Origin of the sequence: Rhodohalobacter barkolensis (assembly GCF_002834295.1) — a bacterium.
Taxonomy (GTDB): Bacteria; Bacteroidota; Rhodothermia; order Balneolales; family Balneolaceae; genus Rhodohalobacter; species Rhodohalobacter barkolensis.
Genome location: NZ_PISP01000001.1, coordinates 692058 through 749728 on the forward strand (window position 1 = coordinate 692058; position 57671 = coordinate 749728).

The following is a 57671-nucleotide window of genomic DNA, read 5'->3' on the forward strand; positions in this document are numbered from 1 at the left end:
TATTCAGAATGATAAGGTAGGGGAGAAAGAGTTGAGTGAAGCAAAATCACAGCTCAAAGGTAAACTGCTGCTTTCGCAAGAGAGTACGAGCAATCGTATGAATCGACTAGCAAAAAGCGAACTCTACTTTAACCGTTTTGTAACTCTGGATGAACTGGTTGAAAATATAGATTCTGTTACAGCCGGTGATCTTTTGACTTTTTCTCAGAATTTCTTTGACGCAGATCAATTTTCTGAAGCATTGTTGACTCCGGAAAATCGGTGATAGTATGAAATCTGCCTTGCCGCATTGAGTGGCCACATGGATGATCTATTCGGATAATTGGGATTTTTCCATTTCAATGTTTAATGAAATAATCCCGATATTTCATCGATTGAAAAAATTAGGGTTCTAAATTTCTTTAAAACGTTTAAATAATTACACATCAGACATGACATATATCAAACAATTAGCTGATCATCAGGATGAAATTGTAACTCTAAAAGGCTGGGTTTATAACAGCAGAAGCAGTAAAGGATTACATTTTATAGAGTTAAGAGATGGTTCCGGTTTATGTCAATGCATCGTTTCGGTGGATGAAGTGGGTGAGGAAATTTTCGAAGAAGCCGGAAAACTGAAACAGGAAAGTTCTGTAGAAATTACCGGTAAAGTTGTAAAGGATGATCGCAGTGTTGGTGGTTACGAAATTCATGCAACGGATGTCAATATTATTCAAATAGCAGAGAATTATCCGATTACACCTAAAGATCACGGCGTAGAATTTTTAATGGAAAATCGCCATCTCTGGTTGAGGAGTCAGCGCCAATGGGCTGCAATGCAAATTCGAAATACTATTCAATTTTCGATTCATCAGTTTTTCCAGAACGAAGGGTTTGTCAGAACGGATGCTCCTGTGTTCACCGGAAATGCTGCAGAAGGGACAACTACACTTTTTGAGACGGACTACTTTGATGAGAAAGCTTATCTGACACAGTCCGGCCAGCTCTACGGTGAAGCGATGGCGATGGCACATGGAAAAATTTATACGTTTGGTCCCACGTTTAGAGCAGAGAAAAGCAAGACTCGTCGTCATCTGACCGAATTCTGGATGGTAGAACCGGAAATGGCGTTTTATGATCTGGATATGAATATGGATCTTGCTGAAAGTTTTATTCGGTTTATCGTGAAAAGCGTTCTGGATAAACATGAAAGTGAACTTGAGATATTAGAGCGTGATACCACGTTTCTCAAAAAAGCTGCATCAGAACCATTTAAGCGTATTTCTTACACAGAGGCTGTTGAGCAGCTGAAAAGCGATCAAACGAAAGAGTTACTCGATACCATGGAGAGTGATCGAAATGAAGAGTTAAGCTCAATCAAAAAGGAACTCGATGAGATCAAAAAGGAGCATGGTTCAGCCAAGAAGTGGAGAAAAGCTCAAATCGATCAACGTATTAAAGAAATTCACCTGAGAATTGATCAGGTTGAAGAGGATCTAAGAAATATTCCGGTTTGGAAAAAATCTGCTGCTAATTTTGAATGGGGCAATGATTTTGGTGGTAGTGATGAAACGATTCTTACTATGCAGTATGATACGCCCATATTGGTGCACCGATATCCTGCAGAGGTAAAAGCATTTTATATGAAGCGAGATCCTGAGGACGATAAACTGGCTTTGGCGCTCGATGTTCTTGCTCCTGAAGGATACGGTGAAATAGTAGGAGGGAGTCAGCGAGAAGAGGGTATAGACGTTTTAAAAGCACGTATTGCCGAACATGGATTGCCGGAAGAGGTTTTTAGCTGGTATCTGGATCTTCGTAAGTATGGATCGGTACCACATTCAGGTTTTGGTTTGGGAATAGAACGAACAGTAGCCTGGATATGCGGACTTTCTCATGTTAGAGAAACAATTCCGTTTCCAAGAATGCTGGGCAGACTTAGACCATAATTCTGCATCTCTAACTGAACAGAGTTAAGATTTACCGCAGTGATGTACTTTCCTGCAAACCCTTTACTCTGTTCAGATCTTACCATTCTTTAGCATAATTCATCAGCATTGTGTAACCTTAAGGGTACTCACAATTAAGCCAAAAATTTACTGATGATAAAACAACGCTCATTACTTCTCACCTTTCTAATTTCCATATTTCTTGTAAGTCTCACATTTGCTCAATCAGATAAACGACCCGTTGAGATTGATGACTATTTCAATTTAAAGAGTGTGGGCAGTCCGGTAATTAGCCCGGATGGTAAATGGATCGCATATACTGTATCAGAAACGGATTTTGATGAAGGATCATCCGAAACAAGGATCTGGATGGTATCGACCGATGGTGGTGACCCTCTTCCTATGACTGCAAAAGGTACTTCTGCAGGAAATCCACAGTGGACTCCTGATGGAAAATATCTGACATTTTCTGCATCGCGGGATGAGAGTAAGAGCCAGGTCTGGAAGCTTGACATGCGTGGAGGAGAAGCTCAACAGGTTACGGATATTGAACAGGGAATAAATGGATTTGAATGGAGCCCGGATGGTTCCCGAATGCTTTTAATGATACGTGATGAAGATGAGAATGAATCTGAAGACCCGCAACCTTATGTAATTGATCGTCTTCAATTTAAAAGAGATTACGCAGGCTATTTAGATCGCAGAAGAGTACATATTTATACATATACGCCGGGTGATACCACAGCTGTTCAACTCACATTTGGTGATTACGATCATTCATCTCCAACGTGGAGCCCGGATGGTTCAAAGATCGCATTTGTAAGTAACAGGACCGAAGAGCCTGATGGTAATCAAAATAATAACATTTGGGTTGTAGATGCTGATCAAGGTGAAGAAGAAGGAGGATTAATTCAGGTGACCCAAAATGAGGGGAGTGATTCTTCTCCGGCCTGGAGCCCTAATGGACGTGATATCGTATATACCACAAGTGTAGAGCCTGAAAAAATTTGGTATGCAACGACACATCTCGCTATAACGAAAGCAGATGGAACCGGACCGGAAAGAGTCATAACAAGAGATTTGGATAGAAATGTAAGTTCTCCAAAATTCTCTGATGATGGTAATCAGATTTGGTTTCTGTTCGAAGATGCAGGTGAAAGACAGCTTGTATCGGTGAATAGTAATGGAACAGGTTTTGAGCGCGTAATTACAGATGATTTAAGCGTTCGTGATTTTGATATGGAAGGTAATCTAACGACAGTCCTTTTAGGTCGTTTTAATGAACCTCATGAAGTTTACAGCTACGATAGTGGTTCACTCAAACAGTTAACCCAAGCAAACAGAGACTATCTGGCTGAACTGGAATCCCCGGATGTTGAAGAAATTCGTTTTAACAGTGAAGATGGAACTGAAATCCATGGTTTTTTAGTGAAGCCAATCGGATATGAAGAGGGGCAAACCTACCCAACTCTGTTATGGATTCACGGTGGGCCTGTTGCACAATTTGAACACAGCTACCGTTTTGAACCCCAGCTTTTTGCGGCTAAAGGTTACGCGGTTGTTATGGTTAATCCACGGGGATCATCTGGTTATGGACAGGAATTTTCTGAAATACTGTTTGCCGATTGGGGAAATAAAGATTTTGAAGATGTAATGGCCGGTATAGATCATGTGATTGATCGGGGCATTGCAGATCCTGAACAGCTTGGAGTTGGCGGCTGGTCGTATGGCGGAATTCTTACCAATTATGTAATTACCCAAACGGATCGATTTAAAGGAGCCATCTCCGGTGCCAGTGAAACTCTTTACAGATCTCTCTACGGACACGATCACTACCAGCTTTACTGGGAATTGGAGTTGGGCTTACCTTGGGAAACACCGGAGAATTGGGAGCGAATTTCTCCTTTTAACGACGTAGCCAATGTTACAACACCCACACTCTGGATGGGGGGATCAGATGACTGGAATGTGCCGATTTTGAGTTCAGAACAGATGTATCAGGCTATGAAAAGACTTGGCATCGAAACGCAATTGGTTGTTTATCCGGGTGAGCATCATGGCATTCGAAATCCATCATTCCAAAAGGATCGTTTTGAACGCTACCTGGATTGGTTTGATCAATACGTGAGAGGAGAGTCAGACTAAGTCTAAAAATTATATAAGTACGGGATTAAATGCCTGTTTGTAAATTCAGTCTCATCATTGGGGCTGTATTTACATTTGGTTTGTAGGACGGTTCAGAGACCTAATCTAAAGCATAAGTGACAAATGAAAAGAATTTGGTTTCTGATACAAATAGGACGTAAATATTTTTTATCTTCAGGCTCTAATCAGACAAATTTAAAAACCTAAGTTTTATACCATATGGGTTCTATAGGCGGTTTTGAATGGGTATTAATTATCCTTGCAATTTTACTTCTTTTTGGTGCTAAACGAATACCGGAACTGGCTCGTGGAATAGGTCAGGGCATTCAGGAATTTAGAAAGGCATCTGACGATATCAAGAAAGAGATCGACAAAGGAAAAGATGACGTAAACAGTTCGGTTAAGGATAGCAGCGATACAGCAAAGGAAGAATCTAAAAAATAACGGCATTTCTCAATGAAAAATCTGCTCTCGATTCAAGAGCAACTGAAATCCGGTGAATTAGAATTACCGGAACTTGCATCAACATATCTCGAAACAATTAAGTCCAAAAATCCTGAAATCAATGCAATTGTTCATTTTGATGAGGATTCTGTTTTAAAACAGGCTTCCGATATCCAAAAGAAAATTGACTCCGGAAAGAGTGGTAATCTCGTAGGTGCAGTGGTTGGAGTAAAAGATGTGATCAGTGAAAAGGGTAAAAAGCTAACCTGCTCCAGCAAAATGCTCAATAACTTTGAAAGTGTATACGACGCTACTGTTATTGAAAAATTGAAAAGGGAAGATGCTTTATTGATTGGCCGCTGTAACATGGATGAATTTGCCATGGGCTCGTCAAATGAGAATTCGTATCATGGTCCTGCTAAAAATCCTCATGACACTTCCAAAGTGCCGGGTGGATCGAGCGGAGGAAGTGCTGCTGCGGTTGCTGCCGGAATGTGCAACGTCTCTTTGGGATCTGACACAGGCGGTTCTATTCGACAACCTGCCTCATACTGTGGCGTAGTAGGATTAAAACCAACCTATAGCAGAGTTTCCCGTCACGGACTGGTCGCTTTTGCTTCTTCTTTCGACTGTATCGGGCCATTTTCTAACAGTGTGGAAGATGCCGCTCTAATGCTCCAGAATATTGCAGGGAAAGATCCAATGGATAACTCATCTGCTGATGTGAAAGTTGAAAACTATTTGGATGCTGTTCAAAACGATTCCGGTAAACTCAAAATTGGTGTGCCGAAAGAGTATTTCGGTGATGGGCTGGATGATGAAATTCGAACGATGATAGAAGACCGTTTAAAAGGTCTTGAAAGCGAAGGAGCAGAACTGGTTCCCATCAATCTGCCACATACTAAATATGGAATTGCTACTTACTATATTTTAGCAACGGCAGAAGCTTCAAGTAATCTTGCTCGTTATGATGGTGTTCGATATGGGCATCGAGCTGATTTTAAGACCATTGAAGAGGAGTTGGGTAAGGAGAAAGAAGCTATTGAAAAAGAGATTAAAATAGCTGTAGGTGCAGATAAAGAGGAGGCATTGGAGCGATTGACCAAACTGGACTCACCACTTTCCCGCCTTTATAAAAAATCGCGAACAGAAGGTTTTGGGAGTGAAGTTAAGCGCAGAATTATGCTGGGCACATATGTATTAAGTGCCGGTTATTATGACGCCTACTATGCAAAAGCTCAAAAAGTGAGAAGGCTGATTAAACAAGATTTTGAAACTGCTTTTGAAAAAGTGGATGTCATTGTATCACCGACAGCACCTACAACTGCCTTTGATTTAGGTTCAAATCAAGATGATCCTGTTCAAATGTATCTGAATGATATTTATACAACCACGGCAAACCTTGCGGGAATTTGCGGGATCAGTGTGCCTGCTGGTGTACATTCAAACGGGTTGCCGGTAGGAGTACAGTTTCTGGGTAACAGTTTTAGAGAATCCGAGATACTGAGAGCGGGTCGGCGTATAGAGCGGTTAATCGGATAGTTAAGCGATTTCAATATCCGTAAACCGACTTTTTGTTTGAAGGGCAGATCCGATTTTAAAATCAACAAACTGAATCTTAAAGCGATATGTCAAATAACAGACTTTCTGGTAAGTGGATATTAATCACGGGTGCAACATCAGGTATTGGAAAAGCAACGGCTTACCAATTTGCGGGCGAAGGTGCTAACCTCTATTTAACAGGAAGAAGGGAAGATCGATTAATTTCCATTCGCGATGATATCCAGTCAAAGTTCAGTGTAGAAATCGAGATCTATTCTTTTGACATCCGCGATCGTGAAGCGTGCAAATCTTGTGTGGAATCCATAGAGGGTCCGATCGATATTCTGGTTAACAATGCCGGACTGGCATCAGGTAAGGATCCTGTTGATCAGGCAGATTTTGAAGATTGGGATAAAATGATTGATACCAATGTGAAAGGTCTGCTTTCAATGACCCGGTTTGTATCAGAGCGAATGAAAAAGAGTAACGAGGGTCACATTATCAATGTGGGATCTATTGCAGGTCATGAAGCATACGCGGGAGGTTCGGTATATTGCGGAACCAAACACGCCGTAAAAGCGATCACCCAAGCGACGAAAATGGATTTACACGGTACCGGTATAAGAGTGAGTGCCGTTTCACCGGGATTGGTAGAAACAGAATTCAGTGAAGTTCGTTTTCACGGTGACAAAGAGGCAGCAGACAGTGTCTATTCTGATATAAACCCTTTAACTGCGGATGATATAGCTGAAATTATCATCTTTATGGCATCACGACCACCGCATGTTAACATAATGGATACGATTGTGCTGCCAACGGATCAATCTTCTTCTACGATGGTACACAGATCTTCAAAAAAATGATGCGTCTTTTAGCAATTCTACTATCGTTATTGATTTTTTATTCCTGTTCAGAAGAATCAACCGGATTGAAATTTAAAGATCAAGGCAGAGATGTTCCTCAATTTAAATCTGAAACTGCGTATAAGTATGTAGAGGAACAGTTAGATTTCGGACCCCGTGTTCCCGGATCTGAAGCGCACCGCGATGCTGTAGAGTATTTCAGAGAACATTTTCAAGAAACTGCAGGTCAGCGATCAGTTTTTATTCAGCAATTTGAACAGGAGATCTATAATAAAAATCTTCCCTTCTACAATATTTTAGCTTCATTTGGTACAGAAAACTCGGATCGTATAGTATTGGCAGCACACTGGGACAGCAGACCCCGGGCCGACCGAGATTCGACAGATTCCGAAAATCCAATACTTGGTGCAGATGATGGAGCAAGCGGAGTGGCTGTTTTAATGGAACTGGCAAATATATTTGCTGAACATGATCTGCCCGTTGGAGTGGATATTATTCTTTTTGATGGAGAGGACTACGGAGAAGAGGGAGATCTGGCAAACTATTTTATAGGATCCAGATATTGGTCACAGAATCCTCCGGTTCCGGGTTATAATCCCCGATTTGGTATTCTTTTGGATATGGTTGGAGGAGAAGGAGCTGTATTCCCAAAGGAGGGGCATTCGCTGGGATTTGCTCCGAAGCTGGTTGATGAAATTTGGACAATTGCTTCAGAAAAAGGACACGATTCACTCTTTTTAGATGAACGCGGTGGCAGAGTTGCCGATGATCATGTTATCGTTGAACAGTATACCGGAATTCCAATGATCAATATTATCCACCATCGTGTAAATGAATCCGGCACTATCGACTTCCCTCACTATTGGCATACTCACAGAGATAACATCGAAATCATCGATCAAAATGTTATGCAAGCTGTTGGAGATGTTTTACTTGAGTTGATCTACAATCGCATTCCAACAGAGTAAAAAAATCTTTCGAAGGTTTTTGTTCTTAACCCCGCACAAGCTCTGATTTCGCTTTTTACGATACCAGGATAATTTTACGTTTACTTTTTGAGAGGTCGTTTATTCTCAAAAGTATGACCATGCACGCTGATCTGCTTTAATTTCCAGAAGAGTTTACCAAATCCGCTTTTCGGTGCATTAAAATCAATGATAGCCTCAGATTTCCGTTCCATCATGTGATTTACATTTGCTTCATCTAAAAGGTCAAGAACAAAACCGTTACTGCTCTTTTCCAGTTTTCTAAGAAGATATTTCTCCTGTGGTGATGCGTATCTGCGAAATGAGTAAGTATTTCCTGTGTACTCACCACTCAGTACGTCACCGTTCATTAAATGAACAATTTGGTTATTCTTAAGTGTATCAAAGAGGTTATCCAATTTTTCGTAGGTCTCCTCTTCAACTGTTGAAATTACATCTCTGAGATCAATCTCTTTAACGTTGGCAGAACTTTTCTTGATTTTCTGAACCAGATTCTTCTTTTCTCCAACATTTTTTCCGGCTAATATGATGAGTTTGCCCGCCGGGTTTGATGTAAATGAATTTAAAAGTTCATTGATCTGATTAGAACTGTGTGGAAGTCGATTATCCTGCTTTGAGCTATTCATGAATGATTTAATGAAATTATTTTTAAGAATCGAGATGTTTTAGAATCGATTGTAATATAATGAATTATAGCGACTTGAAACGGTCGTGAGCAGCACGATCCAACATCTCACGATGATCGGGATGTGCGATGTTAATTAATTCTGTGGCACGCTCTTTCATTCCTTTACCATATAAACTGGCTACTCCATATTCGGTAACCACATAATGAACGTGAGCCCTGGTAGTTACTACGCCGGCACCTTGTTTAAGAAATGGAACAATGCGGTTTGCACCACGTTTTGTTGTAGAGGGAAGGGCAATAATCGGCTTACCTCTTTCAGACAAAGATGCACCTCGGATAAAATCCATCTGTCCGCCAACACCCGAGTATAGATAGGTACCAATAGAATCAGCACAAACTTGTCCGGTCAAATCTACTTCAATGGCACTGTTTACAGCCGTTACTTTTGGGTTTCTGCGTATTACAGCAGTATCATTCACATAAGCGCAATCGAGCATTGCCAAATTGGGATTATCATCCATAAAGTCATAAAGCTTTCTCGTTCCCACAGCAAAAGAGGAGACAATCCGGTTGGGGTGAATTTTTTTATTGCTGTTATTTATGACCCCGGATTCAACTAATGAAATTAAGCCATCTGAAAACATTTCAGTATGTACCCCAAGGTTTTTATGATTCTTCAATGCGGCTAACACCGCGTCGGGAATACTGCCAATCCCCATCTGAAGTGCAGCTCCATCTTCTATTAAACTGGCACAGTTTCGGCCTATTTTAAGCTCAACGTCAGAAAGATCGGCAGGAGCATGTTCAGGCAGCGGATCATCCACTTCAACACCAATATCAATCTCGTCCTGATGAATAATTCCATCACCATGCGTGCGCGGCATGTTCGGATTGATCTGAGCAATAACAGTTGTTGCATTATTGACTGCGGCACGAGATGCATCAACAGAAACGCCCATAGAACAGAAACCGTGTTTGTCAGGCGGACTCACCTGAACCAATGCTACATCTAATTTAATGATACCCCGATTAAACAGATGAGGAACTTCACTTAAAAAAATTGGGATATAATCTGCGTAACCCTCTTTGATTGCATTCCGGACATTACCTGCTACAAAAAAAGCTCTCGTATTAAAGGAGTCTTTAAAATCAGGGTGCACGTATGGAGCAGGACCTTCTGTATGCAGGTGATATATATTGACATCCCGTAACTCACTGTGCCGGTCAGTCATTGCCTTGATTAGTTGTAAGGGAGCTGCAGCTGCAGTATGTATATAAACTTTATCCTTTGATTGAATACTCTTAACTGCCTCTTCTGATGGAAGATATTTCATGGTGTAATAGTTAGCTGATTTTTTATGAATATCACTCTGTATTTACAAGATAAGAACTCCTGAGTGGATAAGTAAAAAGAGAGTTTATGATCTGATATTTTTTTTATAAAAAAATGATAGACAAAGAACTTTTTTCTCGCTTAATAGAGTAGGTTAAGTTTGTTTTTTTTTAAAATTAAAATAATTACAGTCATGAGAATCTATAAAAATTTAGCGCTTAGTTTTATCGCACTATTCATTGGGTTTGCTTTTCTATTTACTTCGTGTTCTGACGACGTTTCCGGACCGGACTCTAATGAAGAGGAGGATGTAGTTGAGTATACGATTTCAACAACATCAAATGATGGGGGTTCAATTAGTCCAAATGGTAATATCACTGTAGAAGAGGGGGATGATCAAACGTTTGATATATCAGCCAGTTCGGGTTATGTGATACAAGATGTGTTGGTTGACGGTAGCTCAGAAGGAGCTGTGGAAAGTTATTCATTCGAAAATGTACAGAGTGATCACACCATTGAAGCAGTGTTTGAACAAGAACCTGATCTGCCCGAAACGACTCCCGTTCAGGTAGATCTTAGCTATTTTGATGATTCAGATGCAGGCACTGACACAGAATATCAAACATTTAATACGGCCAGCAGTTTTGCGGGGATGGCCAATACAACGCTTCAAAGCTATATGAGTTTTGGACAAATCTATTTTGAAATGAGTTCCAGTGAAGATACTGCATATGAAGACGGAATGTGGGTATGGGAGTATACATACGAGTCGATTACCATTCGAATTACAGCGGAGGATATCGGAGAAGGAATAGAATGGAATATGTATCTCGATGGATCGGATCCGGAAACCGGTGAGAATTGGGATAATCAGCGTTTGATGTCCGGCTATACGACTCACGATAATGGATATGGAGAGTGGTCTTATTATTCAGCTGATCCGGCTGTTACCGAACCTATTCTCTATTACGAGTGGGAGTTTAGTTCAGAAAGTGATTACTGGATGGAGCTGACTATAACGGATGATGAAACAGGAGAAGTGGGATCACTAACCTATGTAAAAGATGGTGCGGATAACACAATTAATTATGTAGATCTTCTTGAAGATAATTCTACAATGATTGTGTATTGGAATACCGACTCAAATACAGGATATATGGAAGAAGTAGGAGTGGAAAAAGTTTGCTGGAATGACAGCTATGTTACTACAAGTTGCAGTGAACTTGGGTACTAATTAACTAGAGTGAACACCTAAAGTGGAGGCCGTATCTGTGGATAACAGGTACGGCTTTTTTTGTGTTTAATATATATTATCTGTTCGCTATTCACTCTTACCTTTGATATCTTCGGCATCCACTCAAAAAAGAATTGTGAATTAAACCTGTCTAGTAAATAATTATGGCCGATAATGACTATCTGAAACCTGAAGGCGAAATCAAGCTAACGGATAAACAGTTGATGGAAGCTCCGGAAATTGAAGAAATTGCCAAAGAAGTTATTGAAACTCACAAAATTGAACTCGGCCCTGCTCAAGTAGGGTATCTTTTGGTTTATCCAAACATATCCAAGCAGAGAGCTGCAAAATGTATGAAAGCAACAAGAGAGGTGAAGCACTACTCCGGTAATGATTATCTGATTGAAGTGTCCGGAGATTTATGGGATATGCTCGATAAAGACACCAAAAAAATGTTGATGTACCATCAATTACTTCACATCGATCCTGTATTTAAAGCGAAAAATCAGGAGTGGAAAATGAAGGTAAGACGACCGGATTTCTCAGATTTTTATGAAATTAATGACAAGTATGGGAATGAGTGGTATAAAACCATTCAGGCTACGGTTTCCTCACTCTACGATTTAGACCCGAAGCAGGAGAGCAAGGTAAAAGTTTAGTTTTACCAAGAGTCTGAAATATTCTGCTTATTTTAAACTGAGAACTGAGAACTGAGATAGAGTAATATTGGATGAACTATATTAAACTGGTATTCAAACTTAAGGATCGTTATCAGGAACCATTTATTGCTGAATTGATGGAGATGGATTTTTACGGGTTTGAACAGTTTGATAACCGTTTGATAGCATACGTAGAAAAGCCCCGATACAATGACTCGAACCGGGAAATGATCGAACAGATGATAGGAATCTATCCCGACGCAGAGTTTGTAGAAACGGAAGATCTTGAAGAACAGAACTGGAATCAGGAGTGGGAAAAATCTATTCAGCCTCAGGTTATCGGACAGTTTTTTGTTCGTCCAACGTGGTCAACCGTAACTCCATCAAAGGGACAAATTCTCGTCGAAATCGATCCTAAGATGGCATTCGGGACCGGATATCACGCCACTACCCGTTTGATGCTTAATCAACTTTCATCGATTGATGTATCCGGAAAGAAAGTTTTAGACGCCGGAACCGGAACCGGAATATTGGCAATTGCTACGGTAAAATTAGGCGCAAAAAAGGCTGTTGGTTTTGATGTGGATTCCTGGAGTGAAGTAAACGCAACAGAGAATGCACTGATCAATAATGTTGGTGACCAGGTAGATATACGATTTGGAAGCGTTGAACAGGTTAAAGATACCGAGATTTTTGACGTGACCCTTGCCAATATTAACAGAAACGTTATTCTTGAAATTATTCCATTTCTGGTAAAGCATACGAATATCGGTGGAGATATATGTTTAACCGGTTTATTGAACACAGATGAAGATATCATACGGGAAGTGTTGAAGATTCACCCTGTAGATATTGTTGAGCAAACGAGAGAGGATGAATGGATTCTATTTCATTTAAAAAAGATTCAAGCCTAAGATGAATTCTTCACCTGTTTATGCTTCTATTGATATTGGAACCAACTCAGTGTTGCTACTTGTAGCTTGCTTTGATGATAATCAATTAGAGGTTTTAGACGAGTTACAGGAAATTCCGAGACTGGGAAAAGGTGTAGACAGTGATAAAAATTTGCATCCGGAGAGTTGTGAGAGAGTGATCAGTGTGCTTAAAAATTACCGTGCTTACCTTGAGCAAAATTATCCGGAATTAATTGATGAAGTAATTGTAACGGCAACCAGTGCAGTACGTGACTCATCTAACAGAAATCAATTTTTAGAACAGATATTTCAGGAAACCGGATGGGAAGTGAGACTTCTAAGCGGTGATGAAGAGGCTGAAACAACATATTCCGGTGCGATAAGTGTTTTGCCTTATCAAAATAAAAAATTTGTAGTGTTAGATATTGGTGGAGGCAGTACAGAAATTGCTGGGGGAAATGGCTTAGTGCTGAACAGTGGAATATCCGTGGATATGGGTAGCGTAAGGTTTTCGGAGAGATATTTACTGAACGATCCCCCGACGAGGGATCAAATAGAGGCAGTCCGAAGCGAAGCGCAGTCTTTGCTTGATAAAAATAGTGTTAGTCTACAAGGATTTGAACTTGTTGGGGTTGCGGGAACAGTGACTTCGATTGCTGCAATTTTATTGGGATTAAACGATTATCAAGCAGAAAAAATAAACGGCTATCGGTTAAAAAGAAGTGATGTCCAGCGCTTTATTAACGAATTTGCTAAAATTACCTCAAGGGAAATTGAAGAGAAGTACTCACCCTTTTTGAAAGGCAGAGGAGACGTGATTACCGGCGGACTTATCATTTTGGATGAGTTTATGAAACTGTTTGAATTTGACGAGCTAACTGTATCAACGGGTGGAATTCGTCACGGAATACTGATATCGAGTTTAAATCTATAAATGATGCCTGACTGTTTAATTACTTATATGAAATTAAAAAGGCGTTCATTAAAAATATGAACGCCTTACTCTGTCTTGATAGTCAGTGAATTCGTTTAATTGATTGGAAATCTTAATCCAACTGACACAACCAGTTGGTCATAATCACTTAAAGCATACTTGATTTCCGGTGCGAGCTTGGCAAAATCAAGATCGTACTCCAAACCTGCGCCAATGTTTAAACCCAATTCTGAGTTCGATACATCATTCATACCATCTAAATCGAAACTTTGACGAGCATAGTTTATACCTGATAAAGCATAGACAATAAGATCATCTTCTTTAACAAAAAGGTAATTACCATTCAGGTTAAGCTCCCAAAATGTGATGCCGTCGCCGGTGAAGTAATAGATGATATCTGCTCCTGCGCGGAAATCTTCATTTATTGTATAGATTCCATCAATTTTAAGACCGATTTCTTCTATATTTTCACCGTAAGCGAGGCCACCACCTACGCTTGTTTGTGCAACTGCAGTAGAATGAATTACAAATACAAAAATTAATGCAAGTGAATATGTCAGTAGTTTTTTCATAGTGCTATTGTTATGTTTATTTTCTGTTCGTGTAGAGGTTTAAATTTTATATACTCTCTACTATATATTAGCGTAAAGAGGCAGTTAAACCTATCATCGGTTTAACATCTTATTTGAATTTATTTAGATGTCGGACGATAAAATTAATACAGACCAACAGACGACGACCCGCGAAAATGCATCTGCAAGTAGTCTTGAAGATGATAAACTTGTAGAAAGAGCTGTTTCGGGCGATCAGGAAGCCTATAAAACACTTACTGAAAAATATGAGACGCCTCTTTATTACCATTTGATAAAAATGGTGAAGGATAAAGAGCAGGTTCGGGATTTGGTTCAGGAAGCATTCATGAAGGCATTTGACAACCTGGAATCATATAATACCAATTACGCTTTTTCTACCTGGCTTTATCGAATTACCACCAACCACGCCATCGATTATTTGCGCAAAAAAAAGCTGCAAACCACATCTATTGATGAGCCTTTGAAAACCAGGGAAGGTGAGATGAAAATTCAGATTGAAGATGAACAATCTGAAACCGATCGAACAATTATTCGAAAACAACGCAGCAGTATTATTCATGAAGCAATAGAAGAACTGCCTGAAAAATATCGAGTTGTAATCAAGCTTCGGCATTTCGATGAGCTGAGCTACGATGAGATTTCTGAACAACTCGATCTGCCTTTGGGAACTGTGAAGGCGCATATATTCAGAGCCCGTGAAATGCTTTACAAAGAATTAAAGGATAGAAGGGGAGAGTTTTAAATCTGAAAGGTTTAAAAACCTAATGTACTCGGGTGGTTATTTGCAATTCTGATACCTGCGCCAAAATTTATTTTGCTAATCCTTTAGAAAGGAAAGTCTCGGTAAAAATTATTTACTTTTTAAATTTTGTTCTGCCAGCTTCGCATTTCTGACAAACCACTTATGAGTGGCTCTGCGTACGGCACTCCCTTCAAATATATCGTCGAATTCTTTTTCTGTTATTTCGCTCCATTTACGATCGGCAGGGTAGAGAACATTTTCCCGGGGTTTTAAATCTTTATAATTTCCATATTCAGCCTTTCGATTCCAGGGACAGACATCCTGACAAATATCACATCCAAACATCCATTCGCCAAGTTGCTCTTGAAACTCTTTCGGCATGGTCTCTTTCATCTCTATGGTTAAGTAGGAGATACACTTGCTTCCATCCACTTTTTGAGGCTCGTATATTGCATCTGTAGGGCAGGCGTCGATACATTTGGTACAAGTGCCGCAGTGGTCCGTTTCAGGAGCATCATAAACAAATGGAACGTCCAGAATCATCTCCCCAATAAAAAACCATGAACCGTGTGTTTTGTTCATCAGCATGCTGTTCTTGCCAATCCAGCCATTACCGGATAGCCGTCCCCACGCACGGTCTAAAACAGGAGCGGAATCAACAAAAATGCGGCCGTTAATATCACCAATCAAATCCTGAGAGTAGCGAAAAAGATGTTTTAAACGATTTTTGAAGAGTTTGTGATAGTCTCTTCCGCGTGCATATTTAGAAATTTTTGGCACTTTATAATTCTGATCATACTGTTCGTTCTCTTCGAAGCGGTATCCTGCAATAACACTGACTACACTCTTCGCTCCGGGTACAAGTTTGGTAGGGTCTGTTCTTTTATCGAAATAGTTTTCCATCCAGTTCATATTTCCGTGATGACCGGAATTTAACCACTCCTCGAGCCTGTAGGCTTCCTCGTCCAGTTTACCGGCTTTGGCAAAACCGCAGCGATCAAATCCCAACTCAAGTGCTTTGGCACGGATGTGTATGGTATTTTTGAGGGGATCCATAGGATAGATGTGAGATATGAGAAATGAGACGTGAGAGATTTATGACTCACGCCTCATACTTCCAAAAAAAGATAGAAAAAGAGTATTACTCTTTGATGTCGATTAGTTCAACTTCAAAGATCAGTACTGAGCCCGGTAGAATAATGCTTCCGGGAGGTGGGTTTGTTCCATAAGCGAGTTCTGATGGAATAAAGAACTCATAAGTAGCACCTTCGCGCATTAACTGCAATCCTTCAGTCCATCCCGGAATGACGCCGTTTAATGGGAAAGTAATAGTCTGCTCTCTGCTGTAAGAACTGTCAAATTCTTCGCCTGAGATGAGCGTGCCGCGATAGTGTACTTCCACTTCATCTTCGGCAGATGGACGCTCACCTGATCCTTCTTCAATCACTCTGTACTGAAGACCGGATTCTGTAACCATTACATCTTCTTTCTCTGCATTCTCATCCAGAAATTCCTGACCTTCTGCACGTACTCCTTCAGCTTGCTCAGATCGCTCCATTTCCTGACGTTGCTGGATTTCCATCATGTATGATTGAATCGTTTGCTGCATTGCAGCCATCTCCATCTCAGGATCTTCTTCGGCTAATGCTTGTTGAAAGCCGGCAACAAAATTTTTCATTTCGATGTCGGTTAAACCTTCCTGCGCCATGCCGGATCCCTGAAGGAAGCCAATGCTGTAACTGACAGAATCAGCTTTTGAACTTAAATCTGCCTCAGAACTGTAATTGCCTGATTCGCAGGCTGAAAAAAGAAAAAGTGCCGTAAAGGCCAAAGTTATAAATGTATAGGAAAAGTATTTCATGAAGTAAATAAATCTGTAATAGTTATAGTTATGATTTAAGAGTTGAAAAGTCCAAGTAATAATTACCCTCAACTATAAAACCGAATACAATATAGTGGAGATATTGCAAAGTATCAGGAATCAGTTTTGTAAGTGTTAGAAATTTCGTTCACTGGTTAGAAGAAAGAAAATGCGGATCTACATCCATTGTGTGATAATTTTTTGTCTGATAAATTCTCCTTAGACAAAACCTCGTTATCTATTTATTGAAAGAGTTATACCATTGAGAGGGAACGCCTAATGAGCCATTCTGCAGTGAGTAATATCAGTACCGCAAAGAACCATAAATAATGAAATTGGAAAAGGTACGATTGCGTAGAAGTGATCTCTTCAATTTCCTCAAATAGCCTTTCATCCTCTAAATAAGTGTTAAAACGCTCGAAGTCGTGGTTTTCTAAAAATAATCCCCCACTGTTTTCCGCAATATTTCGCAACGTTAGATCATCGCGGCGTGTATTCAGGAGTTCAATATTTGATTGGCCGACCACTATTCTTGTTTCGTCGGTTCCAAGTTCCCGGTTATTCAGTGTTGCGACAGCTTCTGCTCTGTAAACTCCACTGGGTAATCTTCCGATATCGGCAGTATAGGTTTCTGAATTCGTGTTCGTCATTCTAAATGTCCGGTCAGAGACTTCTTCTTCTGTATCAATCAAACGAACTTCAATTAAGCCATTTGGTTCTGTTTCACCACGCTCATTGAATAAGGTGCCACGTAATTGAACGGATTCATTCTCTGTAAATTGGTTTTGAATGGGTTCAATGATTAGTCTCCTGCGATCGGGCGGCGTTGATGTCCATGAAACCAGGTTGTCTACCAAAGATCTGAAAAATTCAACGGTTTGATCCTGATTGCTTAATCGATATTGATACCAGCCATATGCATTTATGGATGATTGTCTCAAATTGCTTCCCTCATCGGATACTAAAACGGGAATATCTGTAGCTGTACCCTGAAAATTTGCAGTAAGCAGGGTTTGTCCTGAGGGAGCTACAGTATAATTCCCCTGATGTGCAGTCAAAGCTGGCAGAGAGCGCTCCGGAGGAATCGTCAGTTCCAGTAAGGGGTGTGTAAGATCAGCAGAAAGCCTCACTGGTCTGATATCAATGGGAGATTGCAGATTTTGATGAGTTATGATTTCTGAGCTGTTTAAATCTGATTCACCGGAAAATGATGATGGGAGTGCAAATGTAAGCAGAGGCTTTTGCTCAATCAGTTCATCTATTTGATTAGTGACGTCTGATCCTGTAGGAGGTTTACCGTGTAGTATAATAAGATCAATATCATCGATGTCTATGTCGGGAGAAAAAGGATCTGTATCAGCAAACTGATCTGTTCCGATCCAGGTGGATTTAATCAATTCATTCTGAATGTCTGTAGCAATTTGATTTCGAATTGCGGCAACATCAGGATGTATTTCGAAAGCGATCGAGAGAATCCGGGTTTTATCATCTAATACATCTGTTGTAAATTCAAACCGATTATTTTCAGTTGTAAACTCATTTTTAATGGGTGTGATTTCAACGGCTAACTCTTTGAAACCGGGTTCGCTGTATTGCCTGTCAAACTCTATTTGCTGACTGCCTGAAGCTGTTTGAATTTCAATTTCTTCAGATTCAATCAAAACACCATTTTCGATTAATCTCACTTCGGTACGTTCACCTTCAGCCTGCTGGTACTGTATTTCAGCAGTAATTCTGTTTACAGTATTCGTATAAACAGGGTCGTTAAAGTTTACATTGGCTACAGAAATATCTCTTACAGTTGTTGTATCTCCCAATGGAACAGTAAAAACCGGAATGGAAAGATCGGAAGAAGTGAATATTGGATTTCTTCCCTGAGTGGCTATTCCATCACTAAATATCACTGCGGCTGTAACCTGATTTTCATTTTCCAAAATATGATTCACAACAGCATTAAGGTGAGTACCTGAGCCATTCAGTTGTAAAGTTTCATCTGAATAAATTTCAGTATCGAACAGGTATTCAGAGTAGTTAAAACGATCATCTTGCACGTCACGAAACTGATCTATCCAGCCTTGATAATCATCTAAACCTGAATAGCTGCCCCTTTCCAGGGAAACACTGCTTGAATTATCAAAATAGACGGCAATTTGAGGCGTCTCAGTCGTGCTGGTCTCAAAGGTTAGAAATGGATTGAGCAGCAGTAAAATTAAAATAATGAGTGAGGAGGACCGAAGTGCAATTAACGCCCATTTCTTAACAGGACCACCTTTGGTCAAATCCCGGTAGCTGAAATATGCAACAGCAACAGACAGGAGAGCCAGTATTGTTAAAATCAGAAGTGGAAGTACAGGGCTCACTCCCTGAAAAAATGCACTGTACATACGCTAAATTATTGTGTGAATCTTGGCTTAATACACGTTAAAGTGTATTCAAGAGTTGGTCAATAATATCTACTGTAGTTAACCCTTCTGCTTCAGCTGCATAATTGGTTACAATTCTGTGTCGAAGAACAGGAATAGATAGTGCTTCCACATCCTCCATTTCAACATTGTAACGTCCTTTTGAAAGGGCACGGGTCTTTGCACCTAAAATCAAATATTGTGAGGCCCTTGGGCCGGCTCCCCAACTTAAATATTTATTGACGAATTCCGGAGCTTGATCTGTTTTAGGGCGAGTTTGAGTAACCAGTTTTATGGTTTTATCCAATACGTGTTCGGGTACCGGTACTTCCCGTATCAGCTTTTGAAAATCAAGAATCTGACTTTTCTCAAGTATAGATTCTATGCTTGTATTCCTTACTGATGTTGTCTGTTTTACAATTTGTTTCTCTTCATCCGGGTTAGGATAATTCAGATGAATATGAAACATAAATCTGTCGAGCTGTGCTTCGGGCAGGGGATAGGTTCCTTCCTGTTCAATTGGATTTTGGGTGGCCAAAACAAAAAATGGATCATCCAGTGTAAATGTCTGCCCGGATGCGGTCACTTTATGTTCCTGCATGCCCTCCAGAAGTGCAGCCTGTGTTTTTGGAGGGGTACGGTTAATTTCATCGGCGAGAACAATGTTTGCAAAAATGGGTCCCTTAATGAACTTGAAGTGTTTTCGACCGGTTTCTTTGTCATCCTCGATAACTTCGGTTCCGGTAATATCACCGGGCATTAAATCGGGGGTGAACTGAATCCTGCTGAACGAGAGATTCATCGTCTCGGCTACCGTTTGAATCAATAGCGTTTTGGCTAATCCCGGTACGCCTACAAGAACACAATGACCTCCTGAAAAGAGAGAGATTAAAAGCTGATCGACTACATCTGTCTGCCCAACAACAACTTTTGAAATCTCTTTTTTGATATCAGAAAAAGATCGGCTAAATAATTCGGCTGCTTTTTCCGGAACCTCCATTTTTACTGAACTCATAATAAAAAATGATATGATTAAGGAGTAGCGTCTATGGGCTCTTCCATTTCAGTCGGTTCCGTTAAACTTTCTACATCGGGCATTGGGATTTTAAACTCTATGTAAAATTCTTCCCGTAAATTTTCCAGCCAGCTTCTGAACTCGTTCATCTGCTTTTGTTGTAAAGCGATATCTCTGATGCGATCATAATCTTGTTCAAGACTCGCAATATGCTCGGGTATGTGTCTGTCTAAACGAACAATTCGAAACGCGCGGCTTACATTTTGTCTGGGTGGATTATATGACCGAGGTTCTGAAATTTGGCCCTCTTCTTCAAGCAGCAATACAATTCGGTAGAGTGCAGGTTCAAGCTGACTTATTGGGATTAAACGCTCACCTGTCTGCCTATTTACAACTCTGCCGCCAAAAGATTTAGTCTCTTCATCTTCAGAATATCTACGTGCCATTTCCGCAAATTGTTTGTCGTGATTAAGCACACTGTCTCTAATCGCAGTGAGCTTGTCTATGGCAATTTGTTCATCAACTTGTTCTTCATCAATTTCTACTAAAATATGACTGGTAGCAATTTGATCTCCTTGCCGATCATCTAATCGAATAACATGATATCCAAACTCAGTTCTAACCACTTCAGATATTTCGCCTTCTTCAAGTGCTGTTGCAGCAGCAGAATAGTTTGCTACCAAATCGTTGATCGGCAACATTGGAAGAGAACCTCCTCGCTGTGCCGACTGATCTTCACTATATTGACGAGCCATCTCTTCAAAACTCTTTCCGTGGTTTACAACAGAATCACGAAGTGCTTCAGCTTTTTGAAACGCCTGACTGCGGGCATCTTCGAGTGGGGGAGGAATTGCAACAATTTGAGATATACCGACCTGTTCCGGAATAGTGGGTAATTGATTATCCGGTATGTTATTAAAAAACTCTTCAACTTCTGGGCGGGTAATGTTGATATCACTCATTCTCGTCTGTTGAACTCGCTGAACAATCATCTGTTCTCTGAATTGGTCCCTGAAATCAGCTCGTAATTGAATTATACTTTTTCCAAAGGCTTCTTCAACAGCACTTTCACTTCCTGCCTGACGAACCAAATCATTAATTCTGGTATCCATCTGACGGTTTACCATGTCGTCTGACACTGTGATGGAATCAATTTGTGCTTGTTCCAGCATCACAAAGTTATCTACCATGCTTTGCAGAGCGCTATACCATAAATCTTCTGTAAACTCTACTTCTTCCCCCTGGGCTTCAGCTTGATTGATATATTGCCTAACTTCATCATCCACATCAGATTTGAGGATAATCCGGTCATTGACTACAGCGATAATTCGATCTGCCACATTGGATTGCTGTGCAAAAATGGATGAAGAAAATATAGTGAGTAGTACAGTAAGAAAGAGGAGCCTTTTTAAAAAATGAGTCATTATAACTTCAGGTAATTTACTTATTGAGTTGTGTTATTTTGATATTCAGATAGTATAGATTCGATATCCGTAACGTTCGTACGATCGATTTCATTATTCGCGCTGGCCTCAAGATACAGATTTCGAATGTAACTGTTCGTAATTCTTCTGGCTTTCTCGAGTTTCAACCACTCTTCAATCTGTGGAATAAGCCAATCAAGATCAGGATGATCGCCTGCAGGTCTTTCTTCCATCAGCTGCACTAAATGATAGTTTCCGCCATAAAAGTAGATAGGTGATCTTTCTGATAAACCAATTACAGTTAAATACTGATTGAGCATTGGAATATCTTCTCCTGCCATGGAAATGGGCCAGAATTGTTGGGATTGTCTGTATTGGAGGTCAGGATTTGTACTGTAATCCTCCAAAATTTCTCTCCAATCCCTGCCTCTCATGAGATCCCGGTTGGCGTTATCGGCATCAGTTCTTGTCTGAGTCGTGATATGGCGATAACGCACATATTTCTCATCCAGTGTGAATTGATCTTTGTGTGTTTGATAATAAGTTTGTGCTTCTTCACGTGTAACTTCAATCTCATCTAAATTTCTATCTACGAGATAATCTTTTAAAGCCTGCTCAAGCAGTTGATTTTCCATTCGTTGAAGTTTTCTACCAACTTCAGAAGTTTTATCTAATCCAATATTTTGAGCGTGTTTTACGGTAACTGCAGAGTTAATCCACTGGTCGGTGTAACTTTGAATGGCTTGCAGGGAATCTTGCTCAAGCACGGTTTTGGGGATCTCTTCCAAAGCCATTTGAAGAGTTAGTACTTCACCACCGGCACGAGCCAGAACGGGTGAATCTGTCTGTTGCAGACCGCCATTGCAAGCCGTAATCAACAATATACTTGAGAAGTAGAGTGACAGGTAGAAGATGTATTTCATAGACAGAAATCTTTTTGATGCGCCGGATTATTCTATGAAAATCAACCCGAACAAGACTTGACAAAATAACATTAAAAAATGCCTTTAAAAACAGTAAATATGAATAGCAGGCCAAGCATTTGACTAGCCGGTCATATTTAATTTCTCATGACCGTAATTTAAAATTGGGTAGGTCAGAATAGAATTCCGGCAATCGTGGCGGTCATCATATTGGCCATTGTACCCGCTAATACAGCTAAAAGACCAAATCGAGCCAGATCCGATTTTCGATTTGGAGCTAATCCGCCAATACCTCCAATCTGAATTGCAATAGATGAAAAATTAGCAAATCCACAAAGGGCAAAAGTAGCCATGGTTATCGTTTTTGGAGATAGAACACCTTCCGAAACCATATCTGCCATCTGAAGATAGGCAACAAATTCATTCAACACTACTTTTGTACCCAATAGTGAACCCATATTTACAGCATCAGCCCAAGGTACACCTAACAGAAAAGCAATGGGAGCTAGAGCCCAGCCCAGCAGGGTTTCAATTGTCAGGTCAAAGTCAGGGAATATTGAATTAAAACCGGTTAATTCACCAATTTCAAACAGAAAATAGTTGGCCATTGCTAAGAGTGCAATAAATGCAAGAAGCATCGCACCTACATTTGCAGCCAGTTTTAATCCAACTCCTGCACCTGTAGCTGCAGCATCAATACCGTTTGCATCCGTTTGCTCAACACTCATTTTAACATCGCCTTGTGTTGCCGGCTCGGCATTCTCGGGGTAAAGAATTTTTGCAATGACCAGTGCGGCAGGTGCAGCCATTAAACTTGCTCCCAAAAGCTGTTCAGCAAATAACAGTCGACCTACATCAAGAGAAACATCATTGGCAAGGGCATAGGAATTTCCAAGCATCTGAACATAGGCTGCCATCACACCACCGGCGATCGTTGCCATACCTCCGGTCATCACTGTCAGCAGTTCAGACTGCGTCATTTTACTAATGTAGGGTTTTATCACCAGTGGAGATTCTGTTTGACCCACGAAAATATTTGCTACTACAGAAAGAGATTCAGCCCCGGAAGTACCCATAACTTTCTGCATTCCCTTCGACATCAAACTGACAACCTTCTGGAGGATTCCGTAGTGATAGAGAATTGCAGTAAGGGAGGCGAAAAATACAATGGTTGGCAGAACCTGGAATGCAAAAAAGTTACCCAGGCTACCTTCCATACCGGGACTTTTGGCCAGATCACCAAATATAAACTCCGCCCCGGCTGTTGTAAAATCCAGTACAACCACAAAGAAACTGGAGACCCAACTAAAAAAAGCTTTTGGCCAACCCAATGGTACCCAAACCTCAGCCATATCAGATCCTTTTAGAATAAATACAGCCAATATAAACTGAATTCCCAGACCTGTACCCACCAGTTTCCAGTTAACGGCTTTTCTATTTTTACTGAGCAGAAGGGCAATGCCTATAATTACGGCCATTCCAATAAGTCCGCGGAGGATATTCATGCGTTTGTCTCTTTAGGTTGATCGGGTTTATCTGAGATGTTCATTTTAGGAATAGGTTTACCCCTTTTTTTATCTACAGGGGGGCGAAAACAGTGACGGGCCCTGGGCTCGTAAGCGTCTTTCTCACCAACCAAAACTTTATCTTTGTTTTCAACAACCCGCTGAGAGAAGTTGGCTATTCTGCCACTTTCTGAACAAATAGCGTGTAATTTGGTGACAAACTCAGCAATGGCTAATAGTTGAGGCATGGGCTCAAAAGGCTTGCCTTCAAAATCCATATCCAATCCGGCGATGATGACCCGTTTCCCATCGTTTGCAAGAGTGTTTGCAACCTCAACAATGCGGTCGTCAAAAAACTGTGCTTCATCGATACAGACAACTTTAGCTGTAGATGTTAAAAGTATGATCTGGTCTGCTGTATCAACCTGAATACCGGGTAGGGCATTTTCATTATGAGAGACAACTTCTGTTTCGCTGTAGCGGTTGTCGATTGCAGGTTTAACCACAACGACACGCTGACCTGCGATATGCGCACGCTTGGCCCTGCGTATTAATTCTTCGGTTTTTCCACTAAACATTCCGCCGCAAATCACTTCAATCCAACCCACATGATCTGAGACAAAACCGGGTTCGTTAATCATTCTATTCTATTAGTCATTTCATTTACTGCGTGGAATATATCCTTGTAGAGATAAAAGGAAAAGTTTTCTTTTTATAGGTCTTTACACCCAATGAATTCTGTTGAAATTTCTTTTGCAGACGGTCGGTTAATCAAAAAATTATTACCTTTTCCGGATACAAAACTTCAAAATAATCCTGCTTTCAAGGATTGATTTACAAAAAGACTATTCGTGATATCCAGAATGTTCGATTTAGCCCCGAAGATAAGTTCCAACCCTTTTAAAACTCTAAGCACATGTATTCTAATTGTTACGCTGTTTAGTAGCAGTGTGTATGGTCAAATCCTGGAAGATTTTGAGGATGGAACCAAAACAAGTTATGCCACTGAAAGCGTTAATTTGCAAACCGGAGAGTGGGTATTAGATGATGCCTTACTCGGGAGTTCTGATGGTGATCGAAAAAATGGGAATCAATCTGTAAGGTTGCGTGACGGATCGCTTGACATGAATTTTGATTTTCCGGATGGAGCAAATGAAGTGCAATTTTATGCCTCAAATGCGGGATTTAGCGGAGATACGGGGGGAGTTGTTCGATTACTGTACTCGCAGAATCAGGGCGAAAACTGGCAACAAGTAGGAGATAATATTGAGTTGACTGATGATCTCAGTCTTTATTCCATTCCGATGTCGTTTTCGGGTGATGTTCGTTTTAAAATTGAAAAATTTGAGGGTGGAAGAGTAAATATCGATGATTTTTCAATTGAACCTTTTACTGAATTGGCTGAAGATCCTACGCTTCAACTGCGAATAGATGGAGAAATTTTAGAAGATGGGAGTGAGGTAGAATTCCCGGTTATCAATGATGGAGATGAATATTCCATTGAGTTGAGAATCACAAATATGGGTGAACCGGACCTCAACATCAACGGGGTGGGAAGCACTCAACCCGGTATTTTTTCGATGAACCCGATTCCTACAGATCCAATATCCGGTGGGGAATCAGTAACGGTAAATCTCAGTTATTCGCCAAATAATCCGGGTCTCCATAATGCAACTCTAACTATAGAAAGTAATGATGCTGCATCACCGCAACTTGAGATCAATTTGAACGGTGAAGCCATTGATGAAAATGACTTAATTACTATAGAGAAAGCGAGAGAAGTAGCGTTTGGTACAAGGGTCTCTATTGCGGGCAGGGTTACCGTTTCAGATGAATTCAATGGCCCAATATTTTTTCAGGATGAATCGGCCGGTATTGCAGCGTATGAGTCTTCATTAATTGACGCCGTTGAGCGAGGCGATTCAATTCGTGTGAACGGTCCTGTAACTGAATACAATCCAATCAACGGTACAACCGGATCATTTTTAAAACAGATAGCCGCAGTTGAGGGGGATAATGAAGTTAGTTTCGAAATAATTGACGTTGAGCGAGTTGATCCTCAGCCAACAGATATGAACATCGAAATGATGAATAGTGGCGATTTTGAAGGCAGATTGGTAAGGTTTGAATCCGTCGACTTTCAAAACTCGGGAATATTTCAGGGAGAAAGTAATTACACCATATCAGATGCAAGCGGCAGTGGAGAGCTGAGAATCGATGGAAATGTAGATGATCTGGTGGGAGCTTTTATTCCCGAAGAGCCTGTTGAAATCACCGGTGTTATTGACCGATTTAATGGTACCTACCAAATCAAGCCGAGGGATGGAAATGATCTGCCTGCCGAACGATATATTCCTGAAGGGGATGACATCGATAAAGATCTTACATTTGATGTTGTTACCTGGAATATTGAGTGGTTTGGTGCCGAAAACTTAGGCCCGGAAGACAATGATCTTCAGATGAATAATGTGATTAGAGTTATTGAAGAGATTGACGCAGATATCTTTGCACTGCAAGAGATTGCTAATCAGGTGGCATTTTTTGGTTTGGTTGACAGCTTAGATAATTACAGTGGATTTACTTCAAATTATTCACAAAGCCAGCAAACAGCTTACCTGTTTAAAACTTCAGTTATGGATTCACTGGACTCAGGAATACTTTTTGATGGACAGGATAGTTTTGACTGGGCCGGCCGCCTTCCACTCTTTTTTGAAGTAAATGCAACCGTGGATGGAATTACCCGGCGTATCATTCTCTATAACGTTCATGCCAAAGCATTTGGGGATCAGCCATCTTACAACCGAAGATTAAATGCAGCCCAATCTCTGAAAGCCTATTTAGATGATAACAGATCAAATGAACGCGTAATATTCCTGGGAGATTTTAATGACCAGCTCACGCTTTCAACATACGATGGTGCAGATGAATCACCCTATTCGGTATTTTTGGAGGATGATTCATATCTAGCGATTACAAAAACGTTGGAAGATTTAGGTTTTGCAAGCTATTTGGATGATCAGTTTCAAAGTATGATTGATCATTTGGTGATTAATGAAAACTTGTTTGACTACTATCTGGATAGGTCACAAAGGGTAGAAGACCCCAGTTATATTGAAAATTTCGCAAATACAACTTCCGATCACGCACCGGTTTGGTCAAGATTTCAATTTACCGGCCAGCCTCAGGAACTGCCTTCAGAAATTTCTGTAGAACCAAATTATCCAAATCCATTTAATCCAACGACTGTTATTCCATTTTCGCTACCATCTCCCTCAAACATAACGATTGAAGTATTTGACATCTTGGGACGAAAGGTGGCAACTCCTGCAAATAATCAAGATTTCCCTGCAGGTGAAAATGAAATTGAGTTTAATGCAGCAGGACTGTCCAGTGGCGTTTATATCTACAGAATTCAGTTTGAAGACGGTACGGTTGTCAATGAAAAAATGATGTTGGTCAAATAGTTAAATAGTAATACCAAAGAGGCATGTTCAATTTTTGAAAAAAATTGTGTGGAGTCATAGAGGACAAAAAATTCAGAGTATACATAAAGCTCATTTTTGTGTATTTTCACGCTTCGTAAAATTTGTGGACTTCAACAACAGATTTCACACTTCATAACTACTGATTACTTTAAGAATACCAAGAGGCTAAACGTGTTTTTTACTATGCGACATTTTGTATATCTGATTGCCGGACTACTATTTCTTTTATCTGCAACCGATTTATCTGCACAGAGTTTCAACCCCGCCGACTTAAATAATGTAAATGTCAGTGAATTGAGTGATGAAGAAATTCGTCAGGCAGACCGTGAAATCCAGGACAGAGGGTTAAGCTTGAGCGAATTTCAGCAGCTTGCATTGGCACAGGGTGCTTCGCAGACCCAGGTTAATCAACTGATTCAGCGCATCAGGCAAGTTCGCAGTGGACAAGGCACAGCTCAGGATAGTGTTGAAACCGGTGAAACAAGAACGATAGAAACTGCACCGGATCGTAGCAGTGTTTCACGAAACGACACAACACAACAAGAGATGATATCAGATTCACTCAAGGTTTTTGGTATGGATCTTTTTGGCAGATCTTCAATTAGTTTTGAACCATCATTTAACGTTCCAACACCCAAAGATTACACATTGGGTTCCGGTGACGAAATAGTAATTGATATCTGGGGAGCGGCAGAACAGACGTACAGGGTAACTGTTAGCCCGGAAGGAAACATCCGAATTCCAAATTTAGGTCCAATTCAGGTTAATGGTCTGCAGATGGATGATGCTGAGAATAGAATATTGAACCGTTTAACGGATATCTATTCAGGTCTAAATCCAAATGATCCGGATCAGGGAAACACGTATGCTCAGGTAACTCTCGGCAATGTGCGAAGCATCAAGGTAACTGTAATTGGCGAAGTTGTTCAACCCGGTACCTATACCATTTCTTCACTATCTACGGCATTCAACGCTCTCTATGCATCCGGCGGGCCTACAAGGCAAGGTACATTTCGTAAAATTCAAATTATCAGGGATAAGGAAGTCAGAGAAACGTTAGATGTTTATGACTTCTTGGTTGATGGTAATCAGGAAAGTAATATTCGACTACGTGATCAGGATGTTATTAAAGTTGATCCTTATGAAAATCGAGTTCATGTATGGGGAGAAACAAAACGGAATGGATTTTTTGAAACACTTCCCGGCGAAACTTTGGAAGATCTTATTACATATGCAGCCGGATTTACCGATGAAGCGTATACACAGAGAGTAACCCTGGAAGGGATGACACCTACTATGAGAAACGTTACTTCTCTATTTTACCCTGAAGAGTCTGATACAGAAATCCAAAATGGTGACAAACTTCGAGTCGGAAAAATCCTGGATCGCTTTGTTAATAGAATTGAGATCCAAGGTGCTGTTTTCCGTCCCGGAGTTTATGAATACGAGGAAGGAGTAACACTCTATGATGTTATTGAAAAAGCCGATGGGTTGAAAGAAGATGCTTTCAGAGGAAGAGGAGTCATTGAGAGATTACAAGAAAATCGCGAACCTGAACTTCTCTCTTTTAATATTGAAAGGTTGATGGATGACCCTGCTGCATATGACATTCCGCTCCAGCCGGATGATGTAATTCGTATTTCAAGCATTTTTGATCTTCAGGAAGAATACACCGTCACAGTAAGGGGAGCGGTAAACAGTTCCGGTACTTTTGATTACAGAGAGGGTATAAAATTGAAGGATGCCATTTTGAGTGCAGACGGTTTCAGGGATAATGCTGCTGCATATCGTGTTGATGTTGCTCGCCGAGTGACAGATGGCGGTCAGACAAGAAGTAACCGTACAGCAGAAACATTCAGGTTTGATGTAGATGAAACTCTGGGTTTTGAAGATGAAGAAGGTGATTTTGAACTAATGCCATTTGATCAGATTTACGTAAGGACTAAGCCAAACTATCAAACACAGCAAACTGTACGGATTGAAGGCGAAGTCCAGTTTCCGGGCGAATATGTGATCAGTAGCCGAACAATGAGGCTATCTGAATTGGTAGATATGGCCGGTGGGTTATCTGAATATGCTTACCCTCAGGGCGCATCCCTTGAGAGAAGACTGAGTGATGAAATTGATGAGGAGTTGGAGTTTCTGGATGAAGAGGAGAGATCAGAGAACCTTGAGAATCGTGAAAGAACTTCTGTTGGAATTCGCTTGAATGAAGCCCTTCAGCGTCCAGACTCCGATTTAGACCTGATTCTGGAACAGGGAGACGTAATTACGGTTCCAAAAGAGTTGATGACCGTTCGTATTGAGGGAGAAGTGCTAAATCCAACCAGTGTAAGATATGATGACAGTCGTTCTTTTAGATCTTATTTGAGTGCAGCAGGTGGCGTAACCGATAATGCAAAACGTAGTCGGGCATATATAGTATATGCGAATGGTGAGGTAGATCGGTCCAAACGGTTTCTCTTTTTCAGAAACAACCCATCGGTAGAACCGGGCGCTACAATCGTAATACCGAGAAAACCTGATAAAAGGGAAATGACAGCCCAGGAAAGAATCAGTATTGCTGCTTCATTGGCATCAACAGCAGCAACGATTGCATTGGTATTAGATAGAATTAGTAACTAAGAAATTTGAGACCGGTTTAATTATTATCGGTCTTAAAGTTCAGTTCTGTAAAAGTACGTTTTCCTTTCAGGAAATAATCTGTAATGATAAGTCTGCCATAGACTAATTTCTTTGGTGTGGCAGACTTTGATTCCCTTTTACCAATTTTACGTTTAGCTAACGTTTTAGATAGCTGAGCATAATATGAAAAGTGTGCTTTGATAATCGCTAACGTTTCTTTTGGGTTACCTGAAACAAGTGATTTTAGCCCTGCAATCCCATCCAGACAGAGTCTGCCAAAAATCTTAAATACCGGATTCTGATCAAGATTTTTGGTCATCATAATCAGATTATTGCGGTAGTTATAGAAAACTTTTCTTGGATTGCCCATAGGAAGAGAACCTCCTCCAAGGTGGTAAACAATACTTTTGGGCTGATTCATTACTTTAAAACCACACTTATGCGCCCGCCAACACAAATCGATCTCCTCCATATGGAATTCAAAATCTTCATCAAACCCATTCAGTGAGTTGAATAGATCTTTTCGAATTGCAATAGCTGCACCGGAAGCCCAGAAGATTTCAACCGGTTCATCATATTGCCCCTCATCTTTTTCAACATGATCAAAAATTCTACCCATACAAAAAGGATAGCCCATTTTGTCGATATACCCTCCGGCAGCTCCGGCATATTCAAAATAATCAGACTGTTCAACTGATCTGATTTTTGGTTGTACAATTCCAACATCAGGATCTAAAAAACTTTCATCCATTGCGGAAAGCCATGCGATATCCGTTTCGGCATCGTTATTAAGGAAGATTAAGATTTCGCCTTTGGCATAGTTGGCAGCACGATTGTTTCCACCGCAATAGCCGAAGTTCTTTTCCATTTTTATAATCCGGCATTTGGGATAATTCTCTTCTACCCACTCTGCAGATCCATCAACTGATGCGTTATCAGCAATGATGATTTCAAAGGAAGAGTGATCTGTTTTTATAACCGATGGCAGAAATCGTTGAAGATGCTCAAGTGCATTCCAGGTAACAATAATGATACTATATTTTGGATCTGGGTTCTTTTCACTCACTTCGATTTGCAAATATTTTTAAAAAGTTATCGATAACATATAAAAGATTTTGCTCGCACTACAAGAGTTCATATAATTAAATAAAGATCATTTTAAGACGGCATGACAAAGATAGGATTAATATCCGATACACATAACTATTATGATCCACAAATAGAGGAGTACTTCTCCGACAGAGATGAAATCTGGCACGCAGGAGATTTTGGATCGATCGAGATCGCGGAAAAATTAGAGAAAATTGCCCCTCTGATTGGTGTATATGGTAATATTGACGGCCAGGATATTCGGAAAGTTTATCCTCTGCATCAGCGTTTTAGTAAAGAAGGGGTGGATGTTTGGATGACTCATATTGGTGGAGTGCCGGGGCGATATTGTATCCCAATCATCGAAGAAATCAAAAAGAACACCCCCGACCTTTTTATTTGCGGACACTCTCATATTCTCAAGATTGCCAGAGATCAGTCTTTGGATAAAATGTTATATATGAATCCGGGCGCCGCAGGTAAGCATGGATTCCAGGTTCATCGAACCATTGTACGTTTCAGTATAGATAATGGTAAAATCCATGATCTGGAAGTGATCAATCTCGGTAAAATGGGAATTGGCTGATCCTGATTTCCACTCAATTTTCTTATACAAATTGTAACGATTTTATCCGGTTCTCTGTTTAATTCCGAAAATTATCAATGGAAAAAAGTAATGGATCAAAAAGTCATTGTAATTGGGGCCGGACTTGGAGGGCTGGCAGTTTCATCTCTTTTGGCAAATAGAGGATTTGACGTCACCATTTTTGAGAAAAACTCTACTCATGGTGGGAAAATGCAGGAGATGGAAGTTGAAGGTTTTCGGTTTGATACAGGCCCGAGTCTTTTTACAATGCCTTTCATTTTAGAGAAGTTATTTGATATATGTGGGGAAAATCTACATGATTTTTTGACTTTTGAAGAGCTGGATCCACTGTGTCGTTATTTTTACAGAGATGGAGTTTGTTTCGACAACTATTCTGATGTCGAGAAAAGTAAAAGAGAGATCAGAGAGTTCGCTCCTGAAGACGAGGAGGCGTACTCTGAATTTTTAAATCATGCTGCCAAACTGTACGTTCAAACAGCAGATGCATTTCTTTTTAATCCACTTTATGATCTGTCAGATCTAAAAGGTTTGAAATTCACCGATTTTCTTGGGATTGATGCTTTCTCTACGGTTTCGGACGTGATAGATCAGCGTTTTCAGTCTGATCATCTCAAGAAATTTTTTAAACGCTTTACGACCTACAACGGATCATCTCCTTTTCAAGCTCCGGCAACACTAAATGTGATACCACACGTAGAACTGAATCAGGGGGGATATTATGTAAGAGGAGGTTTATACAGAATCTCTGAAGCACTTTACGAACTGGCCAAAAAGATGGGAGTTCAAATTGAATTTAATGCGCCCGTTCAAAAGATTTCTGTAGCTGATAAATATGTCCAGTCAGTAAAATTGAAAGATGGATCGGAGCATAACGCCGATTTTATTGTTGCCAATTCCGATGCTACAGATACCCTTCTAAATTTGATTAATGAGTCTGCTGTTTCGGTGTTCAAGAGAAAAAAGCAGGAATCTATCGAGCCCTCTTGTTCCGGGTTTGTAATGCTTTTGGGAGTAAAGAAGCAGTGGCCACAATTGAAACATCATAACATCTTTTTTTCTGAAAATTACGAGAATGAGTTCTCCCGGATATTTGAAGAGAAGATCTTGCCTGAAGATCCTACAATTTATGTGGCGAATACTTCATATACAGATTCCAATCATGCACCAGATGGTTGCTCTAATTTGTTTGTATTGGTAAATGCTCCTTATGTGACCGCAGACCAGGACTGGAACAGTTTACGGGAGAAATACAGCCAACATTTAATTCAGGAACTTGAAAGAAGAGGATTGGAGGGTATTGAAGAATCTCTGGTGGTTAAAGAGATCATTACTCCAGTTGACTTTCTAAAGAGATACGGTTCCAATCGTGGCAGTATCTATGGAACCTCATCCAACAGTAAGTTTGCCGCATTCTTGCGTCCCAGAAATAAAGTAAGGGGCATAAAGAATCTTTATATGGTTGGAGGGAGCACCCATCCGGGAGGTGGTATTCCGCTTGTGATTCAAAGTGCATTTAATGCAATTGAATTATTGGAAAGATTCAGAAAGTAGTATTTGTGCCAAACCAGTATTTCCAAATCATCAGAATTGAATGATTCATATCTGATAAGTTCAATTTTACCTTCGGGTTAATTTAGCAACGGCTTCAATGTGGTAGGTTTGAGGAAACATGTCTACCGGTTGAACTGATTCAACAACATAGAACTCTTTGAGTTTTTCCAAATCTCTTGCCATCGTTGATGGATTACAGCTAACGTAAACCAAACGATCTACATCAAGATTGCACAATTGCTCTACAACATCGGGGTGCATGCCCGACCGGGGAGGATCTGTGATTACACAGTCGGGTTGTCCATTTTGGGCCAGAAAATCATCGTTAAATGTGTCTTTCATATCACCGAGAACAAACTCCGCGTTTTCCACACCATTTTCCTGTGCGTTAAAATTTGCATTTTCTACAGCCACATCAACGATTTCAATTCCGGTTACTTTATCGGCTTTATCAGCCATATAAAGTGACAGCGTTCCTACTCCACAGTACAGATCAAATAGATGTCCACCGTTGTCCAATTCAGCATATTCTCTGGCTACGGAGTAGAGTTTTTCTGCCTGACGTGTATTGGTTTGAAAAAAAGCATTCGCGTGAATTTTAAAGGAGTGATTTCCAATCTGATCCACAATATAACCGGGACCGTGAAGTACATGTTCAAACCGGCCAACAGCTGTTGGATTTGGCTGGTCGTTTACGTTGTTCACAATGGTTGTTATCTGGGGGAAATTTTCGAGCAGTGCCGTCTTGATGGATTCCATGGTATCCGGTTCATCACGGAACGTAACGAGATTAACCATTAAATCGTCGGTAAAGTGACTGTTTCGTATCACCAAGTGTCGCATAAAACCTTCTTTTTTATAGGTGTCAAATGCGGCTATATTATTTTGGATACAGGAATTTCTGACAAAATCGAGAAGCTGATAGGAGATTGGGTCCTGTAGGTGACATTCATTCAGATTAAGAATTTTATCAAACCGACCGGGGGCATGTAGTCCCGCAGCGAAAGCGGAGTCATCTACATATTCATCCCGTTGAATCTCCTCTTCAGTCAGCCATCGTTTAGTACCAAAACTATACTCCATTTTATTTCGGTAATAAAACTCCTGGTCGCATCCTAAAATGGGTTTTACAACTTCCGGATCCAGATGCGCGATACGTTCAATATGATCACGAACATGCTGTTCTTTATGTTTGATCTGTTCTGTATAGGGGAGATGCTGCCAGGTACAACCGCCACATACATTTGCATGGCTGCACTTTGGCTCTATTCTTTGAGGGGAGGGCTTTAGAAGTTCCAAAACTTTCGCCTCTCGGAATGACTTCTTCTTACGGGTAATTCGAGCTTTTACAATGTCTCCGGGGGCTGTTCCCGGAACAAAAACGGCAATCCCATCATGTTTTGCAATACCTTTACCTTTAAAAGCTGTGGACTCAATCGTCAGTTCTACTTCGCTGCCTTTTTTTAATGCCATAGATGGAATTTCTTAAATATGTGGTGATCGAATTTAATTAAGAGAGGTCTTATAGATCTTTAGTTTCTTCCTGAGTTAATGCATGCTGATATTGAGTTTCGAACTGAATTTGAAAAGCTGTTTTAGTGTCCGCAATCTCAATGATTTTCTGCATTGAGAGGTCCAGCTGCTTCATGATTCGTTTAGAAGACGATTCAAGGAATTTTACGGCTGTTTGTGGATTTCTTTTTTTGAGAGTCTCGAAATCCGGTGTAAAAAAACCGAGGAGGGTACAGTTGGTCATGCATTGGGCTGAAGACAACCTGCGAGTTTCATATCCAACAGAAACAAGTCCAATTTCCTGTGGTGATTCAACCGTTATCGAAAAGGGTTCTTGATTATCAGAGGCTGTATTTATATTGCCGGTCTGATTTCTCACTTGAAGCTGAATTTTTCCTTCCTCTATGAAATATAAGCCACTTCCGGGATCATCCTGGTAGTAAACATATTCACCGCTTTTGTAATTACGGCGATGGCAGAGTTGTAAAAGCTCATATCTTTCAGTAACAGAAAGGTTCTTTAGCAATTCTGAGTTTTGAACAATGTTACTTTGTTGTTTCAATTTCTGGAGTTTACTGTTTTTTCCAAGCATAATTGATCGTTTTAAAATGAATGCCCAATACCAAAGCTGAAATACATTTGTCGATTTTCGAACCATCCCAGTTCTAAATCGTGAATTCGATAAGTGAAGTCAAATCTTGCTACTAGAAATTCCCAGTCTAATCGTAGACCAATACCTGATCCAACTGCAATCTGTTTATAAAATTCATCAATCCGAAATCTTCCTTCCCTCAACAGATCTGTTTCCTGATCATCAATAAAGGTGTTTCCCGGCCCATACCATACATTACCGGCATCTGTATGCCATGCAAGGTACCAATCAGCACTGAGAACATTCTTCATAAATGTTTGTCTGAATTCTGTAAACGCAGCAAGTTTTACTTCACCGCCGGGAATCGTTACTTCATCCGGTGGAATACTTCCCGGTCCCAGTCGAAAAGGACTCCAGCCGCGTATATCATTACTCCCGCCGGCAAAAAATCTACGGTTTAGAGGAATATTATCACTATCACCAATTGGGTGTGCGTACCCACTAAATATTCTGAAAGCGGCAACAGCATCGGGTGTAATACTGAAATATCTTCTGTAGTCTGCCGAAAGTTTAAAAAACCTGCTGTATGCAAGGGAATTAGAAGAAATACCTAATGGGGAAGGAAGGGTTTCTTCCAGTTCGCCGGGTGTAATAATGTAGCGGTCGACCAGATAGGGCACATTACCGCCTAATGCTGCAGAAACTTCACTAAAGTAGCCGTAATCTCTTTTTATCAGGTTTGTATCTTGTGCCCGGAGAGTGTACCGAATTACAGAAGAGAATTGTGGCCGGAAATCTTCTTCAATTCTCAACAATTCAAGAGAGTTCTCTCCGAACTCATTAATCAGGTTCTGTCTGAACTGAGATGACGGATCAGTATCCACAACATCGAGTTCAAACATGTCGATGAAGCTCTGATATTGCTGAGAATGACGTAACTCATACCTTAAATTAAATCTCACATCTGAGTTAATATCAAAAAAGAGCTGGTTGCTTTGACTATAGCTCAGTGAATACCGGGTTCGGGCTGATTCAATCCAAGGAGCATCACTTAAAAAACTAAGTGCCCGATTCAATCTCGGCAAAGTATATTCAACTCTGAATTCGTAGCTTTGAAATATATCAGATCCGGTTGTAGTTCTGTTACCCTCGTCATCACGGGGTGAAATTTCATTCAGGGTACTGGAAGTTACAAATTCAAGATTTGTATTTATTCCTATCGATAGGTTTTCAGCACGGCCGAGCAAGTTATTGTTATTGTAATTCAGGCCAATTCCGGTACCAAAACCATACCTTCTCATGCCGAAAAACTCTGTACGTATGGAGTGCTTTGGCAGAGTCTGAAGATCAAAAAACACAGGAATATTCTCATTTGAATAATCGGGAAGTGATCCGTCTTCACTTAATCCAAAGCGATTGATTAAGAGCATTCCTAAATTTTGATAGGCATTTACGGTTCTAAGATATGAAGACTGGTTAAATGATTCTCCCGCACGAAACTGAAGTTGTTCTGTCAATAAATCAAAATGTGTGTTTGCTTCATCTTGTTTGTCCATATAGATGGCAAATCCCGGTTCAGCAAATCGGCTATCCTCTTCAGTTATGGACTGGTCAAATTCTCCATTGCCATCCGGACCTGCAAGCTGAATATTGACATCTCCAAATGTATAAAACTCACCTGGGTTAATGGTGTAGAGTACATCTAATATGTATCTATCGTCTTCGTCACGTTTAATCAAAGCTCGAACGGAGTCTCGCTGAACGGATGCGAATCCATTGTTTTTTAAAAAATCGATTATTCGAGTCTGTTCCTGGCGTAATTTTTGAGCAGCATACTGTTCATTCACTTGAAAAGTAGAGTCATTTTCAGCACGCCCTGCAAATAAACTCTCGCTAAAAAATTCGTCCTCTAATTCCTGGTTATCTTCAAAATTGGGTAAGCCGGTATAGGAGATACTGCGTAACCTGGAGGACCTTCCCTCATCAATAATAAAGGAGACTTCGTATCTGCGAGGCCGATACTCAATAATTGTGGTATCGACGGAAGCATCAAAAAAGCCGAGATTTTCGTAGTAGAGGCGAATTCTTTCTATATCGCTAGCTACGGTTTCACGGTCGAGAAGGGCCGGTGATTCACCAACACCAACAAGCTGGTAGATATAGTACCACGGAGTGAATCGAGGGATACCTAAGAATTCGCGGTTGTTTCGTGTCCTGACCAATGTGCTCAGTGCACTGTTACTCACAGATTCATTTCCGGTGAAACGGACCATTCTTACTACTTGCTCCGGTTCATTCTCTTCAACAGATTCCTCACCTTGCTCTCCGTTTTGTGCAGCCGATTGTTCTGCAACGAGTAGTAGAGTGATCAATAAAAAGAACGGCAAGTAAAAATAACGCACGCAGGTGATCGGGTTTCTAAGTTGGTGAAATTAATCTCAGGCTGAAAATAGGATTTTTCAGGGAAAGATTTGTGATTAATAAGGGGTAAAGCGTTTGTTTATTGCTTTATTTGAAATTCAATACTCGAATTAGAAAACGGTTTAACGGGAGTTGAATTATGTTAAACGATAGGAATAAAAAAACGCGGTACTCATAAAGTCCGCGTTTTAAAATAATTGAATAAAAGAGAGGGTCATATTGGTTTATACATCGTCGTAATCGAATCCTTCATCTTCTTCTCCATGGAAAAAATCCTCTTTTCGAATATAGTCCGGCCAAATATCTTCAATTCCTTCATAAATGGTTTCTTCACCCTCTTCAATTTCATCAAGTTCGTAGAGGTTATCGATGGCCTGCTGCGGTAAACCGTTACGCTCGGCCCACTCGATTAATTCTTCTCTTGTTGCCGGAAAAGGTGCATCATCAAGTGCTGCGGCTAATTCAACTGTCCAAATCATAATATTTTCTTTTCAGTAGGTGTTTAGTTGCAATGTTATTTCTATCTGTTTTCGAATTCTATAAAACGTTTCCTGATGAGAAATGCAAATAATTTCGCGGAAAATAGATAAAAAGAGTCAGATCTCATCAAAAAATATTTACAGACATTGAATTTCCATATAAAATGAGCATCCATCTTTGAAAGTTGGATAACTCCTTAACGTCAGTAAACTCTTTTCCACGGCATGATGTTCTTTTAATATCTTACAATAACACAAATAAATAGTTAAAAATTTTACACATGAATATTCTGTACATCTTTCCACATCCGGACGATGAATCATTTGGTCCTGCACCGGCAATGAGTGCTCAGCTTCGTCAGGGACATAATGTGCATCTTCTTACACTAACGAAAGGAGAAGCAACAAAACAGCGTTTCCGTTTGGGTGTTGATAAAAAGGAGATGGCTGAGATTCGCTATAAAGAGATGCAGTGTGTGGAAAGAACGTTGGGGTTAAGCAGCATGACGGTTCTGGATCTTCCTGATAACGAACTGAAACGGATGAATCCGATTGAAATTGAAAATGTCATAGAGTCTCAGATTCACAGGCTAAAACCGGATGTAATTATTACTTATGCCGTACATGGAGTCAGCGGTTTTGAAGATCATTTGGTGAGTCACGCCGTTGTTAAAAGGGTTTTTTGCAAACTGAAGGAGGAGGGAAGTGCTTATCCGAAGCGCCTGGCATTTTTTACGCGAATGGGGGAGGTCTATACAGATGGTACATTCAGACTGTCTGCGTCAAGTGATGAGGAGATTAAGTTCGTGAAGAAGTGTAATGACGCCGATATGGAGAATTTCAATGCGGCCCTGGATTGTTATGAAACGTATAAAGAGGTTATCGATGGGAGTGGTGTCCGGGAGGTTACAACGAAAGACGTACCTTTTGAAATTTTCGGTGAAGAAATTAGTGGGCGGCTTGAATCTATCGTGGATGGTTTGGAATCATAATATTCTTATCAAATCAGATCTGATCAAACAAGAATACAGAAATTACTCTTCAATATTCCACATACCGGATTCAATAATTTCTAAGCTGTTACCGGCAGGATCGCGAAAGTAGATTGATTTTAAACCGCCCGGCCACTTTACACTTGATTCAATCTCAATGCCCTTTTCCTTTAAGTGCGATTTCCAGCTTTTAAACTGATTTCGTTCAACAGAAAAAGCAATGTGTGCAGCTCCGGTCGTTCCATGAAGTGGTATTTTATTGCCATTCACATAAGTTTGCTCCTGGTTGGTGTGAATGGGGTTAAATATCAGAAGCATGGTGTTTCCGCATCTGTAAAAAAGATGACGATTTTCCTCTTTTCGGATTAAGTTTAACCCTAACGTTTCTGAGTAAAACCTTTCAGAACGTTCAAGATTGCGTGAATACAAGCAGGTCTCAATAATTCGATTCAATTTCATTTTCGTAAAATTTCAAATGTGGTTTAGTATCACAAATCCTGTTATTCGGATACAAATAGCCGGGTAAACGGGTAAATATGTATTTTAGTAAATGATGGATTAATTAGATGACTTTGTTCCTCTTATATCGATGGCAAAAGCACCTTCACCTTTTTCTAAAACAAATAGAGGGTTCATTTCCATTTCGAGAATTTCGGGATGATTTACTGCAATTCTGCTCATACTGATGAGTGCTTGTTTAACCGCATCCATGTCGGCCGGAGGTAGATTTCGCCATCCTTTTAGCTTCTTGCCGGCAATGGTCGATTCAATTAATTGGTTTGCTTCACTATCGCTGAGAGGTGCCACGGCGGTTTCTACATCCTTGTAGAGTTCTACTTCAGTGCCTCCCGTACCAAAAACCACCAGGGGACCAAATTGTTCATCCTGCTTAATCCCGATAATGATTTCCTGTCCGCCCCGAAGCATCTTCTGAATCAATACGCCATCCATTTCAGCATTTGATCTTTCAGCGGCTTGAGTGATTTCATTCCACGCTTTTTTTACATCCTCCGAGTTTTGCAGATTCACTTTCACTCCACCAATATCTGATTTGTGAGTATGTTCTTTGGCAAGAATCTTCATTACCACCGGATAACCCATTTTATTTGAAGCATCCAAGGCATCGGCTAAGTTTTCAGCTTCTGTTTGTTCAGGAAGTTTTATCCCGTACGCTTCAATCAGATGTTCCCAGTTTTCATTTTTGATATAGGTATCCGCATCGGCAGGAATATATTTGGCTGCTTCTTCCGGCTGATGATTTTCTGAATTCATCCACTCTTTACGCTGAACCATCGCAGCGATAATCGATGCGGCCCGCTCCGGAAACGACACATTTGGAACACGTCGCTTATGCAAAATATTAAGTGCCTCATCCACAGATGCTTTACCCATGATGGAAGCAATGACAGGTTTTTTGTGTAAACCGGCAGTTTCTCCCACAACTTCAGCTAAACTCGCGGGCAGAAACCAGTCCTGGGGCGCCTGAATAACAATAACTGCATCTACAGTCTCATCTGTCAGAAGAGCTTCGAGTGCAAGTGTATAGGTTGCGGGACCTGAGCCTGCAAGAACGTCTACCGGATTTTTCGCACTTGCGGCTTTCGGTAAACGGCTTTTGAGATAATTTTTAGTTTCGTTTGTTAGCGGAGCCATTTCAAGACCGACTTTTTCAAGGGCATCCACGGCTAAAATTGCGGGTCCTCCGGCGTTGGTGAGAACAGCTACCCGTTTTCCTTTTGGAAGGGGCTGCCAGGCCAGTGTTCGTGCCCAATCGAACATCTCTTCCATAGTTCTCGCTTCAAGGACTCCCGATTTTCGAAATGCGGCTGAATATGCCTCTTTGCTTCCTGATAATGCTCCTGTATGTGATGAAACAGCTTCTGCACCTTTTTCACTCTGCCCGCCTTTCAAAATAACAAAAGGTTTTTTACGGGCTATTTCGCGAGATATCTTTAAAAATTTAGCTCCATCCGAAACTCCCTCAGCATATGCTGTTATAACCTCAGTTTGACGATCATTTCCGATCAGATCAATCATTTCGGTTTCTGTTACATCAATCTGGTTGCCCAAACTTACGATACGAGAGAAACCCACTCCGGCACCACGAGCCCAGTCTATCACGGCAGCGACCATCGCCCCGGATTGTGATATAAACCCAATGCCTCCCTGCTCAGGCATCCCAACCACAAATGTGGTATTGACAGGTGTATGTGTGTCTATGGTTCCAATGCAATTAGGACCAATGATTCGAATACCGTGCTTTTCGGCAACTTCTTTCAATTTATCTTCCAGCTCCTGGCCTTCTTCTCCCGTTTCGCTAAAGCCACCACTGACAACAATGGCGTTTTTAATCTCTTTTGCCCCGCATTGTTCAATGATTTTAGGAACGATTGTAGCCGGCAGTACAACCACAGCCAAATCTATTCCATCAGGCAGATCTTCCACAGATGAGTAGCAGGGAATATCCAGTATTTCTGATGCATTTTTGTTTACGGGGAAAATTTCACCCTTGAATTTATATTTCAATAGGTTACGAATAACACCGTATCCCAATTTGTGAGGATCTCTTGACGCGCCAATAACAGCGACTTTTTTGGGAGAGAAGAAAGATTCGATCATGATCGATAAAGTTATTAGGATATTTTTATCTTAAATTAGACAGTGTTTGAGGAAAAGGCAAAGTCAAAACTCAATTATTACGGATAAACTTTTCGTTGATCTGCCATCAAGAAGACTAACAAACGATTATCATACCATGGAGCTAAAAGGATTTAAGACTGACACCATCATTGAGCCATTTCGAATTCGATCAGTGGAGCCTATCCGGTTCACCACAATGGAACAACGTAAAGCCCTGTTGAGTGAAGCGGGTTATAACCCATTTTTATTGAAAGCAAAGGATGTGGTTATTGATCTTCTAACGGATAGCGGAACAGGGGCCATGTCTGCAAAACAGTGGGCGGGCATGATTAGCAGTGATGAATCTTATGCAGGATCTGAGTCATTTTACAGATTCGAAAGCGCAGTTCAGGATATAACCGGTTTTAAACATGTTATCCCCACGCACCAGGGAAGGGCTGCTGAAAATATTCTCTTTACAACGATCGCCAAAAAAGGGGATGTCATTCCCAGTAACACTCATTTTGATACCACCCGTGCCCACGTCGAACACAACGGAGCAGAGGCTTTAGACCTGGTGATTGATGAAGGACGCCAGCCGCTGACTATCCATCCGTTTAAAGGAAATATGAACGTTGAAAAACTGGAAGGGACAATCAAGCGAGTTGGACAAGACAATATTCCGGTCATCATGCTAACGTTGACGAATAATTCGGGTGGCGGGCAACCGGTTAGTATGGAGAATGTAAAAGCGGTGTCCAAAATAGCCCGAAGTCATGATATACCATTTTTTATTGATGCATGTCGATTTGCCGAAAACAGCTGGTTTATCAAAACCAGGGAAGAAGGGTATGAGGACAAAAAACCGATAGAGATTGCACACGAGATCTTTAGCTATGCTGATGGATGCACCATGAGTGCCAAAAAAGACGGTATGGCCAATATCGGTGGATTTCTTGCTTTGAATAATGATAAACTCGCTCAGGATTGTCGAAGCCTTACAATACTTACCGAAGGTTTTCCAACCTACGGAGGAATGGCCGGTTATGATATGGAAGCTGTTGCTACCGGTCTGTACGAAGCATTGGATGAGGGATATCTGAAATATCGTATCAGATCCACAGCATATTTGGGAGATAAACTGATTGATGCGGGAATTTCGATTGTGCAGCCAACGGGAGGTCATGCCGTTTACATTGACGCAAAAGAGATGCTGCCTCAAATTGATCCGCTTGAATATCCGGCCTGGAGTTTGACCAACGCACTTTATCTGATTGGAGGTGTGCGTGCCGTTGAAATTGGAAGTGTCATGTTTGGCTTGCAGCCGGATGGTTCAGAGAAACCCGCATCCATGGAGCTGGTGCGGCTGGCAATTCCGCGAAGAGTGTACACTCAAAGCCATATCGACTATTTAGCTGAGGTTGTGATTCATGCATATAATCAGAGAAATGAACTGAAAGGATATAAAATTATATCATCGCCTGCTGTATTGAGGCACTTTTCAGCTAAACTTCAGCCGTTGGATCAGTAATCTAATCAAGCAGATTTAATTAATTTGCTTATAGATTTGATGAGTTCATATTTATCAAGGTAAAATACGATGAACCCTAAATTTCAATTATTTTGTTGAACATATAGATATAGAGAGTAAACATTCATTTAATAATACTGACATGCTACAATCGATCAATCCCGTAAATGAGGAACTCATAAAGGAGTATGAGGAGCACACAGATTCTGAAATTGAGAATATCCTAAAGAGAAATGATAAAGCATTCAAAAGCTGGCGCACCGTTGACTTTGGTCACAGGGCAGATTTGATGAGGAAAGCCGGTGATGTTCTTCGAAACAACCGAGATGAGTATGCGGAACTGATGACAAGAGAGATGGGAAAGCCAATATCCGGAGCCCGAGCAGAAGTGGACAAATGTGCCTGGGTTTGTGATTATTACGCAGAGAACGGAGAGGCATTTTTAAATGATGAAATTATCGAAACTGATGCTTCTAAAAGCTTTGTTACTTTTGAGCCATTGGGTAGTGTTCTTGCAGTAATGCCCTGGAACTTTCCGTTCTGGCAGGTTTTTCGTTTTGCTGTACCCGGTCTTATGGCCGGTAATGCCGGGCTGCTTAAACATGCTTCTAACGTTACGGGTTGCGCTTTGGCCATTGAGGATGTTTTCAAGAAAGCGGGTTTTCCTGAGGATCTTTTTCGAACATTGAAAATAGGAAGCAGTAAAGTTGCCGGGGTGATTGAAAATCCGATTATAAAAGCTGTAACTCTCACGGGCAGTGTTCCGGCCGGAAAAGCTGTCGCGGAAAAGGCGGGATCAGAGCTTAAGAAAACAGTACTGGAGTTGGGTGGAAGTGATCCTTACCTGATTTTGGATGACGCCGATATCGATAAAGCCATTCCAACTTGTGTAAACAGCCGTCTGATCAACAATGGCCAAAGTTGTATTGCGGCTAAACGGTTCATCGTGGTTGAATCCAGGTTCGAAGAGTTTGAAGAGAAATTTGTAGAGGAAATGAAGAACCGAACGATGGGTGATCCTATGGACGACTCGTTCGATTTAGGTCCGCAGGCAAGAAATGACCTTCGGGATGAACTTCACGATCAAGTTAAACGAAGTATTGATAAGGGAGCTAAATGTTTGCTGGGCGGAGAGATACCTGACCGGAAAGGCGCCTGGTATCCTCCAACTGTGTTGACTGATGTTAAGCAGGGTATGGCTGCCTATGAAGAAGAACTTTTTGGTCCGGTTGCAGCAATTATCAAGGCGAAAGATGAAGAGGAGGCCATTCAAATTGCAAACGACAGTATATTTGGATTAGGTGCAGCGGTCTTCACAGAGGATCTTGGTAAAGGGGAGAAGATTGCTTCGAAAAAATTAAATGCCGGTAACTGTTTTGTAAACTCTTTAGTCAAATCAGATCCAAGGCTGCCTTTTGGCGGAATTAAGGAGAGTGGTTATGGTCGTGAATTATCACACTTTGGAATTAAGGAGTTTGTGAACGTAAAAACAGTATATGTGGGATAATCGGTGGTTGGTATTCTGTAAATTAGAAAACTCAACGATCTTGTAACATTAAACGGGTTCGTTTCTCTTTTATACTAAACGAACCCGATTTTTATATCATGGATCTTCTTTCAAGACTTCTCGGACTATACATGCTCTTAGATATATTAAAAGGTATTGCTCAAATGTTTTTCAGGCTTTTTTTTGTCCGGATGAAAGAGCGTATGCCTGCCTACATTTACGTAAAATCCAAAAGAGGATAGTAATATTCAGGAATTTGATGAAAAGTTCATTTTCTGAATTCTAACTGCATTTAGGATAGCCAGAAGTGCAACTCCTACATCAGCAAAGACCGCTTCCCACAGAGAGGCCATTCCTAAAGCCCCCAGAGCCAGTACAACCGTCTTAACACCCAGGGCGAGACCTATGTTCTGCCAGACTATGTTTCGTGTCTTACGTGCAATCCTTATCGATTCTGCTATTTTGGTAAGTTGGTCGGATTGAATCACGACATCAGCCGTCTCTACTGCCGCATCACTTCCCATCGCACCCATTGCAATTCCAACATCACTTAAAGCTAAAACCGGTGCATCATTTATTCCGTCTCCGGCATAGGCTACTTTGCCTTTTGTTCGCTCTTTAATCTCTTCAAGTTTTTCTGATTTCTGTTCCGGTAGCAAATCTCCATAGATTTCATCAATTTTCAGATCACGGCCAACTTCCTCGACTACTTCTTTGTGATCTCCGCTGAGCATAACCGTTCGATCCACGCCCAGATGATGTAATTGTCGGATCGCGTGTTTAGCGTCATCTTTCAACCGATCAGAAATGGTTACAGTAGCTTGATGAATACCGTCAATTGCCATATGTACTTTTGTGGAAGAATTTTTGGATTCAGAACCTGACTTATTCAATTCAACCTGTTCGTTCTCCATTAGCTTTTGATTACCAATGACCACAGTTTGTCCCTCAATAATGGACTTTAATCCATAACCCGGTATTTCGTTCTGTTGATCTACTTTCAGCGAATGTTCGGGAGTGTAGATGTAATCAGTAATTGCTCTTGCAATAGGATGATTTGAGACTTTCTCAACCGCAAACAGATAAGAGCCTATTTGCGATTCGTTCATGTCGGAGTACAGTTCAATATTTTGAACAGAAAATGTAGCGTGTGTCAGGGTTCCGGTTTTGTCAAAGACTACCGTTTTGACCGAACGGAGTGCATCCAGAAAATTACCTCCTTTCACCAATATTCCATTTTTAGATGCTGCACCGATTCCGCCAAAATATCCAAGCGGGATAGAGATCACCAAAGCGCAAGGGCAGGAGATCACAAGAAAGACCAGTCCGCGATAGAGCCACTCCTCGAATACGTATGATGAGACAAAAAGAGCGGGAAGAGCTACAAGAAGAGTTGCCAGCAATACCACAATGGGAGTGTAAACTTTCGCGAATGAGCGTATGAACAGTTCCGTTTTTGCTTTCCTGGATGTCGCTTCCTGTACCATCTTCAGGATTCGGGAGATGGAACTGTTTTCGTAAGTTTTTTGGACCTCCAGCTCAATAACCCGATTTAAATTGATCATTCCGGCTAACACATTCTCATTATCCGAAATATGTCGAGGTTTACTTTCGCCGGTAATGGCAGAAGTGTCAAATGCAGCGCGATCGGTTATCAGTTTTCCGTCTAAAGGTACTCTCTCTCCCGGTTTCACTTGAATAATCTGGCCAATTGGTACACTATCCGGGTGAACAGTTTTGAAAGAGTTCCCGTCTTTGACGTGAGCTACCTCTGCCCGTACGTCGAGCAGGGCACGGATACTGCTTCTTGCCTTTTGAACGGCACTATGTTGAAATGCTTCACCAACAGAATAAAAAAGCATAACAGCCACGCCTTCGGGGTACTCGCCAATAAAGAAAGCTCCAAATGTGGCTATACTCATCAAAAAGAATTCTGTGAACACTTCGCCTCTGATCAGGCTTTCCCATCCCATTTTTACAACCGGATACCCGACCGGCAGATATGCAATCAGATACCAGGCAAGACGAAAACTTTCATTAAACCATACCGGATCAATGAAATAGTCCAGAATTAACCCAATGGTTAATAGCAGGGCAGAAACGATTGGCTGCCAGTGTTTGGTGAGAAAATTTACTTCATCAGTAGAGTAAGAGGGGGTATCATGATTTACACTGCATGTTTTACACCCTGTTTGAGCTGAAGATTGTGACATGGATCAAGTTAATTTCAAAATTGCTATCATTTAACTTGAAGATAAGAAGTGACCGGCATGCAACACTATTGCAAAGATATTTAGGCAGCACAGGAAGGACAGAACCCACTGATGACAAAATTCCCTTTTTTGGGAATAAACTGTTCAGGAAGTGAAAAGTTTGGAATGTTTAAGTCTCTAAAGCAGAACGTTTTCTCACAATCAGTACAGAAAAAATGTAGGTGCGTGTCATCGGGATAGGAGCATGTGCATTCGGCCGGACAGAGAGCGTATTTGGTGCTGTCTCCCGCGTCATCAATTCTGTGCACAAGACCTTTCTCTTCAAATGTTCTTAGTGTACGGTACAGAGTGGTTCTGTCTGAACGGGTAAAATGGTTCTCCAGTAAAGTAAGACTCACAGCTGCCTCGTTTTTAACCAGGAAGTTTAAAACCATCAACCGCATTGAAGTAGGTTGAATTTTACGATTTTGAAGTTGATTGATGAGAATCTTTTCTTCCATGACTAATACTTATAAGTAATTCTGAATGACTTATAATTTAATGGTGATGGCGGTAGGTTACAATTCTTTGCCACATTAGTATTGCAAAGATGAGGATTGAGCTCAGAATCAGGCCTCTGCTTGCAATGGAAACAAAAAAGTGTGTTTGAAAGAGTGTAGTTATAACCAAAAGCATCAAACCGAAATTATAGAAACCAAAAACCAGCCAGCCGGCCCAACCTGGTCCTCTTCTGGGTTCTGATAATTTTTTGGGAAACATCCAGTACGCTGTTCCCATTGCCAGTTGTACGACCCATCCCCAGATAGCCATTTCGTAATGAGCCGGCAGCAGTGCCCAAATAAAAGGGTGAACCGCTATCACTTTATGAATCAGGATAAGGGTGCCCACGCTTACTGATAGCAGCAGGTAGAGGAGAGATGATCGAATCATCCAGATGGATTGAGAGGGCATCATAACAATAACTATCTTTGTTTTTTACGGTTTTGAAGCCTTGGCCAAATCTCGATGGTATATAGAATCACGGCGATCCACTGCAACAACGCTGATACAACAATACTGATTTGAATAACTTTGCCATCCTTTAAAAGTGGAATAAACGGTTCAGATAAAAATCGAAGGATCAAACCGATATTTAAAGTCCAAAATGTTGCCCAAACCAAAATTGATTCTCTTCTTTTTTTGTCCCGGTGTTTGCGGGGAAACATCCATACTGATACCCCGATGATCAACTGAGTAATCCAGCCCATAACCAGCATATGCAAATAGATTGGCAATAAAGAGAGTTTACTGCTCATTAAAGGGATTTCATCCAGAAAGACGAGCGTAATCCCTAATACAAAGTAGATAACACCGGCTTTTATAAACCATCGGCTTGTAGTCGGCATAGTGGATTATTTTAGGATAAACATGTTCAAATTTTATCATCTCACCAGCGAAACAGCAAAGTAGAGAATGATCAGCCCCAAGATTAAATTGATCCGGCCACCCCAGCTCGAGGCCTTGCGATATCTGTAAGTAGTTTCACTATTGGGATCTTTCTTCATTAAATCTGCGGCTTTTGGGCCGAGCCAGAAATCATGAATCGCTGCTACAATTAACATCAAGGAGAATGCGATCAATTTACTGAATAGGGTTGATCCATACTCACTTTGCCAGAATGTGACTGAAATCAGATCCTGTACGCTGAAGCCCCGGCCAAGCAGGGCGGTGATTCCGGTAATTATGAGAATAGGGAAGAGTAGCCAACTCAGTCGGCTGAAACGTGTGCCCAGTTCAGTAAATAGAAGTCCGCGTTGTGTAGCAAGTTTTTTTCGGGTTGCAGGTACCAGAACGGCAGCCGTAAAGATTATACCGCCAATCCAGAAACAAACAATGGTGATGTGGACAAACACTGACCAAAAATACATGAACCGACGGGGTTTGTTGTTGAACTGAGATGAAATCGTTTCGACCTTTCAAAACCGAAACGATGAATTATTATTACAGCAATCAAATCATAAATCAGATAGAAGTGTCTCTGCTTTTTTAAATAAGATGTTATTCTCGAGGTGAACGTGCTGATGCAGGTCCTCTTCAAATCCGGCCAGGTTCTGGTAAAGTATTTGATAGGTTGCACATGCATCTGCAGGAGGTGTAAAATCGTTGCTTAGAGAACGGATCTCTTTCATGATATCGCCGGCACCTTCATGATCATCAATCATGTGATCGAGTTCTGCACGTAGCTGATTTGCCAATTTCTCATTTACTTCTTCACCGTTTTTAATCTGAAGATGTATATTTTTAATCAATGGAAAAACAGTCTGCTCTTCATCTTGGAGGTGTTGAATCAGCTCATTGGAAAGCTTTGCAAACAATTGATAGATCTCGATATTTTCCGGGTGACGCTCTCCATGAACGTTGGCAACTTTCGCAGCATACACCAAAATTTCCTCCGTTTTGGTACGCACAAAGGTGTGATGATTATTGATGATGTAGTCTATCAAAAAGTCGGGTTCCCATAGGTTAAACTTCTGATTGACGGTTGTTCCACCGGTAGGCATTGTGCTCAATTTTAAAGTGACCTGGTCGGGATTGATACCTTTACGTTCGCAAACCTCTCCAAGCGGTAAACCGCCTCCACAGCAGAAGTCAATTCCAAACTCTTTGAAAACACCGGCAGCGTGGTAGTTATCAGCAACAATATCACCAATGTTTCTCTGTACTAAAGTTGTTGGGTCGTTATTCATCATGGTCAATACTTATTTATAGATTGTTATTGAGGTTATTTAAATTTTAATATTTCGATACTCTGAAAAATCACTCAATGTACTTTCCTTTATAAACTTAAACGTGATATCTGATAAAAATTCTAAGTCTTTAAACAAAGCGGACAGTTCCAATTTTGTATCCGGTTTTCCTTTATCGGTGTACATTTCAATAAATGAGGGATTGGAAGCCTGAATGATGTCAATTAAGAAAATTTCTGATGCAGGTCTGGCCAGTAAAACCCCTCCATTTGATCCTCGTTTTGATCTGACCAGACCGGCTTTTTTCAGTTTTTGGAGTACCTTAACCAGATACTCATTGGGCATATCCAGTTCACGACTAATCCTCTTGGTAGACACCGGAGTGTCACCAGATTGAAGAGCTAAATACTCACAAGCTCTTAACCCATATTTACCTGAATTGGATAGCATTTGGATGGTTTCTTTTTGAGTATGAATGAACTTGTTTACTGTACGCGCAAGATTCCGACCATTCCAGCCATGTAGTGTCCGGGGAAGGTGCAAACAAAGTCATAGTCGCCTTTGGTTTCAGGAACTGTAAACTCCATCTCTACTGATTCACCGCCGCCCAGCATTGGTGTGTTAAAGATCACCTGGTCTTCATAATCAGGTGCGATGAACTCGTTATCTCTGGCCGACATGGAAGCCTGTGCAAAAGCATCGGTATCTGTTCCAAGGTCAACAATGGCAATGTTGTGAGACATAGTCTGGGGTGGCATATCACTTTTAGTCTCAAATACGATTTTGATGGTTTCACCCGGTTCAGCTTCAATCAGGGTTACATCAAATTTCATATTGTCCATTCCTTTGATGTTTACGGTTCGTATATCATCGCTTTCGTTAGATGCAAATGCCGGTATAGCGATAAGGAGTGCTGTAAATAGTGTGATAATTGTTTTAATTGTACGTTTCATAATTCTATTAGATTTAGTTTTTTATAAACTGTTTAGTTGTTTTTGTCCGATGATCGGACGGTAAATTTTCCTTTGTGTCCCATACGTTCGTGTGGGCGGCAGAAGTAGTTGTATTCACCGGTTACATTTGGGCGGTAAAACCACTCCTGACCTTTTTGAAGCAGATCTGAATCAAATGATTCAGCCGACTCCGGAATCCCAAGTTCTCTGCGATTATCCGGATGGTAGGCGGTAACGGTGTGTATGCCTTCCTCTACCACAAACCTCAGCAGATCACCTTTTTGAATATCTGCTTCAGCCGGAACAAACCTGGAATTTTCCATTGATCCCACAATTCGAATGGTAACTGTATCGGCTTCAGCATTTTGATTGTTTTGTGCATAAAGTCCGCTAACAGTCAGTACTAAAAGGGTGATATGTAAAACAATTAATTTCAACGGGTTAGACTTTCAATAAGAGTGATATCGTCAGCCAGATTTCCGATAATACCTTCAATCCTGTGGCTGATATTACCGTGTTTATCCAGAACTGTTATCAGGTTTGAGTGATCAAAATGTCCATCACTGCGCTCCCGATACTGAACTCCCAGGAGGGAGGCAAGTTGCCGGATATCCATTTGATCAGCCGTTACAAAATGCCAGTCGGGCAGATCGAGCTGTTCATATTCGGCATACTCTTTCAGTGCTTGGGGTGTGTCGTTTTTGTAATCAAAACTTACAGCCAGAACATTGATGTTTTCCTGAGTCTCTTCACTCAGTGAGGAGTATAGCTTCCAGGTTCGCTGAATCAGCATCGGACAGGTTTCCGTACACTTTCCGTAAAACATTACCACTATGAGTGGCTGTCCGGCAAAATCTTTGATCTGTACGGATTCACTGTTTTGGTTGACCCATGTTGTCGGAATCTGATGCAGTGACTCGGAATGATTGATTGCTTCAGAGTCAAGCTCTTTCATCTGCTCCATGTCATGCTCGTGACCATGATCATGTCCATCTCCCTGACTGTGCTGAGCCGTTGCTGTAACCGCTGATGCGGATAGCACAAATAAAGTAATGAGTGTTGCTTTGAAAACTTTCATATTAAATCTCCATCTTATTGCTGTTCATATCGTAAGCGCATCGAAAACCGAGCATACCTGTTGAGCTTGTAGGCTTAAAACTCATTCGTGTGATGTATCGGATTGACATTGCGTAACTGTACACAGATGCATCACCCTGCATTCGGCCTACGGTTCCGCAATCGAGTGAGATATCATCGGCAATGGGAGGATTGAAATCTTCGACCCACTCCATAATCAGACCGAAAAGATCTTTGACTCCATATCGATTTTCGATACCCGTTGATCCCACATCGCTTTTGATCTTTGTATCCACCGCGGAGTACCACCCGATCAGCTCACTACTGAAACGGTTCGCCTCAAGGTTTGAATCGAAATCCATCGCCTGAGCAGCATATTCCCATTCGTTTAAAGTAGGAAGCCGACCTCCGTTCCATTCGCAATAAGAATTAGCGGCATACCAGGATACTCTAGTAACCGGTCTGTCCATTATCTCATCACTACCCGGGTTTAAATCATATTCCCAATGACGCAGATAATCACTGCCGGCAAAAAGTGGAGAGATGGAAGAGCGCTGCCACTCCGGATTTTCCTTCAAAAACTCAAGGTAATCTTCGTTTGTAACAGCGGTCTCATCAATTTTAAAAGGCTCCACCTGATGCGGTTCGCCCACAACTTCCGGCAAGACAGAGTGAAAGCTGCCTTCCGGTATGGCAATAGCCTGATTCTGTGCTTGCACAACCGGCAGTTGTATAGCCAGTAAAAAGCCAAGAACCGCAGCTACTTTATGATATGTGTTGAAAGGCAGTTTCATCTTTCTATTGTCTTGGACCGGCTTTTAGTGTACCTGTCGCACCTTTTTCTGCATCGGCAAATTCGTGGTCGATCAGGGTGTATTTTCCTTCCTCAGGCACGATGAATTCAACAGTAGCTGAACCGGACGCGCCTAAAAGCACAGTCTGCATGCCTCGCATTTCATTGTATGGATGTCCCTCTAACCAAACACGGTCAAAAATAGCACCAATCACATGGAAACTGGATGTCAGGCTTGGTCCGTTGTTTGAAAAGTGAATGCGCACCCGTTCGCCTTCATTGGCTGTTAGGGGCTGATCGTGCAGAATAGTTTGGTGGCCATTGAATACAACATGAGATGGCTGTTTGGTCTGAGCGCCTTCAAAATCGTACTGATAGAGGTCGCCGGCTCCTTTTTTAAGGTAGTATTCTGATTGAACGACTACGTACTCCTCATCAACACGATCATCTGTTTCGTAACCATCTTTTGGGGAAACAACAACGACACCGTGCTGACCCATTGCAGTGTGCATCAATACACTTGGAGTTCCACAGTGGTAGATGTATGTCCCTGCATAATTTGCATACCAGTCAAATGAAATGGTTTCACCGGGAGCAATGGTTCTCCACTTATCATCTTTTGCTACAGTACCGGAGTGGAAGTCCATAGAATGTGGCATTGGCATGATGGATGGCTCTGCACCCATATAATCGTTTTCTGAGATCTGTTTCAGGTAATCTGAGCCTTCCAGACCGGGCTTGGTGATAGTGACCATCTCATCCGATCGGTTTTTCATTGTGAAGGTAATTTTATCACCCTCTTTTACGTGAATGACCGGACCCGGTACCATTCCGCCAAATGTCCATGCCCGAAAACGAACGCCATCAGCGACTTCAATTTCCTGAGTAAAGGTGTCCAGGCGAATTTCGTGGTGCTTATTGCCTTCATAGTCAAGCGGCTTTAGATGAGGTAACATGGTTACATACTCGCCAACAACCGGAGGGCCGTCGTAATCTTCTGTATAAACTTCTGCTTCGGGCATACCAAAAGTCAAGCCGTCAATGGTGTATTCCTGTGATTGTGCTTGCAGGTTCATCAAACCTGCGGTTATAAATAAGATGAATACTGTGATAAAACTTATTTTGAATAATTTCATGGCTAATAAATTTTGTGATTAATGATTCCGCATTTTGCGGGCTCTTCTGTAAAAAATGTTCTGTTTTAGCTATGAAATCGGGGAGGGGGTGCGTTGGGTAGCATATATATGGTCAGAAGTTCATCTCCTGTCCTGAGATATCTCTCTGTTTGTTCAGACAGAATCCCGATGGTCGGAGAATCACTCATTTTGAGTGGAATAGGATAGTAATCCACATCCAGTAACTCCTCATCCTCCTCATGATCCATATCACATTCATTCTGAATACTTGTAATGGCACATTTCAAAGCACAAAGGGCACCTTCCGACTCAGAAAAGTCAACATCCAATACACTACTGAAATGGTTGTGATTTATCATATACTCAACCATTGGCAGAGCCGGCTGCAACGTGCCGGCAGCTATGGAAAGAATAAGTATGATTGAGTAGATTCGTTTCATCGGAATGAATTAGTTTCTAATAAAAGAGTTCTTTGTCTTTAAATGAACTACTAAATATTAAGAGTAAAAATATATAAAAGACAACTTTATCTTAAATATAGTAAGTAAATAATTATCAATACTTTTCTGGCTCAAAATGGAAGCGGTCAAAATATTAGATAGGTAAAACCAATGACTTTCTGAGAGTGGACAGGCGGGGTATTAAAGATCAGATACTCTTAATTCAATAAGATGATTGAAACCGGGTAGTGCTAATCCAATCGAATTACGTTAACCGGACATACATTTGCTGCTTGCTCATTTACGTACCGTTCGTGCTCTCCAACTTTGATCTGGTACATATTTCCTTTTTTCTTTCCACCTACAAGAACACACTTGCCGTCACGCTTAGACATCTGCCATCTTTCAGGTGCAACTTCAACACAGTAGTTGCAACCGATACATTTATTTCGAAAAAATTGAATGAGCATCAATCTCTTTCCTCCCAAAGGTAGAGATTATCTCCGGGCCGAACCTTTGCTGGAACTTTGATGGTGCATTCAACGCCTTTTCCCGCATGCTCTGAAGGCTGATCATCTACCCAAAGCGATTCAACTGTTGTCTCAACAACACCTGTTGTATCTCCGACGATTATAATTGGATCGTGGAGTTGCAGTTCTTTCGTCTTAATTCTGATATGGGCAACTTCCGGTTCGGGATAGAAGTGGAGTACTTTTCCTACAAATGTTTTTTGTTTTGTGGCTACCGACCCGTGTTGGTCACTCCACTCACCCAGTCTTTGTCCCAGATAGTACCCGTTCCAAAACCCGCGGTTATACACTTCTTCGAGTCTGGTTTTCCACGCTTTTGCTTTTTCACGGGTGTAGGTTCCATCCAGTACTGATTGCGCTGCTTCTTTATAGCATTGGGTTACCGTTTTAACATATTCCGGCGACCTGCCACGTCCCTCAAGTTTCAACACTTTCACCCCGGTAGCCAATATACGGTCCAGAAAGTCGATAGTGCAGAGATCCTTGGGCGACATGATATACTCGTTGTCTATCATTAACTCTTCATCCTCATCGTTCGTTACCCTGTAGGCGTGACGACAGTTTTGCTTGCAGGCTCCACGGTTTGCGGATGAATTGTAGGTATGAAGACTCATATAACACTTTCCGGATACCGCCATACAGAGTGCACCATGAGCAAAAATTTCGATCTCTACCAGTTTGCCGGATGGACCTGTGATGTTGTTTTCTTTTACGGTATTCACAATATTTTCTACCTGATTCAGGCTCAGCTCCCGTGCCATCACCATTACATCAGCAAAATGGCTGTAGAACTCCACCATCTCAGTGTTGGAGATGTTTGCTTGGGTTGAGATGTGAACTTCGACACCTTGTTTGTGCGCGTACATGATTGCGGACTGATCTGATGCAATAATCGCCGTAATGCCCGTCTCTTTCACACGATCAATAATTCTTTTCATGAGTGGAAGATCGTGATCATATAGCACTGTGTTAAGTGTCAGGTAGGTTTTCGTCTTGTGCTCGCTACATAAAAAAGAGATCTCTTCAAGATCATCCAGGGTAAAGTTATTGGTAGCTCGAGCTCGCATATTGAGTTGCTCAACTCCAAAGTAAACAGAATCAGACCCGGCTTGAAGTGCTGCACGGAGAGAGGCCCAGTCGCCAGCAGGGGCCATAATTTCTACAGAATCGGTCATCTTTTAAATAGATTAGTATTGAAAAAGAGTTTTAGATAATAATATCCTTTAAAGATAAGAACTTTGGTATTGATTATGGAAAAGAAGTTAGTAGTCTGGTGAAAAGGCTAGAAGTAACTAAGCATCTTGCTAAAGGATAACAGCTTCATTCATAACTCGTCTGAATAGGATTTTTCGTAAACCTTTAACCATAAATCGTAAAACAAAGATCTGATTAAACACACCCCTCAATCCCTTCTCAAGAGGGGAGGATTAATGAACCACATTATGGTTTTCGGCTGAAACTGGATTAAGAAAACTCGTCTGACGGGCTATAGCCGTTTGACGAGGATTCTGCGTAAACCTCCTACTATATACCGTAAACCGATATTTCAATTGACACACCCCTTAATCCCCTCTTCCCGAAGTGCTCGGGATTTCGCTACGCTTAACAACGGGGAGGTTATGGCGTAGAAGGCTTGATTTCTGCGATCAGGGCATCGTAACCGTTTTCGTGCATTTTCTTCTGAATCCTTTTCTGCATCTTTTCAGAATCACAGAGCGCAATCATAGCTCCGCCTCCGCCACCACCGGTCAATTTTGCCCCTAAAGCCCCGTTATTTCTGGCTATTTCAATCAACTCTTCAACATCAGGATAAGAGACGCCGAGTGTATTCAGATATCCATGATTCATATTCATGATCATTCCCAGCTGGCTCAAATCCCGGTTTTCAATCGCCTCTTTAGACGCCAGGGCAATCTCATCCATTTGCTTGAAAATCTTTTCATACCACTGTGGAAATATCTCAGCCTGTTCGCGAACCCGTTTAACCATTTTGGAGGTCATGCTTTCAACGCCACTCAGACCAATCACAATCGGAATAGGTTCTTTCAGGGATAAAGTCTCCATTTTTGGCGGAGTTCCTTTTTGGAACATGATCAGGTTGCCATAAGTGGAAACCGTATTATCGATCCCGGATGCACCGCCATGCACAATATTCTCCGACTCAAAGGAGAGACGACGCACATCATCATCGCCCAGACCTAGTTCAAAATGTTTGTCTAATGCGCGTATGATGGCAACTGCCAATGCCGCTGAACCGCCCATACCCATTGCCCGGGGAACTTCCGGAAATACTTCAATATTCATCGGCTTATCTCTCAGATCAAGATGATCCAGTATCATCTCCAGTGATTTATAGATCGAGTACTTGTGGTCTGCACCAAACTCGATGGTTTGCTCTACACCCCAGCGTGGAATCAAAAGTCGTACATCCTTATCATGATCCCACACCTTCGCCTTCATTTTAAGGGTGATGGGGGCGGCTACAGCGTGCGTTCCGTGAACAACGGAGTGCTCACCTGTCAAAATGATTTTGCCGTATCCGTACGACATATCCTTGTCATCATCAGGAAGAGGAATTTTTCCGGTGGCAGCCATCTTCTGTTCACCTTTCAGCTCCTCGATAATCTCTTTCGCTTTCCAGACTTTGATTTCACCACTCTCAACAAGTCGTTCAAGCACTTTTTCAAAAAGTTCTGCCGGTGCACCTGCCGTACTGGC

Annotated in this window: 53 protein-coding genes (2 of these 53 cut by a window edge); 19 read left to right on the top strand and 34 right to left on the bottom strand. The window is 41.2% G+C overall.

Going from position 1 to position 57671, the window contains the following annotated elements:
- From CWD77_RS02755 to CWD77_RS02785, 7 genes are all read left to right on the top strand, one after another.
- Window positions 1-265 carry the 3' end of a M16 family metallopeptidase gene (locus tag CWD77_RS02755; RefSeq protein WP_101071696.1) on the top strand. 989 nt of this gene lie to the left of the window's left edge, so only the last 265 of its 1254 coding nucleotides appear in the window; its start codon lies beyond the left edge, outside the window; its stop codon occupies window positions 263-265.
- A gap of 166 nt (window positions 266-431) precedes the next feature.
- Window positions 432-1928, top strand: a complete 1497-nt coding sequence (locus CWD77_RS02760) for an asparagine--tRNA ligase (protein WP_101071697.1) — start codon at window positions 432-434, stop codon at window positions 1926-1928.
- A gap of 153 nt (window positions 1929-2081) precedes the next feature.
- Window positions 2082-4073: an alpha/beta hydrolase family protein gene (locus CWD77_RS02765; RefSeq protein ID WP_101071698.1), complete on the top strand. Its 1992-nt coding sequence runs from the start codon at window positions 2082-2084 to the stop codon at window positions 4071-4073.
- Window positions 4074-4292: 219 nt separating this feature from the next.
- Window positions 4293-4517 carry a Sec-independent protein translocase subunit TatA/TatB gene (locus CWD77_RS02770; RefSeq protein ID WP_101071699.1) on the top strand — a complete coding sequence of 75 codons (225 nt, stop codon included), beginning with the start codon at window positions 4293-4295 and terminating at the stop codon, window positions 4515-4517.
- A 12-nt stretch (window positions 4518-4529) separates the two neighbouring features.
- Complete coding sequence (locus CWD77_RS02775; protein ID WP_101071700.1) at window positions 4530-6059, top strand: amidase family protein; 1530 nt, start codon at window positions 4530-4532, stop codon at window positions 6057-6059.
- Between the two features lie 86 nt (window positions 6060-6145).
- Complete coding sequence (locus tag CWD77_RS02780; RefSeq protein ID WP_101071701.1) at window positions 6146-6922, top strand: SDR family NAD(P)-dependent oxidoreductase; 777 nt, start codon at window positions 6146-6148, stop codon at window positions 6920-6922.
- A 65-nt stretch (window positions 6923-6987) separates the two neighbouring features.
- Window positions 6988-7890 (top strand): M28 family peptidase, encoded by a 903-nt coding sequence (locus tag CWD77_RS02785; protein WP_240596615.1) that lies wholly within the window; start codon window positions 6988-6990, stop codon window positions 7888-7890.
- A gap of 80 nt (window positions 7891-7970) precedes the next feature.
- Here the strand turns inward: CWD77_RS02785 and CWD77_RS02790 are convergent, their stop codons facing one another.
- Both CWD77_RS02790 and CWD77_RS02795 read right to left on the bottom strand, forming a co-directional pair.
- Window positions 7971-8534 (bottom strand): hypothetical protein, encoded by a 564-nt coding sequence (locus tag CWD77_RS02790; protein ID WP_101071703.1) that lies wholly within the window; start codon window positions 8532-8534, stop codon window positions 7971-7973.
- Between the two features lie 64 nt (window positions 8535-8598).
- Complete coding sequence (locus tag CWD77_RS02795; RefSeq protein WP_101071704.1) at window positions 8599-9870, bottom strand: acetyl-CoA hydrolase/transferase family protein; 1272 nt, start codon at window positions 9868-9870, stop codon at window positions 8599-8601.
- A 192-nt stretch (window positions 9871-10062) separates the two neighbouring features.
- On the opposite strand from CWD77_RS02795, the gene CWD77_RS02800 reads away from it, so the two are divergent.
- The 4 genes from CWD77_RS02800 to CWD77_RS02815 all read left to right on the top strand — a co-directional run bounded on the left by CWD77_RS02800 (window position 10063) and on the right by CWD77_RS02815 (window position 13610).
- Complete coding sequence (locus CWD77_RS02800) at window positions 10063-11103, top strand: hypothetical protein (RefSeq protein WP_101071705.1); 1041 nt, start codon at window positions 10063-10065, stop codon at window positions 11101-11103.
- A gap of 164 nt (window positions 11104-11267) precedes the next feature.
- On the top strand, window positions 11268-11762 hold the full coding sequence (locus CWD77_RS02805) for a putative metallopeptidase (RefSeq protein WP_101071706.1): 495 nt from the start codon (window positions 11268-11270) through the stop codon (window positions 11760-11762).
- A 71-nt stretch (window positions 11763-11833) separates the two neighbouring features.
- Window positions 11834-12676, top strand: coding sequence for a 50S ribosomal protein L11 methyltransferase (prmA, locus tag CWD77_RS02810; RefSeq protein ID WP_101071707.1), 843 nt, complete (start codon window positions 11834-11836; stop codon window positions 12674-12676).
- A gap of 1 nt (window position 12677) precedes the next feature.
- Window positions 12678-13610 (top strand): Ppx/GppA phosphatase family protein, encoded by a 933-nt coding sequence (locus CWD77_RS02815; RefSeq protein ID WP_101071708.1) that lies wholly within the window; start codon window positions 12678-12680, stop codon window positions 13608-13610.
- 95 nt (window positions 13611-13705) lie between these two features.
- On the opposite strand, the gene CWD77_RS02820 is transcribed toward CWD77_RS02815, so the two are convergent.
- The gene (locus CWD77_RS02820) at window positions 13706-14182 is read right to left on the bottom strand and encodes a porin family protein (protein WP_101071709.1); all 477 of its coding nucleotides are present in this window, start codon (window positions 14180-14182) and stop codon (window positions 13706-13708) included.
- Window positions 14183-14309: 127 nt separating this feature from the next.
- Here CWD77_RS02820 and CWD77_RS02825 point away from each other — a divergent pair, with 127 nt between their 5' ends.
- Window positions 14310-14945 carry an RNA polymerase sigma factor gene (locus tag CWD77_RS02825; RefSeq protein ID WP_101071710.1) on the top strand — a complete coding sequence of 212 codons (636 nt, stop codon included), beginning with the start codon at window positions 14310-14312 and terminating at the stop codon, window positions 14943-14945.
- Between the two features lie 108 nt (window positions 14946-15053).
- Here CWD77_RS02825 and queG read toward each other — a convergent pair whose 3' ends face one another.
- From queG to CWD77_RS02865, 8 genes are all read right to left on the bottom strand, one after another.
- Window positions 15054-16001, bottom strand: a complete 948-nt coding sequence (gene queG / locus CWD77_RS02830; RefSeq protein ID WP_101071711.1) for a tRNA epoxyqueuosine(34) reductase QueG — start codon at window positions 15999-16001, stop codon at window positions 15054-15056.
- Window positions 16002-16086: 85 nt separating this feature from the next.
- Window positions 16087-16806: an FKBP-type peptidyl-prolyl cis-trans isomerase gene (locus CWD77_RS02835; protein WP_101071712.1), complete on the bottom strand. Its 720-nt coding sequence runs from the start codon at window positions 16804-16806 to the stop codon at window positions 16087-16089.
- Window positions 16807-17060: 254 nt separating this feature from the next.
- Complete coding sequence (locus CWD77_RS02840; RefSeq protein ID WP_101071713.1) at window positions 17061-19190, bottom strand: hypothetical protein; 2130 nt, start codon at window positions 19188-19190, stop codon at window positions 17061-17063.
- Window positions 19191-19227: 37 nt separating this feature from the next.
- Window positions 19228-20223 (bottom strand): AAA family ATPase, encoded by a 996-nt coding sequence (locus CWD77_RS02845; RefSeq protein WP_101071714.1) that lies wholly within the window; start codon window positions 20221-20223, stop codon window positions 19228-19230.
- Between the two features lie 17 nt (window positions 20224-20240).
- Window positions 20241-21647, bottom strand: coding sequence for a peptidylprolyl isomerase (locus CWD77_RS02850; RefSeq protein ID WP_101071715.1), 1407 nt, complete (start codon window positions 21645-21647; stop codon window positions 20241-20243).
- A gap of 20 nt (window positions 21648-21667) precedes the next feature.
- The gene (locus CWD77_RS02855) at window positions 21668-22570 is read right to left on the bottom strand and encodes a peptidylprolyl isomerase (protein ID WP_101071716.1); all 903 of its coding nucleotides are present in this window, start codon (window positions 22568-22570) and stop codon (window positions 21668-21670) included.
- Between the two features lie 173 nt (window positions 22571-22743).
- A complete protein-coding gene (locus CWD77_RS02860; RefSeq protein WP_101071717.1) occupies window positions 22744-24075 on the bottom strand; it encodes a NupC/NupG family nucleoside CNT transporter in 1332 nt (443 codons plus the stop codon).
- Window positions 24072-24716 carry a thymidine kinase gene (locus CWD77_RS02865; protein ID WP_101071718.1) on the bottom strand — a complete coding sequence of 215 codons (645 nt, stop codon included), beginning with the start codon at window positions 24714-24716 and terminating at the stop codon, window positions 24072-24074. The genes CWD77_RS02860 and CWD77_RS02865 overlap by 4 nt, the downstream gene beginning before the upstream one ends.
- A 222-nt stretch (window positions 24717-24938) precedes the next feature.
- Between CWD77_RS02865 and CWD77_RS02870 the strand changes: the two genes are divergently transcribed.
- Window positions 24939-27539 (top strand): endonuclease/exonuclease/phosphatase family protein, encoded by a 2601-nt coding sequence (locus tag CWD77_RS02870; protein WP_101071719.1) that lies wholly within the window; start codon window positions 24939-24941, stop codon window positions 27537-27539.
- 204 nt (window positions 27540-27743) lie between these two features.
- Entirely contained in the window at window positions 27744-30185 is a 2442-nt protein-coding gene (locus tag CWD77_RS02875) for an SLBB domain-containing protein (RefSeq protein ID WP_101071720.1), read from the top strand.
- 16 nt (window positions 30186-30201) lie between these two features.
- Here CWD77_RS02875 and CWD77_RS02880 read toward each other — a convergent pair whose 3' ends face one another.
- Window positions 30202-31251 carry a glycosyltransferase family 2 protein gene (locus CWD77_RS02880; RefSeq protein ID WP_101072919.1) on the bottom strand — a complete coding sequence of 350 codons (1050 nt, stop codon included), beginning with the start codon at window positions 31249-31251 and terminating at the stop codon, window positions 30202-30204.
- Between the two features lie 102 nt (window positions 31252-31353).
- Between CWD77_RS02880 and CWD77_RS02885 the strand changes: the two genes are divergently transcribed.
- Both CWD77_RS02885 and CWD77_RS02890 read left to right on the top strand, forming a co-directional pair.
- Window positions 31354-31860 carry a metallophosphoesterase family protein gene (locus CWD77_RS02885; RefSeq protein ID WP_101071721.1) on the top strand — a complete coding sequence of 169 codons (507 nt, stop codon included), beginning with the start codon at window positions 31354-31356 and terminating at the stop codon, window positions 31858-31860.
- 90 nt (window positions 31861-31950) lie between these two features.
- Entirely contained in the window at window positions 31951-33432 is a 1482-nt protein-coding gene (locus CWD77_RS02890) for a phytoene desaturase family protein (RefSeq protein WP_101071722.1), read from the top strand.
- A 66-nt stretch (window positions 33433-33498) separates the two neighbouring features.
- Here the strand turns inward: CWD77_RS02890 and rlmD are convergent, their stop codons facing one another.
- The 4 genes from rlmD to CWD77_RS02910 form a co-directional block, all read right to left on the bottom strand.
- On the bottom strand, window positions 33499-34905 hold the full coding sequence (gene rlmD / locus CWD77_RS02895) for a 23S rRNA (uracil(1939)-C(5))-methyltransferase RlmD (RefSeq protein ID WP_101071723.1): 1407 nt from the start codon (window positions 34903-34905) through the stop codon (window positions 33499-33501).
- A 49-nt stretch (window positions 34906-34954) separates the two neighbouring features.
- Complete coding sequence (locus tag CWD77_RS02900; RefSeq protein WP_101071724.1) at window positions 34955-35536, bottom strand: Crp/Fnr family transcriptional regulator; 582 nt, start codon at window positions 35534-35536, stop codon at window positions 34955-34957.
- Between the two features lie 11 nt (window positions 35537-35547).
- On the bottom strand, window positions 35548-37938 hold the full coding sequence (locus CWD77_RS02905) for a BamA/TamA family outer membrane protein (protein ID WP_240596617.1): 2391 nt from the start codon (window positions 37936-37938) through the stop codon (window positions 35548-35550).
- Window positions 37939-38181: 243 nt separating this feature from the next.
- On the bottom strand, window positions 38182-38436 hold the full coding sequence (locus CWD77_RS02910) for a DUF2795 domain-containing protein (protein ID WP_069131265.1): 255 nt from the start codon (window positions 38434-38436) through the stop codon (window positions 38182-38184).
- 281 nt (window positions 38437-38717) lie between these two features.
- Between CWD77_RS02910 and CWD77_RS02915 the strand changes: the two genes are divergently transcribed.
- A complete protein-coding gene (locus tag CWD77_RS02915) occupies window positions 38718-39428 on the top strand; it encodes a PIG-L deacetylase family protein (RefSeq protein WP_101071725.1) in 711 nt (236 codons plus the stop codon).
- Between the two features lie 42 nt (window positions 39429-39470).
- On the opposite strand, the gene CWD77_RS02920 is transcribed toward CWD77_RS02915, so the two are convergent.
- Window positions 39471-39887 carry a VOC family protein gene (locus CWD77_RS02920; protein ID WP_101071726.1) on the bottom strand — a complete coding sequence of 139 codons (417 nt, stop codon included), beginning with the start codon at window positions 39885-39887 and terminating at the stop codon, window positions 39471-39473.
- A gap of 99 nt (window positions 39888-39986) precedes the next feature.
- Window positions 39987-42047, bottom strand: a complete 2061-nt coding sequence (locus tag CWD77_RS02925; protein WP_101071727.1) for an acetate--CoA ligase family protein — start codon at window positions 42045-42047, stop codon at window positions 39987-39989.
- Between the two features lie 136 nt (window positions 42048-42183).
- Between CWD77_RS02925 and CWD77_RS02930 the strand changes: the two genes are divergently transcribed.
- Both CWD77_RS02930 and CWD77_RS02935 read left to right on the top strand, forming a co-directional pair.
- The gene (locus CWD77_RS02930) at window positions 42184-43578 is read left to right on the top strand and encodes a tryptophanase (RefSeq protein WP_101071728.1); all 1395 of its coding nucleotides are present in this window, start codon (window positions 42184-42186) and stop codon (window positions 43576-43578) included.
- A 142-nt stretch (window positions 43579-43720) separates the two neighbouring features.
- Window positions 43721-45085 (top strand): NAD-dependent succinate-semialdehyde dehydrogenase, encoded by a 1365-nt coding sequence (locus tag CWD77_RS02935; protein ID WP_101071729.1) that lies wholly within the window; start codon window positions 43721-43723, stop codon window positions 45083-45085.
- Window positions 45086-45333: 248 nt separating this feature from the next.
- Here the strand turns inward: CWD77_RS02935 and CWD77_RS02940 are convergent, their stop codons facing one another.
- The 16 genes from CWD77_RS02940 to CWD77_RS03015 all read right to left on the bottom strand — a co-directional run.
- Window positions 45334-47298: a heavy metal translocating P-type ATPase gene (locus CWD77_RS02940; protein ID WP_101071730.1), complete on the bottom strand. Its 1965-nt coding sequence runs from the start codon at window positions 47296-47298 to the stop codon at window positions 45334-45336.
- 80 nt (window positions 47299-47378) lie between these two features.
- Entirely contained in the window at window positions 47379-47798 is a 420-nt protein-coding gene (locus CWD77_RS02945; protein ID WP_101071731.1) for a Fur family transcriptional regulator, read from the bottom strand.
- A 37-nt stretch (window positions 47799-47835) separates the two neighbouring features.
- Window positions 47836-48252 (bottom strand): hypothetical protein, encoded by a 417-nt coding sequence (locus CWD77_RS02950; protein ID WP_101071732.1) that lies wholly within the window; start codon window positions 48250-48252, stop codon window positions 47836-47838.
- A gap of 8 nt (window positions 48253-48260) precedes the next feature.
- Window positions 48261-48683: an NnrS family protein gene (locus CWD77_RS02955; RefSeq protein WP_101071733.1), complete on the bottom strand. Its 423-nt coding sequence runs from the start codon at window positions 48681-48683 to the stop codon at window positions 48261-48263.
- Between the two features lie 36 nt (window positions 48684-48719).
- Entirely contained in the window at window positions 48720-49205 is a 486-nt protein-coding gene (locus CWD77_RS02960; protein ID WP_101071734.1) for a DUF4149 domain-containing protein, read from the bottom strand.
- 87 nt (window positions 49206-49292) lie between these two features.
- A complete protein-coding gene (gene ric / locus CWD77_RS02965; protein WP_133120166.1) occupies window positions 49293-50027 on the bottom strand; it encodes an iron-sulfur cluster repair di-iron protein in 735 nt (244 codons plus the stop codon).
- Between the two features lie 36 nt (window positions 50028-50063).
- Complete coding sequence (locus tag CWD77_RS02970) at window positions 50064-50474, bottom strand: RrF2 family transcriptional regulator (protein ID WP_101071736.1); 411 nt, start codon at window positions 50472-50474, stop codon at window positions 50064-50066.
- A gap of 35 nt (window positions 50475-50509) precedes the next feature.
- Entirely contained in the window at window positions 50510-50977 is a 468-nt protein-coding gene (locus CWD77_RS02975; RefSeq protein WP_101071737.1) for a plastocyanin/azurin family copper-binding protein, read from the bottom strand.
- Window positions 50978-51009: 32 nt separating this feature from the next.
- On the bottom strand, window positions 51010-51414 hold the full coding sequence (locus tag CWD77_RS02980; RefSeq protein WP_101071738.1) for a cupredoxin domain-containing protein: 405 nt from the start codon (window positions 51412-51414) through the stop codon (window positions 51010-51012).
- Entirely contained in the window at window positions 51411-52055 is a 645-nt protein-coding gene (locus tag CWD77_RS02985) for an SCO family protein (RefSeq protein ID WP_101071739.1), read from the bottom strand. The genes CWD77_RS02980 and CWD77_RS02985 overlap by 4 nt, the downstream gene beginning before the upstream one ends.
- Before the next feature lies 1 nt (window position 52056).
- Window positions 52057-52848 (bottom strand): formylglycine-generating enzyme family protein, encoded by a 792-nt coding sequence (locus tag CWD77_RS02990; RefSeq protein WP_101071740.1) that lies wholly within the window; start codon window positions 52846-52848, stop codon window positions 52057-52059.
- A gap of 4 nt (window positions 52849-52852) precedes the next feature.
- Window positions 52853-53983, bottom strand: coding sequence for a multicopper oxidase domain-containing protein (locus CWD77_RS02995; RefSeq protein WP_101071741.1), 1131 nt, complete (start codon window positions 53981-53983; stop codon window positions 52853-52855).
- A 65-nt stretch (window positions 53984-54048) separates the two neighbouring features.
- The gene (locus CWD77_RS03000; protein ID WP_101071742.1) at window positions 54049-54423 is read right to left on the bottom strand and encodes a hypothetical protein; all 375 of its coding nucleotides are present in this window, start codon (window positions 54421-54423) and stop codon (window positions 54049-54051) included.
- A gap of 251 nt (window positions 54424-54674) precedes the next feature.
- Entirely contained in the window at window positions 54675-54893 is a 219-nt protein-coding gene (locus CWD77_RS03005) for a ferredoxin (RefSeq protein ID WP_165779064.1), read from the bottom strand.
- Complete coding sequence (locus CWD77_RS03010; protein WP_101071743.1) at window positions 54893-56128, bottom strand: peptidase U32 family protein; 1236 nt, start codon at window positions 56126-56128, stop codon at window positions 54893-54895. The genes CWD77_RS03005 and CWD77_RS03010 overlap by 1 nt, the downstream gene beginning before the upstream one ends.
- 442 nt (window positions 56129-56570) lie before the next feature.
- A protein-coding gene (locus CWD77_RS03015; protein ID WP_206017930.1) for a hydroxymethylglutaryl-CoA reductase, degradative crosses the window boundary here: on the bottom strand, window positions 56571-57671 show its final stretch. 1194 nt of this gene lie beyond the right edge of the window; 1101 of the gene's 2295 nt are visible here — the last part of the coding sequence; its start codon lies off the right edge, out of view — the gene reads right to left on this strand; the stop codon is at window positions 56571-56573.

Coding starts and splice junctions, on each gene's coding strand:
- CWD77_RS02945 (WP_101071731.1), bottom strand. CDS start 47,798: ATGGAAGAAAAGATTCTCATCAATCAACTTCAAAATCGTAAAATTCAA.
- CWD77_RS02910 (WP_069131265.1), bottom strand. CDS start 38,436: ATGATTTGGACAGTTGAATTAGCCGCAGCACTTGATGATGCACCTTTT.
- CWD77_RS02825 (WP_101071710.1), top strand. CDS start 14,310: ATGTCGGACGATAAAATTAATACAGACCAACAGACGACGACCCGCGAA.
- CWD77_RS02855 (WP_101071716.1), bottom strand. CDS start 22,570: ATGAAATACATCTTCTACCTGTCACTCTACTTCTCAAGTATATTGTTG.
- CWD77_RS02815 (WP_101071708.1), top strand. CDS start 12,678: ATGAATTCTTCACCTGTTTATGCTTCTATTGATATTGGAACCAACTCA.
- CWD77_RS02760 (WP_101071697.1), top strand. CDS start 432: ATGACATATATCAAACAATTAGCTGATCATCAGGATGAAATTGTAACT.
- CWD77_RS03005 (WP_165779064.1), bottom strand. CDS start 54,893: ATGCTCATTCAATTTTTTCGAAATAAATGTATCGGTTGCAACTACTGT.
- CWD77_RS02865 (WP_101071718.1), bottom strand. CDS start 24,716: ATGATTAACGAACCCGGTTTTGTCTCAGATCATGTGGGTTGGATTGAA.
- CWD77_RS02915 (WP_101071725.1), top strand. CDS start 38,718: ATGAATATTCTGTACATCTTTCCACATCCGGACGATGAATCATTTGGT.
- CWD77_RS02835 (WP_101071712.1), bottom strand. CDS start 16,806: ATGAAATACTTTTCCTATACATTTATAACTTTGGCCTTTACGGCACTT.
- CWD77_RS02765 (WP_101071698.1), top strand. CDS start 2,082: ATGATAAAACAACGCTCATTACTTCTCACCTTTCTAATTTCCATATTT.
- CWD77_RS02955 (WP_101071733.1), bottom strand. CDS start 48,683: ATGCCGACTACAAGCCGATGGTTTATAAAAGCCGGTGTTATCTACTTT.
- CWD77_RS02840 (WP_101071713.1), bottom strand. CDS start 19,190: ATGTACAGTGCATTTTTTCAGGGAGTGAGCCCTGTACTTCCACTTCTG.
- CWD77_RS02805 (WP_101071706.1), top strand. CDS start 11,268: ATGGCCGATAATGACTATCTGAAACCTGAAGGCGAAATCAAGCTAACG.
- CWD77_RS02800 (WP_101071705.1), top strand. CDS start 10,063: ATGAGAATCTATAAAAATTTAGCGCTTAGTTTTATCGCACTATTCATT.
- CWD77_RS02950 (WP_101071732.1), bottom strand. CDS start 48,252: ATGATGCCCTCTCAATCCATCTGGATGATTCGATCATCTCTCCTCTAC.
- CWD77_RS02930 (WP_101071728.1), top strand. CDS start 42,184: ATGGAGCTAAAAGGATTTAAGACTGACACCATCATTGAGCCATTTCGA.
- queG (WP_101071711.1), bottom strand. CDS start 16,001: ATGGATCCCCTCAAAAATACCATACACATCCGTGCCAAAGCACTTGAG.
- CWD77_RS02920 (WP_101071726.1), bottom strand. CDS start 39,887: ATGAAATTGAATCGAATTATTGAGACCTGCTTGTATTCACGCAATCTT.
- CWD77_RS02850 (WP_101071715.1), bottom strand. CDS start 21,647: ATGACTCATTTTTTAAAAAGGCTCCTCTTTCTTACTGTACTACTCACT.
- CWD77_RS02925 (WP_101071727.1), bottom strand. CDS start 42,047: ATGATCGAATCTTTCTTCTCTCCCAAAAAAGTCGCTGTTATTGGCGCG.
- CWD77_RS02795 (WP_101071704.1), bottom strand. CDS start 9,870: ATGAAATATCTTCCATCAGAAGAGGCAGTTAAGAGTATTCAATCAAAG.
- CWD77_RS02790 (WP_101071703.1), bottom strand. CDS start 8,534: ATGAATAGCTCAAAGCAGGATAATCGACTTCCACACAGTTCTAATCAG.
- CWD77_RS02900 (WP_101071724.1), bottom strand. CDS start 35,536: ATGCTTGGAAAAAACAGTAAACTCCAGAAATTGAAACAACAAAGTAAC.
- CWD77_RS02890 (WP_101071722.1), top strand. CDS start 31,951: ATGGATCAAAAAGTCATTGTAATTGGGGCCGGACTTGGAGGGCTGGCA.
- CWD77_RS02775 (WP_101071700.1), top strand. CDS start 4,530: ATGAAAAATCTGCTCTCGATTCAAGAGCAACTGAAATCCGGTGAATTA.
- CWD77_RS03010 (WP_101071743.1), bottom strand. CDS start 56,128: ATGACCGATTCTGTAGAAATTATGGCCCCTGCTGGCGACTGGGCCTCT.
- prmA (WP_101071707.1), top strand. CDS start 11,834: ATGAACTATATTAAACTGGTATTCAAACTTAAGGATCGTTATCAGGAA.
- CWD77_RS02970 (WP_101071736.1), bottom strand. CDS start 50,474: ATGCTATCCAATTCAGGTAAATATGGGTTAAGAGCTTGTGAGTATTTA.
- CWD77_RS02885 (WP_101071721.1), top strand. CDS start 31,354: ATGACAAAGATAGGATTAATATCCGATACACATAACTATTATGATCCA.
- CWD77_RS02960 (WP_101071734.1), bottom strand. CDS start 49,205: ATGTATTTTTGGTCAGTGTTTGTCCACATCACCATTGTTTGTTTCTGG.
- CWD77_RS02940 (WP_101071730.1), bottom strand. CDS start 47,298: ATGTCACAATCTTCAGCTCAAACAGGGTGTAAAACATGCAGTGTAAAT.
- CWD77_RS02985 (WP_101071739.1), bottom strand. CDS start 52,055: ATGAAAGTTTTCAAAGCAACACTCATTACTTTATTTGTGCTATCCGCA.
- CWD77_RS02975 (WP_101071737.1), bottom strand. CDS start 50,977: ATGAAACGTACAATTAAAACAATTATCACACTATTTACAGCACTCCTT.
- CWD77_RS02845 (WP_101071714.1), bottom strand. CDS start 20,223: ATGAGTTCAGTAAAAATGGAGGTTCCGGAAAAAGCAGCCGAATTATTT.
- CWD77_RS03000 (WP_101071742.1), bottom strand. CDS start 54,423: ATGAAACGAATCTACTCAATCATACTTATTCTTTCCATAGCTGCCGGC.
- CWD77_RS02875 (WP_101071720.1), top strand. CDS start 27,744: ATGCGACATTTTGTATATCTGATTGCCGGACTACTATTTCTTTTATCT.
- CWD77_RS02935 (WP_101071729.1), top strand. CDS start 43,721: ATGCTACAATCGATCAATCCCGTAAATGAGGAACTCATAAAGGAGTAT.
- CWD77_RS02995 (WP_101071741.1), bottom strand. CDS start 53,983: ATGAAATTATTCAAAATAAGTTTTATCACAGTATTCATCTTATTTATA.
- CWD77_RS02820 (WP_101071709.1), bottom strand. CDS start 14,182: ATGAAAAAACTACTGACATATTCACTTGCATTAATTTTTGTATTTGTA.
- CWD77_RS02990 (WP_101071740.1), bottom strand. CDS start 52,848: ATGAAACTGCCTTTCAACACATATCATAAAGTAGCTGCGGTTCTTGGC.
- CWD77_RS02770 (WP_101071699.1), top strand. CDS start 4,293: ATGGGTTCTATAGGCGGTTTTGAATGGGTATTAATTATCCTTGCAATT.
- CWD77_RS02860 (WP_101071717.1), bottom strand. CDS start 24,075: ATGAATATCCTCCGCGGACTTATTGGAATGGCCGTAATTATAGGCATT.
- CWD77_RS02870 (WP_101071719.1), top strand. CDS start 24,939: ATGTTCGATTTAGCCCCGAAGATAAGTTCCAACCCTTTTAAAACTCTA.
- ric (WP_133120166.1), bottom strand. CDS start 50,027: ATGATGAATAACGACCCAACAACTTTAGTACAGAGAAACATTGGTGAT.
- CWD77_RS02780 (WP_101071701.1), top strand. CDS start 6,146: ATGTCAAATAACAGACTTTCTGGTAAGTGGATATTAATCACGGGTGCA.
- rlmD (WP_101071723.1), bottom strand. CDS start 34,905: ATGGCATTAAAAAAAGGCAGCGAAGTAGAACTGACGATTGAGTCCACA.